This window comes from Paenarthrobacter sp. PPS72 (genome assembly GCF_048537125.1).
Lineage (GTDB): Bacteria > Actinomycetota > Actinomycetes > Actinomycetales > Micrococcaceae > Arthrobacter > Arthrobacter nitroguajacolicus_E.
The window spans coordinates 57,672-110,648 of the sequence record NZ_JBLYIE010000006.1 but is presented as its reverse complement, the minus strand read 5'-3'; the positions used below and the strand labels follow the sequence as shown (position 1 = coordinate 110,648).

The 52,977-nt window shown below is 64.0% G+C and carries 48 protein-coding genes and 1 pseudogene (1 of these 49 cut by a window edge); 27 read left to right on the top strand and 22 right to left on the bottom strand.

What is annotated here, in order from left to right:
- The first annotated feature begins 366 nt into the window (after positions 1–366).
- The 3 genes from ACLRGI_RS04015 to ACLRGI_RS04005 are packed head-to-tail and all read left to right on the top strand — an operon-like array spanning position 367 to position 4,161.
- Positions 367–1,233, top strand: coding sequence for a TnsA-like heteromeric transposase endonuclease subunit (locus tag ACLRGI_RS04015; RefSeq protein WP_419200404.1), 867 nt, complete (start codon positions 367–369; stop codon positions 1,231–1,233).
- On the top strand, positions 1,221–3,308 hold the full coding sequence (locus tag ACLRGI_RS04010) for a TnsB C-terminal domain-containing protein (RefSeq protein WP_419200403.1): 2,088 nt from the start codon (positions 1,221–1,223) through the stop codon (positions 3,306–3,308). The genes ACLRGI_RS04015 and ACLRGI_RS04010 overlap by 13 nt, the downstream gene beginning before the upstream one ends.
- Positions 3,301–4,161 carry an AAA family ATPase gene (locus tag ACLRGI_RS04005; protein ID WP_419200402.1) on the top strand — a complete coding sequence of 287 codons (861 nt, stop codon included), beginning with the start codon at positions 3,301–3,303 and terminating at the stop codon, positions 4,159–4,161. The genes ACLRGI_RS04010 and ACLRGI_RS04005 overlap by 8 nt, the downstream gene beginning before the upstream one ends.
- 154 nt (positions 4,162–4,315) lie before the next feature.
- Here ACLRGI_RS04005 and ACLRGI_RS04000 read toward each other — a convergent pair whose 3' ends face one another.
- The gene (locus tag ACLRGI_RS04000) at positions 4,316–4,687 is read right to left on the bottom strand and encodes a hypothetical protein (protein ID WP_419200401.1); all 372 of its coding nucleotides are present in this window, start codon (positions 4,685–4,687) and stop codon (positions 4,316–4,318) included.
- 489 nt (positions 4,688–5,176) lie between these two features.
- Here ACLRGI_RS04000 and ACLRGI_RS03995 point away from each other — a divergent pair, with 489 nt between their 5' ends.
- The 6 genes from ACLRGI_RS03995 (at position 5,177) to ACLRGI_RS03970 (ending at position 11,754) form a co-directional block, all read left to right on the top strand.
- Positions 5,177–8,161, top strand: coding sequence for a Tn3 family transposase (locus ACLRGI_RS03995; RefSeq protein ID WP_419200400.1), 2,985 nt, complete (start codon positions 5,177–5,179; stop codon positions 8,159–8,161).
- Positions 8,162–8,175: 14 nt separating this feature from the next.
- On the top strand, positions 8,176–8,856 hold the full coding sequence (locus ACLRGI_RS03990; RefSeq protein WP_014923361.1) for a plasmid pRiA4b ORF-3 family protein: 681 nt from the start codon (positions 8,176–8,178) through the stop codon (positions 8,854–8,856).
- A 140-nt stretch (positions 8,857–8,996) separates the two neighbouring features.
- Positions 8,997–9,467: a hypothetical protein gene (locus ACLRGI_RS03985; RefSeq protein ID WP_419200399.1), complete on the top strand. Its 471-nt coding sequence runs from the start codon at positions 8,997–8,999 to the stop codon at positions 9,465–9,467.
- Between the two features lie 155 nt (positions 9,468–9,622).
- Positions 9,623–10,264: a DUF305 domain-containing protein gene (locus ACLRGI_RS03980; RefSeq protein WP_051025147.1), complete on the top strand. Its 642-nt coding sequence runs from the start codon at positions 9,623–9,625 to the stop codon at positions 10,262–10,264.
- An 83-nt stretch (positions 10,265–10,347) separates the two neighbouring features.
- Positions 10,348–11,220 carry a F510_1955 family glycosylhydrolase gene (locus ACLRGI_RS03975; RefSeq protein WP_419200398.1) on the top strand — a complete coding sequence of 291 codons (873 nt, stop codon included), beginning with the start codon at positions 10,348–10,350 and terminating at the stop codon, positions 11,218–11,220.
- 123 nt (positions 11,221–11,343) lie between these two features.
- Complete coding sequence (locus ACLRGI_RS03970; protein ID WP_419200397.1) at positions 11,344–11,754, top strand: four-helix bundle copper-binding protein; 411 nt, start codon at positions 11,344–11,346, stop codon at positions 11,752–11,754.
- Between the two features lie 52 nt (positions 11,755–11,806).
- Here ACLRGI_RS03970 and ACLRGI_RS03965 read toward each other — a convergent pair whose 3' ends face one another.
- Positions 11,807–11,983, bottom strand: a complete 177-nt coding sequence (locus tag ACLRGI_RS03965; protein WP_014923366.1) for a hypothetical protein — start codon at positions 11,981–11,983, stop codon at positions 11,807–11,809.
- A 356-nt stretch (positions 11,984–12,339) separates the two neighbouring features.
- Here ACLRGI_RS03965 and ACLRGI_RS23410 point away from each other — a divergent pair, with 356 nt between their 5' ends.
- Positions 12,340–12,516 carry a hypothetical protein gene (locus ACLRGI_RS23410; RefSeq protein WP_503409117.1) on the top strand — a complete coding sequence of 59 codons (177 nt, stop codon included), beginning with the start codon at positions 12,340–12,342 and terminating at the stop codon, positions 12,514–12,516.
- Positions 12,517–12,661: 145 nt separating this feature from the next.
- Here the strand turns inward: ACLRGI_RS23410 and lgt are convergent, their stop codons facing one another.
- From lgt to ACLRGI_RS03915, 9 genes are all read right to left on the bottom strand, one after another.
- The gene (lgt, locus tag ACLRGI_RS03955) at positions 12,662–13,618 is read right to left on the bottom strand and encodes a prolipoprotein diacylglyceryl transferase (RefSeq protein WP_419200396.1); all 957 of its coding nucleotides are present in this window, start codon (positions 13,616–13,618) and stop codon (positions 12,662–12,664) included.
- A 243-nt stretch (positions 13,619–13,861) separates the two neighbouring features.
- Complete coding sequence (locus tag ACLRGI_RS03950; RefSeq protein WP_014923369.1) at positions 13,862–15,148, bottom strand: MFS transporter; 1,287 nt, start codon at positions 15,146–15,148, stop codon at positions 13,862–13,864.
- 92 nt (positions 15,149–15,240) lie between these two features.
- Positions 15,241–16,644 (bottom strand): rhodanese-like domain-containing protein, encoded by a 1,404-nt coding sequence (locus ACLRGI_RS03945; RefSeq protein WP_419200395.1) that lies wholly within the window; start codon positions 16,642–16,644, stop codon positions 15,241–15,243.
- A gap of 150 nt (positions 16,645–16,794) precedes the next feature.
- Complete coding sequence (locus ACLRGI_RS03940; protein ID WP_419200407.1) at positions 16,795–17,025, bottom strand: rhodanese-like domain-containing protein; 231 nt, start codon at positions 17,023–17,025, stop codon at positions 16,795–16,797.
- Positions 17,026–17,152: 127 nt separating this feature from the next.
- A complete protein-coding gene (locus ACLRGI_RS03935; protein ID WP_014923371.1) occupies positions 17,153–17,515 on the bottom strand; it encodes a thioredoxin family protein in 363 nt (120 codons plus the stop codon).
- 63 nt (positions 17,516–17,578) lie between these two features.
- Positions 17,579–17,875 carry a rhodanese-like domain-containing protein gene (locus ACLRGI_RS03930; protein ID WP_014923372.1) on the bottom strand — a complete coding sequence of 99 codons (297 nt, stop codon included), beginning with the start codon at positions 17,873–17,875 and terminating at the stop codon, positions 17,579–17,581.
- 30 nt (positions 17,876–17,905) lie between these two features.
- On the bottom strand, positions 17,906–18,247 hold the full coding sequence (locus ACLRGI_RS03925; RefSeq protein ID WP_014923373.1) for a rhodanese-like domain-containing protein: 342 nt from the start codon (positions 18,245–18,247) through the stop codon (positions 17,906–17,908).
- A 45-nt stretch (positions 18,248–18,292) separates the two neighbouring features.
- The gene (locus tag ACLRGI_RS03920) at positions 18,293–19,051 is read right to left on the bottom strand and encodes a sulfite exporter TauE/SafE family protein (protein WP_419200394.1); all 759 of its coding nucleotides are present in this window, start codon (positions 19,049–19,051) and stop codon (positions 18,293–18,295) included.
- Positions 19,048–19,668, bottom strand: a complete 621-nt coding sequence (locus ACLRGI_RS03915; RefSeq protein ID WP_419200393.1) for a rhodanese-like domain-containing protein — start codon at positions 19,666–19,668, stop codon at positions 19,048–19,050. The genes ACLRGI_RS03920 and ACLRGI_RS03915 overlap by 4 nt, the downstream gene beginning before the upstream one ends.
- 131 nt (positions 19,669–19,799) lie before the next feature.
- On the opposite strand from ACLRGI_RS03915, the gene ACLRGI_RS03910 reads away from it, so the two are divergent.
- The 8 genes from ACLRGI_RS03910 to ACLRGI_RS03875 all read left to right on the top strand — a co-directional run bounded on the left by ACLRGI_RS03910 (position 19,800) and on the right by ACLRGI_RS03875 (position 25,427).
- Complete coding sequence (locus tag ACLRGI_RS03910; protein WP_014923376.1) at positions 19,800–20,057, top strand: metal-sensitive transcriptional regulator; 258 nt, start codon at positions 19,800–19,802, stop codon at positions 20,055–20,057.
- A 58-nt stretch (positions 20,058–20,115) separates the two neighbouring features.
- Positions 20,116–20,541: a DUF302 domain-containing protein gene (locus ACLRGI_RS03905; RefSeq protein ID WP_014923377.1), complete on the top strand. Its 426-nt coding sequence runs from the start codon at positions 20,116–20,118 to the stop codon at positions 20,539–20,541.
- A 17-nt stretch (positions 20,542–20,558) separates the two neighbouring features.
- Positions 20,559–20,891: a hypothetical protein gene (locus tag ACLRGI_RS03900; RefSeq protein WP_043471833.1), complete on the top strand. Its 333-nt coding sequence runs from the start codon at positions 20,559–20,561 to the stop codon at positions 20,889–20,891.
- On the top strand, positions 20,888–21,151 hold the full coding sequence (locus ACLRGI_RS03895; RefSeq protein ID WP_043471836.1) for an SHOCT domain-containing protein: 264 nt from the start codon (positions 20,888–20,890) through the stop codon (positions 21,149–21,151). Before ACLRGI_RS03900 ends, ACLRGI_RS03895 begins: the two co-directional genes overlap by 4 nt.
- A complete protein-coding gene (locus tag ACLRGI_RS03890) occupies positions 21,151–22,650 on the top strand; it encodes a multicopper oxidase family protein (protein ID WP_014923378.1) in 1,500 nt (499 codons plus the stop codon). The genes ACLRGI_RS03895 and ACLRGI_RS03890 overlap by 1 nt, the downstream gene beginning before the upstream one ends.
- A gap of 319 nt (positions 22,651–22,969) precedes the next feature.
- Positions 22,970–24,232: an MFS transporter gene (locus ACLRGI_RS03885; protein WP_043471838.1), complete on the top strand. Its 1,263-nt coding sequence runs from the start codon at positions 22,970–22,972 to the stop codon at positions 24,230–24,232.
- The gene (locus ACLRGI_RS03880) at positions 24,216–24,593 is read left to right on the top strand and encodes an ArsR/SmtB family transcription factor (protein WP_081589179.1); all 378 of its coding nucleotides are present in this window, start codon (positions 24,216–24,218) and stop codon (positions 24,591–24,593) included. The genes ACLRGI_RS03885 and ACLRGI_RS03880 overlap by 17 nt, the downstream gene beginning before the upstream one ends.
- Before the next feature lie 261 nt (positions 24,594–24,854).
- Positions 24,855–25,427 carry a recombinase family protein gene (locus ACLRGI_RS03875; RefSeq protein WP_014923381.1) on the top strand — a complete coding sequence of 191 codons (573 nt, stop codon included), beginning with the start codon at positions 24,855–24,857 and terminating at the stop codon, positions 25,425–25,427.
- A gap of 181 nt (positions 25,428–25,608) precedes the next feature.
- Here the strand turns inward: ACLRGI_RS03875 and ACLRGI_RS03870 are convergent, their stop codons facing one another.
- The 5 genes from ACLRGI_RS03870 to hisC all read right to left on the bottom strand — a co-directional run bounded on the left by ACLRGI_RS03870 (position 25,609) and on the right by hisC (position 31,809).
- Positions 25,609–25,764 (bottom strand): hypothetical protein, encoded by a 156-nt coding sequence (locus ACLRGI_RS03870; protein ID WP_419200392.1) that lies wholly within the window; start codon positions 25,762–25,764, stop codon positions 25,609–25,611.
- A gap of 306 nt (positions 25,765–26,070) precedes the next feature.
- Positions 26,071–27,483 carry an aldehyde dehydrogenase family protein gene (locus tag ACLRGI_RS03865; RefSeq protein ID WP_419200391.1) on the bottom strand — a complete coding sequence of 471 codons (1,413 nt, stop codon included), beginning with the start codon at positions 27,481–27,483 and terminating at the stop codon, positions 26,071–26,073.
- A gap of 93 nt (positions 27,484–27,576) precedes the next feature.
- Entirely contained in the window at positions 27,577–29,235 is a 1,659-nt protein-coding gene (locus ACLRGI_RS03860; protein ID WP_419200390.1) for a thiamine pyrophosphate-dependent enzyme, read from the bottom strand.
- The gene (locus ACLRGI_RS03855) at positions 29,232–30,665 is read right to left on the bottom strand and encodes an amino acid permease (protein WP_419200389.1); all 1,434 of its coding nucleotides are present in this window, start codon (positions 30,663–30,665) and stop codon (positions 29,232–29,234) included. Before ACLRGI_RS03855 ends, ACLRGI_RS03860 begins: the two co-directional genes overlap by 4 nt.
- 10 nt (positions 30,666–30,675) lie before the next feature.
- The gene (hisC, locus tag ACLRGI_RS03850; protein ID WP_419200388.1) at positions 30,676–31,809 is read right to left on the bottom strand and encodes a histidinol-phosphate transaminase; all 1,134 of its coding nucleotides are present in this window, start codon (positions 31,807–31,809) and stop codon (positions 30,676–30,678) included.
- 169 nt (positions 31,810–31,978) lie between these two features.
- On the opposite strand from hisC, the gene ACLRGI_RS03845 reads away from it, so the two are divergent.
- A complete protein-coding gene (locus ACLRGI_RS03845; protein ID WP_419200387.1) occupies positions 31,979–32,455 on the top strand; it encodes an Lrp/AsnC family transcriptional regulator in 477 nt (158 codons plus the stop codon).
- Positions 32,456–33,309: 854 nt separating this feature from the next.
- Here the strand turns inward: ACLRGI_RS03845 and ACLRGI_RS03840 are convergent.
- From ACLRGI_RS03840 to ACLRGI_RS03830, 3 genes are all read right to left on the bottom strand, one after another.
- Positions 33,310–34,749 (bottom strand): glycoside hydrolase family 32 protein, encoded by a 1,440-nt coding sequence (locus ACLRGI_RS03840; RefSeq protein WP_419200386.1) that lies wholly within the window; start codon positions 34,747–34,749, stop codon positions 33,310–33,312.
- A 191-nt stretch (positions 34,750–34,940) separates the two neighbouring features.
- Entirely contained in the window at positions 34,941–36,008 is a 1,068-nt protein-coding gene (locus ACLRGI_RS03835; RefSeq protein WP_419200385.1) for a LacI family DNA-binding transcriptional regulator, read from the bottom strand.
- 12 nt (positions 36,009–36,020) lie between these two features.
- Positions 36,021–37,253 carry a Gfo/Idh/MocA family protein gene (locus ACLRGI_RS03830; protein ID WP_419200384.1) on the bottom strand — a complete coding sequence of 411 codons (1,233 nt, stop codon included), beginning with the start codon at positions 37,251–37,253 and terminating at the stop codon, positions 36,021–36,023.
- Positions 37,254–37,407: 154 nt separating this feature from the next.
- Between ACLRGI_RS03830 and ACLRGI_RS03825 the strand changes: the two genes are divergently transcribed.
- The 6 genes and pseudogenes from ACLRGI_RS03825 (at position 37,408) to ACLRGI_RS03800 (ending at position 46,538) form a co-directional block, all read left to right on the top strand.
- A complete protein-coding gene (locus ACLRGI_RS03825) occupies positions 37,408–38,364 on the top strand; it encodes a carbohydrate ABC transporter permease (RefSeq protein ID WP_419200383.1) in 957 nt (318 codons plus the stop codon).
- Positions 38,365–38,375: 11 nt separating this feature from the next.
- The gene (locus ACLRGI_RS03820) at positions 38,376–39,299 is read left to right on the top strand and encodes a carbohydrate ABC transporter permease (protein ID WP_419200382.1); all 924 of its coding nucleotides are present in this window, start codon (positions 38,376–38,378) and stop codon (positions 39,297–39,299) included.
- A gap of 82 nt (positions 39,300–39,381) precedes the next feature.
- Entirely contained in the window at positions 39,382–40,728 is a 1,347-nt protein-coding gene (locus ACLRGI_RS03815) for an ABC transporter substrate-binding protein (RefSeq protein WP_419200381.1), read from the top strand.
- A gap of 411 nt (positions 40,729–41,139) precedes the next feature.
- Positions 41,140–42,930, top strand: a complete 1,791-nt coding sequence (locus ACLRGI_RS03810; RefSeq protein ID WP_419200380.1) for an alpha-amylase family protein — start codon at positions 41,140–41,142, stop codon at positions 42,928–42,930.
- Between the two features lie 257 nt (positions 42,931–43,187).
- A complete protein-coding gene (gene mgrA, locus ACLRGI_RS03805) occupies positions 43,188–44,255 on the top strand; it encodes an L-glyceraldehyde 3-phosphate reductase (protein ID WP_419200379.1) in 1,068 nt (355 codons plus the stop codon).
- Between the two features lie 76 nt (positions 44,256–44,331).
- Positions 44,332–46,538, top strand: a pseudogene (locus ACLRGI_RS03800) (alpha-galactosidase).
- Positions 46,539–47,310: 772 nt separating this feature from the next.
- On the opposite strand, the gene ACLRGI_RS03795 reads toward ACLRGI_RS03800, so the two are convergent.
- The 3 genes from ACLRGI_RS03795 to ACLRGI_RS03785 all read right to left on the bottom strand — a co-directional run bounded on the left by ACLRGI_RS03795 (position 47,311) and on the right by ACLRGI_RS03785 (position 51,104).
- Positions 47,311–48,921, bottom strand: coding sequence for a tannase/feruloyl esterase family alpha/beta hydrolase (locus tag ACLRGI_RS03795; RefSeq protein WP_419200378.1), 1,611 nt, complete (start codon positions 48,919–48,921; stop codon positions 47,311–47,313).
- Positions 48,922–49,086: 165 nt separating this feature from the next.
- A complete protein-coding gene (locus ACLRGI_RS03790; protein ID WP_419200377.1) occupies positions 49,087–50,166 on the bottom strand; it encodes a helix-turn-helix domain-containing protein in 1,080 nt (359 codons plus the stop codon).
- Positions 50,167–50,456: 290 nt separating this feature from the next.
- Entirely contained in the window at positions 50,457–51,104 is a 648-nt protein-coding gene (locus ACLRGI_RS03785) for a PadR family transcriptional regulator (protein ID WP_419200376.1), read from the bottom strand.
- Positions 51,105–51,269: 165 nt separating this feature from the next.
- Here ACLRGI_RS03785 and ACLRGI_RS03780 point away from each other — a divergent pair, with 165 nt between their 5' ends.
- Both ACLRGI_RS03780 and ACLRGI_RS03775 read left to right on the top strand, forming a co-directional pair.
- Positions 51,270–52,373: an aromatic ring-hydroxylating oxygenase subunit alpha gene (locus tag ACLRGI_RS03780; protein ID WP_419200375.1), complete on the top strand. Its 1,104-nt coding sequence runs from the start codon at positions 51,270–51,272 to the stop codon at positions 52,371–52,373.
- A gap of 17 nt (positions 52,374–52,390) precedes the next feature.
- Positions 52,391–52,977, top strand: partial view of a PDR/VanB family oxidoreductase gene (locus tag ACLRGI_RS03775; RefSeq protein WP_419200374.1) — the 5' portion only. The gene runs 415 nt beyond the window's last position; the window shows 587 of its 1,002 coding nt (coding positions 1–587); its start codon is at positions 52,391–52,393; its stop codon lies off the right edge, out of view.

Here is a 52,977-nt window from a genome sequence, read left to right as displayed (position 1 = left end):
CACGTCCCGCTGCCAGTCAAAGCACGGGAGTAGAAGTAGATGCGAGAACTCCCGTCTCCTGATGTTGTTTGCCAGGACAGTTGGCCAATTGACAAGCTAGTTGGCCAAACTTGCCAAGGGTCTGGCCAGCGCAGGCCCTGCGGGCCGCAGGATGCGGCGATCTGACGGCGGCGTCTAGAGGCTCGATCAACATCGTCCATCGAAGACGTGTTCGAGCGTTGCATGCCAGGTCGCTTGATAGACCTCGTCGATCTCGCACGCGACTCGAGCGCGGCCGGTTGGATTTGGCGCCTGCGTATCCATTAGCATCGAACGCATGTTCGACTGTTCGGGGTGGGTGCGTGCCTCATTTGAGGCGCCGCCGGAATGGCCCGCGATGGTGTTCTCAATCCGTTCCGTTTCCCTGAACGGGCGGAACGGGCGGGCGCAATGATGAGCACGGCCCCTGGCGCCGGAGTGTTGCTGACACGGTCGGAGACCGGGCTGGATGCCATCCAGTGGCGCGGTCCTGATAAGAGGATCTTCACGGCTCCTGTCACGCGCGGGCTGCTCACACAGCCGGTCATAGAGGCCCTGCCGATCCGGGTCGGAGGGCAGTGGCAGAACCGCCCCAACCGGCATGGATTATATTTCTGGGAGCGCACGGGACGGCATCTTTGGTACGAGAGCGCGCTGGAGCTGGCGTGTCTGCTCGGACTGGACTTCGAGGGCTCGGTCCAGGGAATCGCGTCGCAGCCGTTCCGGATGCTCTTCCGCGCCGGGGCAAAGTCCGTTCGCCACGACCCGGACTTCTTCGCGGTCCACCGCAACGGCGACCAGGTCGTCTACGACGTGAAGCCGCGGGCGCGTATGAGTTCCCGGGTCTCTGACCAGTTCGAGGAATCCTCCCGGGTCTGCACGTTGGTGGGCTGGCGGCATGCGGTCCTGCACGAGCCTGATCCGGCCGTCGCGGCCAATCTCGACTCCCTGCGAGGTGCCCGGCATGCCCGGAACCATCCGGGTGAGGCGGTCTTCGGTCAGATCCTGAACGTCTTCGAGGGCGGACGCGCGATCGGGGAAGGCAGGGAAATGGTCAACCGCCGCTTCCCGGCGCTGGCGATGCCGCCGATCAAGCACCTGATCTGGCACCGGTCCCTCGAGGTCGACCTGACCCGGCGGCTCGACTTCGATTCCATTGCGACGACTGACATCGACGCGATCCGTTCGCCCGAGGAGGCATCGTGCTGCGTCTGAATCTGGGAGATCTGCTCACCTGGCGGGGAGAAGAATACGTTGTGGCAGCCGCGAGGCCCCACACGGCGATGCTGCGCCGGATCGCGGGCAACGACACGGTCTGGATCGACATCGTGGCACTGGCCGACGAACTGATCGTCACCGATCCCGTGGCTCCTTCAGCGACCGATCCGCACGGGGCAGGCAAGCCGGCCAACGAGGACGGTGACTCTCTGGCTGTGCTGGGCACGCTCACGGGCGAGGAGCTTGCGGCGGCCCGTTGGTGGGTGCCCCACCTCAACGAGGTCATCTCCGGCATCCCCGACCCGGACGATGCGAACTTGCTGCCCCGCTCCGGGTATGAAACCGGGAGGAAGACTGACCGTCGTGCGCTGAAGGTGCTCGAACTGAACGCAGCCGGGCACAAGGTGAGCGCACGGAGCCTTCGCCGAAAGGAGCGTCAGTACCTGCTTCACGGCGTCCACGGGCTCGTGGACCGACGCGCCCTGGTCGCGCCCCAGGCGATCCCCTCTGTCGATGACCGCATACGGGAAGCGGTCCTGGCGGTGCTTGCCGCGACCAACGGTACCTCGACGGTGTCGGTGACGACATTGATTGACAAGGCCCGCGCCTATGTCGCCCAGCGCTACCGGGGCCAAGAGGTGGAATTCCCCTCGGCGCGAACGATGCGGCGCGTCTTCGCCGCCTATGACCACCGCGGTCTGGCCACCGGCAAGGCAACGTCCCGGCGAAGCGAGGCCAACCGCCACGACCGGGGGCCACGACCGGTTGCGGCCGTGACCCCCGGGCAGGTGGTCGAGATCGACTCCACGCCGGTGAACGTATGGGCTCTGATGTCCGACGGCAAGCCGGGCCGGGTGCACCTCACGGTGGCCGTGGACGTGGCCACCCGCAGCATCCTGGCCTTCGACATCGTCCCGGTCTCCACCAGTGGGGTCGAGCACGCGGATCTGCTGGCGCGGATCCTGCGCCCGCGGCAGTGCCGCCCCGGAGCCCCGGATTACCTGCGCCTGGACAAGTCGCAGACACTCCCCTCAGCAGCGATGATCGCCGCCGACGAACGGCAGCGCGGCGCCCTCGCGCTGCCCTATATCGTTCCCGAAACGATCACCACAGACCGCGGCAAGGACTACCTCTCGGAGACCTTCGTGTCGGCCTGCCGTCACTTCGGGATCAGCGTCGTCCAGGCACCGCCGCACTCCCCGACGTTCAAAGGACACGTCGAACGCGTCTTGGGAACGATCGACACCATGTGGATGCAGAAACAGCCCGGCTACGTCGGCAACAGTGCGGCCAACCGCGGCGAGATCGACCTGGGCGAACTCCGAACCGTCCGCGAGCTGCAGGAGTCATTCGAGGAGTGGTGGGTCCGTGTCTACCAGAACCGGCCCCACAGTGAGCTGCGCGATCGCGACGTGCCCTCGAGGATGTTCACGCCCAACCAGATGTACGCCGCTTTGTTCGACGCCGGCGCCGGCATCCCGGTCCCTCTCGATCAGGGGACCTACATCGCGCTGATGCCCGTGGAGCGGCGCACCATCCAGAACGACGGAATCCATGTCGATAACCTCACCTACTGGCACGACGACCTCCCCCGGCTCCGGAAGCTGACCCCGCCTACCCGAGACGGGAAATGGGAGGTCCGCAAGGACCCCTACGACAACGACCGCGTCTGGGTTCAGGACCCGAAGACCAATCAATGGCTCGAGTGCATCTCGGAGAGCTACCGGCTCGCCAGCTACCCGTTCGCCTCCGCCCTGCGCCTGCTTCGCAGCACCCCGCCTGTTGACGATGCCGCCGGCGAGGCCTGGGCCGTCGGCGAGCTCGGCCGGCAGACAGCCCTGAAAGACCGGAAGAAGGGCCGCAACGACGAGAAGAGGCGTGCGGTGCTCGCCCGGCAGCGGCGCGACGACGATCCGAGGCCCGGACCTGTCCCGGCCCCCGATCCGGCCCCCGCCGACCCCACAGCCATCACCGTCAGAACCCCTGGCCACGCTGCCACCGAGGACCAGGGCAACGGTTCTCCCGGCGACTTCGCCCTCGTGCGCACCGGCGACAGGTTCTGGAATGACTAACCAGGCTGCCGCGACGGCATCGAAGAACACCTTGACCGGGATGCGCCGCCTCATCGACTTCGATCTGGACGAGCCTCCGACGCTGTCCCGGGCCGCCTACGAGGCGCTCTCCCCCGCCGACCGCGCGGCCCACGATGAAGCGCGCCTACGCTGGTTCGGCTCCGGCTTCCTTTTCGGCACCAAGGCCACCACCCATCTGCTGCGCAGCGTGCGCGGCTACCTCCTCATGCGCGACCCCGACGTCGTCGGAAGCCAACGCATCATAGTGCTCACCGGGCCTGCGAACGTCGGGAAGTCCACGACTCTCCTGCAACTGGCCAAGGAGGTCGAGAGCCACGCCGGTCGCCGCTACCCCTCTTTCCGCGCCGACGGCCGCGCGCCGGTTGTGCTCATCGAGATGTCCCCGGGTGCCACGCCCAAGGGCGTCGCGGCCTCGATCCTGGACTTCTTCGCCGTGCCCTACCGGACCCACGACACCCACCAGAAGATGATCAGGCACGCAGCCGAACTCATGATCCACCACCAGAGCTCGCTTCTGGTGGTCGACGAGTTCCAGATGGTTCAACTCGAAGGCAGACGCGGTGACGACGCCATCAACACCATCAAGTCGATCATCAACGCCACAGGCGTCGTCACCGTCCTGGCCGGCATCGACCTCGACCAACGACTCGGCAGCCGCGCCGCCGAGCAGCTCTCGCGCCGCCCGGCTCGGAACCCTCCACGAACTCACCAAACTCGCGCCCGTCGCCATTATTGCCGAAGCCCTGGGCTACTCCCCCAAAACTATCGAAAGACACGCCACCAACGCAGCTTCCACATACATGCGCTATATGCCGCCCAGCAGGGCGGGTGAGTTACTCAGGCTCGCGAATAACCGTGCATGCCAATTAATACTGCAGCCCTACGGCCGCCTGCCTCCGCCATCTTGACGACCCCACCCGAGGGTTGATTGGCGGATGAGCCTGCGTTGCCGCAGGGCATCAAAAGTGAACTCGCGATTGTGCCGCTTATCTGGCTTTGCCGGCATCCCATCCGTCGTCGCTTTCCAGATTTCTTAATTTTTCTACGAATGTCTCGGACCGCAGCTCAGGATGGTCTGCGGTCACGGCTTCGATCTGGTCCGCGATGGTCCGCCACGCGCCAGCCATCCAAACCGTCGGATCCGCGCCGTTTTCTCGGAGAAACGCATCGAGCGCCGACTGGCGGTATGCCAAACTCGGGTCCCGTTCCTCAGCGACAGGGCCACGACCAAGTGCATTCAGGCTCTCCAGCACCTCAGCGCTGACACCGTAACCGACTAAACCGCTCAGGTAAGCTGCGGCTTCGGTGCTCGTCATCGTTTTGTCGGGTGCCGGGTCATTCATATCGTTCGCGTCCATCAAGCTCAATCCGATGCATGGAATACTCTCCGGCGAGCGTACCACTGGCCTGGAAGCGGTCACGCGTACAGCCGAAATGCTTCGCTGGAGCAGCCCTCTTGGCGCCCACTGCCAGCCCGCCTACGGCATGCGGAAGAAACAATGACGCCGGCGCGAGCCGCCGTCTTCTGACGATTCCACCAGGAGAACAGATCCAGGGGACGGAGGAGGGAACTCCCGTCTCACGAATAACCGTGCATGCCAGTTAACAACGGGAGTTGCAGTAGCTGCGAGAACTCCCGTGCTTTAGCCCCACCCACCGCTTATCGGACAGTCCCGGATTGAGATTGGCGAAGTCCGCGCTCTGGAGGAAAACCTCATCCATGTGCGACGACGACGCGATGAAGCGGTCCGATAGGACGCTGTGGTTTAGGACGTGGGCATGTATGACCAGACTTTGTAGCCCTCATAGGCCCGGTACTCCTGAAGGTGTCTTCAGGGGCAATCTAGATGTGGTTGAGTTCTGGTATGGGCCTTGAGCTGACGAGTGAACTTCTTGATTCGTGGACGCTGGTTGATGACGATGTGGCATTGATGGCGCGGAAGTCAGGAGCGACTCGGGCGGGGTTTGCTGTGTTACTGAAGTTTTTTCAGCAACATGCCAGATTTCCGGTTGGGCCTTCTGACCTTCCGCTGGGAGCTTTGAACTATGTTACGGCACAGATTTCTGTTCCCATCGATGCGCTGGCTCCTTACTGGGATGGGCGCTCAATCAAATACCACCGGGCCGAGATCAGGTCCCATTTTGGATTCCGTGAGTTCACTTCCGCTGATGAGGCCGCGCTGGCTGGGTGGTTGGCGGAGAGGGTTTGCCCGTCGGAGGGTCGTGAGCCTGCGCTTGTGGAGGCTTTGCTGTCACGGTGCCGTCAGGAGCGGATTGAGCCGCCGGGACGTGCGGGCAGGATTGTTGGCGCTGGCCGGGCGTTGTTTGAGCAGCGCCTGTGTGCTGATGTCCTCAAGGTTCTGGGGCCGGACGGTGCGGCTGGGCTGAAGGCTCTGATCGCTGATAGTGCAGCCGGTTCTCTGTTGTCGGTGCTGAAGGCCGATCCGGGCCCTGCTGGTTTGGAATCGTTGCTGGCAGAGGTGGAGAAGCTTTCAGCAGCCCAGGCTCTTGATTTACCGGCTGGTCTGTTTGCCGGGGTGTCAGAGAAGGTCGTGAGTGTCTGGCGGGCGAGGGCGGCCCGGATGTATCCATCGGATTTTCAGGACGCGCCGGCGCCGGTGCGGTTGACGCTGTTGGCGGCGTTGTGTCATCAACGGACGGCGGAGATCGCTGACAGCCTGGTCGATTTGCTGCTCGTGCTGGTGTTGAAGATCAATACCGGCGCGGTGAGGAAGGTCGAGAAGGAACTCACCGAGGATCTGCAAAGGGTGCGCGGCAAGACGGCTTTGCTGTTCACACTGGCCGAGACGGCCGTCGCATGCCCGGATGAGACGGTCCGGGAGGCCGTGTTCCCGGTGGTGAGCGAGAAAACCCTGCGGCAACTGGTCCAGGAGGCAAAGGCCAACGAGAGCGTGTTCCAGGGCAAGGTGCGGACCGTGTTGCGGGGTTCGTACTCGAATCATTACCGGCGGATGTTGCCGGCACTGCTGTCCGTGCTGCGGTTCCGGTGCCATAACACGGCGTTCCGGCCCATCATGGATGCCATCGCGTTGCTGGAACGGTACGCGGATGCTGGAAGTAGGAGCCAGTTCTTCGCGCCCGGAGATGTAGTCCCGGTTGCGGGTGTGGTGCCCAAGTCCTGGGAGGGCGCTGTCCGGGACGAGAAGGGCAGGATTGAGCGGATCCCTTACGAGCTTTGCCTGCTCGTGTCCTTACGGGACGCATTGCGCCGTCGTGAGGTTTTCGTTGACGGGGCCGGGAAATGGCGGGACCCGGAAGAGGACCTTCCCCAGGACTTCGACGCTTCCCGTGAGCTCCACTACGAGGCCTTGCGTAAGCCGCTGGACCCGGCCAGGTTCATTTTTGATCTTCAGTCCAGAATGAGGAGGTCACTGGAGCAGCTGGATAACGGGCTGCTGGCCGATACCACCGGCGGGGTGAAGATCACCAGACGCCGAGGGGCGCCGTGGATAAGGGTACCCAAGCTGGCGAAGCTCGAAGAGCCAACGAATCTGGGCAAACTCAAGGACGAGGTCCTGGCACGGTGGGGCACCCTGGACTTGCTTGAAGTCCTCAAGGAAGCGGACTTCCTGACCGGGTTCACCCAGGAATTCGTTTCCGTGGCCTCCCGTGAGGTCCTGGACCGTGAGACCCTTCGCAGGCGTTTGTTGCTCTGCCTGTTCGGACTCGGTACGAACATGGGCATCAAAGCCGTCACTGATGCCGGCGGCCATGGAGAGAACGAACGGGAGCTACGCCACGTCCGCCGGACATTCATTACGAAGGACAATCTGCGCCAGGCGATCGTGAAGGTCGTCAACGCAACGTTCGAGGCCAGGAACCCTGACTGGTGGGGTGAAGGGAATGCCTGTGCGTCGGATTCGAAGAAGTTCGGCTCCTGGGAATCGAACCTGATGACCGAATGGCACAACCGCTACGGCGGTCCCGGAGTGATGATCTACTGGCACGTGGAGAAGAAATCGACCTGCATCTACTCGCAGTTGAAGAACTGCTCCTCCTCCGAGGTTGCGGCGATGATCGAAGGAGTCCTGCGCCATGACACCGAGGCGGAGATCGAAGCGAACTACGTCGACACCCACGGCGCCTCGATTGTCGGGTTCGCGTTCACCGAACTTCTGGGGTTCAAGCTGTTGCCGAGGTTGAAGAACATCGGGTCGATCCGCCTCTACCGGGCCGGCAATGAAGAAGCCTACGGGGAAATCAACCCTGTGCTGTCCAGACCGATCAATTGGGAGATCATCGCCCAGCAATACGACCAGATGGTCAAATACGCCACGGCCCTCAAGCTCGGCACGGCCGAGTCAGAGACAATTCTGCGCCGCTTCACCAGGGGCGGGCCGAAACACCCCACCTACCAGGCTCTGGAGGAACTGGGCAGGGCCGTGCGGACGATCTTCGCCGCCGACTACCTCGCCAGCGAAGACCTGCGACGCGAAATCAATTCCGGACTGCAGGTGGTGGAGAACTGGAACAGCGGCAACGACGTCGTCTTCTATGGGAAGAACCGGGATCTTACGGGCCCGGACCGTGAAACGACCGAGGTGTCCATGCTCGCCCTGCACCTGCTCCAATCCTCCCTGGTCCTGGTCAACACCCTGCTGTTGCAAACCGTGCTCGAGGTCCCGGAGTTCAACGAACTGCTCGAACCCGAAGACCGCAGGGGTCTCACCCCGTTGTTCTGGACCCATATCAACCCCTACGGACGATTCACCCTCGACATGACGACCCACCTGGACCTGGGCCGGATATCTGCGGAACCGGATGAGAGTACGCGCGGTAACAACCGCTTGGCCCAAGCTGCTGCTTTGTAATGGAAAGGACCCCTATGGCCACGAATGAGAGATCCACACCAAGAGCCAAAGGCAAGCTTTTGCGCGCGCGAGTCCACATCGTCGGTAGTAAGCCGAAGATCTGGCGGCTTTTCGAAGTCGATTCCAGCCTCTACCTGGACGAATTCCACGACGTCCTGCAGGTGATCATGGGCTGGGAAAACTCCCACCTGCATTCCTTTACCGAACGCAATCCGAACACTCCGGGCCGCGGACGCACACAGGCCCGGTCTTGGGCGCCGGTCTATGTCAGGGCAGAAGATGATGAGGGCTGGTACCTGCCCGAAGAAACAGCCCGGCTAGGGAAAGTCCTCAACGAAGGCTCAACCCCGCTGTTCTACGAATACGACTTCGGCGACGGCTGGCTCCACCGCATCGACTGGATCGAAACCATCAGGAAAACCAGCGACGACGTCCATGCCCGGGTGATCCGTGGTAAGCGGCGCTGCCCCCTGGAGGACTCCGGCGGAATCGGCGGCTACGAAGACCTCATCGCCACTCTGGCCGACCCTCATGCCGTCGATGAATCAGACCGCGAACACGTCCAGGGGCTGCACGAATGGGCCCAAGGAACCGCGCAACGATCCGGCGGAGAGGAAACCTTCGACCCCGCACACTTCAACGCGGACAAAGTCAATGAAGAACTCCGCCAACTCTTCACACCCGAAGGAAGCTAATCAAGTGTCTGGTTGGGGTCTACGGGACTATCTCATTTACGCTGTATCCGGCATTGAACAAGAGGCTCTGAACCGGCAGGAGTACCCCTGCCGGTAGACTTAAGGGTCTGAACAATCCGCACGGAAGGGAGGAAAATGTTGTGAGCTCACCATCTCGTGGACTCTTCAGCGCGTTCTTCCTTCGTGCAGGCTTCCTGATGGCGGCCCTGGCCATCATCGCCGGAATGTTCGGAATGCACATCATGGCCGGGGCACAGCACACCAGCGCCACGCACAGCATGCCCACAGCAGCCGCCGGGCCATCGCTGGAATCGCAGAGTATGCCGGCCGGTCACTCCAATGCACCGGGAGAATCCGCGGACGGCGCTGCAGTTGGCGCAGCGGCACCTGGCTCGTCTTCGTCCTGCGGCCCTGACGGGTCCTGCCCCGAGATGTCCGCCGGCGGCAACGCCTGCGTGCTGTCCCCGGGAAGCACATCGCTCACTGCCCCTGCCCCGGGAACAGCACCCTATGCCTTACCGGACTTCGGTGCGGCGGCCGCGGCCGGTACCCGCTATTCCTACTCACCGGCCAGCCCCTCTCCCGGTGACCTCTGTATCAGCCGGACGTAAGCCAGCACGACGCGCCGTGTCCTTACCGGCGCAGCTTCAAGCTACATCGGCACGCATAAAACAGGCCGCCCCCGCTTAGGGGACCGTCATGGCGTGCAATCCCAAGGCGCTACACGCCGCTGATACCTTTGAGGACCCTGATTTCCATGATGAAGATGAAAAAGACCCTGACCGTTTCCGCTGCCGCGATCGCAGCAGCAATCGCCCTCGCCGGCTGCGCCGCCGCCACAGAAACCGGAAGCCCGGCGACCAGCAGCATGCCCGGCATGAACCAAGGCAACTCGGCAATGCCATCGGGTTCAGCGCCGGCAACCTCGGCCGCAGCTTCGGCTGAGTTCAACGACGCGGACACCATGTTCGCCCAGATGATGATCCCGCACCACACGCAGGCCGTGACGATGAGCGAGACCATGCTCAAGAAAGACGGCATTCCCGCACCCGTGACGGACCTGGCCACCAAGATCAAGGACGCGCAGGGACCGGAAATCGAGAAGATGACCGGCTGGCTTGAAAGCTGGGGACAGCCCACCGCGATGCCCACCAACATGCCTTCCAGTCACAGCATGTCCGGGATGATGGGCGAGGAGGACATGGCAAAACTCGAGGCCGCACAGGGCACCGAGGCCGCCAAACTCTTCCTCACCCAGATGATCGCCCACCATGAAGGCGCCGTCATGATGGCAAAGACCGAAAGCACCGACGGCAAGAACGCCGACGCGGTCAAGCTCAGCAAGGACATCGTCGCAGCGCAGGAAGCCGAAATCCAGGAAATGAAGGACCTGCTGGCAGGTTTCTGACTCCCGCTGATCAGCATCCGGGCACCGTGGCCCTCCGGGGCCGCGGTGCCTGCCCCATCTCCTCCCCGACATCTGGAGTTTCCATGCCCTTCCCAATCCCCAACCGTTCATTCACCGCAGCCCTGACGGCCGGTGTCCTCGTCCTGGCCCTGGCCGCCTGCACCCCGCCCAACGCCCCGTCGACCGGAGCATCCCCTGCGGCAACAAGCGGGCTGCCCGGCACCCACATCCACGGACTGACCGTCAGCGGCGACAGCAGCCAGGTGCTGATGGCCACCCACGACGGCCTGTTCGACGTCACCAAGGAACCGGCCATGAAGATCGGTGCCACCAACGACCTGATGGGCTTCACCCCCGGCAAGGACCAGGGCAGCTTCTACGCCTCCGGCCACCCCGGCCCGGGATCAGACCTGCCCGAGCCTCTCGGGCTGATGAAATCCAGCGACGGCGGCAAGACCTGGGAACCGCTCTCCCGGCAGGGCGAATCGGACTTCCACGCCCTCACCACAACCAGATCCGGAATCATCGCCTACGATGCGGAACTGCGAACCAGCCCCGACGGGAAGACCTGGAAAACAGTCGCCGCCGGTTTCGCCCCCGCCGCCCTGGCCGGGCACCCCGACAGCGACACCGTGCTGGCCACCACCCAGGAAGGAGTGCAGCGCTCGACCGACGGCGGCAACACCTGGACCCTGCAGAAGCAGGCCCCGGTCATCCAGTTCGCCACGTTTCCCCGCCCCACCGAAGCCGTGGGCGTTGAACCGGACGGCACCGTGCACTATTCCTCCGACGCCGGCGCGACGTGGACACGGAAAGGACGGATCGACGGACAGGTGCAGGCCATAGCCGCCGCCAAGGGCGCCGACGGAAACCTCTCGGTCTGGGCAGCCACCGCCGAGGGAGTCCTCGTCTCCACTGACGGCGGGGCCACCTTCAGGTCCGCCAACGCATCCTGACTCCTGACATCGGGGACGGGCGGAGGCCACGGAGGGGCAGACACGTGGCCTCCACCGGTCTAGGGTAGGGCCGGAGGGCCGGTAACAGCCGGCTGCCTCGTCACCGATGACAGGAGCAGGATCATGACCCACCACATCAGTGCAATGATCGGCGCGCACCCCAAAGGGGCGGGCAGCCTGGACAAGGAGAAGCTGGCAGAATGCATCGCCGCCTGCTTCGAGTGTGCCCAGACCTGTACGGCCTGCGCCGATGCGTGTCTGGGTGAAGACATGGTCGCCGACCTCGCGGTGTGCATCCGCACCAACCTGGACTGCGCCGACATCTGCGCCGCCACCGGCAACATCCTCACCCGGCTAACCGGCGCCAACACCGAGCTGACCCGGGCCGCGCTTCAGGCCTGCCGGACCGCCTGCGCCGTCTGTGCCGAGGAATGCGAACGCCATGCCGGGATGCACGAGCACTGCAGGATCTGCGCGGAAGCCTGCCGCCGCTGCGAAAACGCCTGCGCAGCCCTGCTCGAGTCGATGGTCTGAAACCCCCTAGCCCGGACGCCTCTGCACATTCAACCACCCAAATGGCTTCGTATTAGGCGGTCGTCGGCTCCGGACTCAGCCCGGCCATGGTGACTGTGACGAGCCGCAGGACCGCGTCCGCGCTGCTCAGCCCGGCCGCTGCGCTCATGGCATGCAGACAGTATCCGGCGAGCTCGTCGGCAGCGACGTCAGTGCGGAAGATCCCTGCGCCGGACCCCTCGGCCAGCATCTCGGCCAGGAATGCCTGGAGGTGCTGCTGGGCCCGGCCACGTGTGAACCGTGGTGCAGCCGGGCGTCCTGGTCGCCGCCATGTTTGGAGTGCCTGATCAGCCCAGAGGCTTTCAGGACGGACTCATTATCCGGTCCGGGCCGCCTGGGGTGCTGTCCCTGACCTGGGCCACGTGATCCAGGTGGGCTTGGACCTGGCGTTCGTGCCAGACATCCAGAACCGCCTCCACGTCCGGGAAATACTTGTACAGCGTGGCCCGCCGGACCTGCAGCGCGACGCGCTCCTGGCCGCCGGGACCGGCGCGGATTCCCTTTACGAGGACAGGGCCTCCGGGAAGAAGGGGTGGCCGCCCCCTATTGGCCGCCTGCCTCAAGGCCCTCCGGCTTGGGGACACCCTGGTCGTCTGGAAGCTCGTTTGCGGGATCTTTGCCGCCCTCTCGGAATTTGAACGCGAACTCATCTCCGAACGCACCATCGTCGGACTGGCATCCGCCCGCGTCCGCGCCGTGACGGCGGACGCCCCTACAACATGACCCCCGCTGCTTGCCCGGTCGTACCGCCCTCGAAGTGCCTGAAGTGCAGGCATCGATATGAGCACGACGGCCGTGAACCCAACAGCGGCAGTGGTGTGCAGACCAAGGTGAAGGCAGGACCGCCATCAGCAGCACCATGTGGTCCTCACGGCACGTGGTGGCGATTCCCTTTGCCGTCCGTTTCGTCGTGCTTCCCAGGATCGTGCCCGTTTGCGAGAGTATCGAAGCCATCAATGGAACCGGCGCTTTGAGCCGTTGATGCGGACCGCGGACGGGATCTGAGGACCAGGAAGACAGCGAGGCCGGCAAGAAAGAGCAGAGCGGAAACCCAGGTGTTCACGCGCAGGCCCAGAATGGTGTTGGCGTAGTCGGAGCGCATCAGTTCGAAGACAAAACGGCCGGCGGTGTACAGGACGACGTAGAGGGCGAATACTGAGCCGGCCCCGAGCTTGTACCTGCGGTCCAGGAACACCAGCAGCGCTGCGGCAGCCAGGCACCACAGTGACTCGTAAAGGAACATCGGCTGGTAGTATCCCAGGATCTCCGGTGTTCCGTCGGCGGTGACCACGGCCTGGCCGGTGGCCGGGTTCATGGTGTGGATCTGGAGTTTCCAGGGCAGGTTTGTCGGCTCGCCGTAGAGTTCGTTGTTGAACCAGTTGCCCCACCGGCCCATCGCCTGGGCCAGGAGCAGGCCGGGTGCGGCGGCGTCGGCGAATGTTGCCAGGCGCACGCCGGTGCGCCGTGCCCCAATAGCGGCGCCGGCCAGACCGAGGGCGACGGCGCCCCAGATTCCGAGACCACCCTCCCAGATCCGGAAAGCGCCCCACGGGTCTTTGCCGGGCCCGAAGTACAGCTGGTTGTCTGTGATGACGTGATAAAGCCTGCCGCCGGCGATGCCGAATGGAACAGCCCACATGATGATGTCCATGGCCTGCGCCGTCGTGCCGCCCCGAGCCCGGAAGCGGCGGGCTGTCAGCCAGGCGCCTATGACGATGCCTGCCAGGATGCAGAGGGCATAGAAACGTATCGTCAGCGGCCCGACTTGGACGGCGCTGAGCGTCGGCGACGGAATAAAGAAGCCGGGCAGTACTGAAGGTTGCATGGGAATCTGTCCCTTATTAAGGAGAAGAGGGCCATCACGCCCTTCTTGATCGTAATCGCAAAGGCAGCGGATGCTTGATCGGTACACGTTGATCCGTGTTGCCGGGGCGGGTGTCCCCGGCTTACTGCAGGCATCATTGGGAGGATTCCGGCGGGAGAATCTGCAACGCGCCCCTCCCTGGCCAGGCTCGATGGATCCCGTGGATGTTGTAACCTCTGCCTGAATTCGCGCGGCGCTGCTTCCTTAGATGGCGGGTTTGTGGTCCCTGCCACGCATCCGGACGGCGACGATGATGCCGGATGCTGCCGTGAGGGCGCCGACGACGGCGATGGCCGCGGGGACGCCGTAGGCGTCGGCGAGGAGTCCGGAGAGCAGGGCGCCGATGGCGAATCCGCCGTCGCGCCAGAGCCTGTAGATGCCGACGGAGCGTGCGCGCCATGCGGGGTGGGCGACGTCGCCGATGGCGGCCAGCAGGGTGGGGTAGACCATGGCGGTGCCGGCCCCGAGAAGGATGGCCGCGGCGAGCCAGGTTCCGAAGCCGTTTCCGATAGCAACTATGGCCAGGGCTGCGGCCTGGACGAGCATGCCTCCGGCGATCAGCGGTTTGCGCCCGTATCTGTCGGACAGGGCACCGGTGACGAGTTGCCCTGCTCCCCAGACTGCCGGGTAGACGGCGGCGAGGATGCCGATGCGTTCGATGCTCAGCCCTGCGGCGGCGAAGAGGACGGGGAACAGTCCCCAGGCCAGGCCGTCGTTGAGGTTGTTCACCATCCCGGCTTGGCTGACCGAGGATAACGATTTGTCGCGGAAGCTGGTCAGGGTGAAGATTTGCCTGTTGCTCAGCCCCGCGTGGGTTCCGGCGTGAGCGGCTCTGTGTGTGGCTGCTTCGGTTTTGGCATGCTGGTGCGTTTCGCGGATGGTCAGGATGGAGAGTCCGAGGCCGACGGCGATGAAGGCTGCGCCGAGGAGGAAGGGGCCGGGGCGCAGCCCGTAGGTTGAGGCGATGTAGCCGGTGGTCAAGGCGGTGCCGGCGACCCCGAGATACCCGGCGGCCTCGTTGAGGCCCATCGCCAGTCCCCGGCGTTCGGGGCCCACTAGGTCCATCTTCATCATGACGGTGGTGGACCAGGTCAGGCCCTGGCTGACGCCAAGGACAACGTTGGCGGCGACAATCCAGCTCCAGGACGGGCCGAAGATCAGCATCAGGGGAACGGGCAGCGCGATCAGCCAGCCGGCCACGAGGACGGGCTTGCGGCCGTAGCGGTCCGAGAGGGTGCCGGCGAAGTAGTTGGTGGCGGCTTTGGCCAGCCCGAACGCGAGGATGTAGGTCAGCGCGGACGTGTACTGATCAAGGTGGAAGACCTGCCCGGCGAGCAGCGGCAGCACGGTGCGTTCCTGGCCGAGGGTTCCGCCGACGAGGGCGTTGACGGCGACGAGGAGCATGAACTGGGCCAGGTTCTGCCGCAGACCCAGTCTGAAGCTGTCTGTTGTCCTGTGCTGGTGGCGGGAGGGGGTGTTGCCTGAGATCATTGCGCTCCGTTGTGGAGGGACGGCTATCGGCGGCGGTTCGGTTTTCCGGGCCGCCGCCGATTATGGGTGGAACTGTTTTCGGCGCTGCCGGGTCAGCCGGCGGAGGCCATAGAGCGCTGGAAGGTGTCCCAGGCGGCGTAGCTGCCGTCGAGTTCCACGACGTCGTAGCCGGCGCGGCGCAGGGCGCTGGCTGCCACGGAGCTCCGGACGCCGCTTTGGCAGTAGGTCACGATGGGGCCTTCGGCCGGGAGCTCGTCGAGGTGCCACATGACGCGGCCGCCGCTGAGCTGGTGTGATCCCGGGATGTGTCCGGCGGTGTGCTCAGAGCGGTTGCGGACATCGAGCACCATTGCAGCGTCAAAGCCGGCCAGTTCCGCCGGCTGGATCACGCGCGGGGTGAACGTGGGCAAGCCCTCGAAGCCGGTGACGTACCCGGCGACGTTGTCGATACCGACCCGGACCAGGTGGTCCCACATTTTTTGGGCCTGTTCCTGACCGGAGGCGAGCAGAACCAGCGGGTTCTTGTCGGATTCGGGGTTCACAACCCAGGCCCCGTAGCTGGCCACGGACTTGCCCACGGGGATGTTCACGGAACCGGTGACCGTGCCCCCGTGGACTTCGGTGTTGGGACGCGTGTCAACGAAGGTCACTTTGTCCTCGGCGAGGTCCTTGGTGACGGCGGTGGGGTCCAGCTCCTGCAGCGGGGCGCGTTCGCCCATGATCGTCGGACCAACCCGGTTTTCGCGCTTCATCCGCCCGAAGTAGGCGTGGGCATCGGGCTGGCCGTCGAGGAGCTCGTCGATGAAACCCTGCTCGTCGTTGGCAGCCAGGTAGGGACCCCACCACGCGTACAGCCGCTCGTAGCCGACAGTGGAGGAGGGGATGGCGCCCAGGGCCTTGCCGCAGGCGCTGCCTGCGCCGTGGGCCGGGTGGACCTGGACGTAGTCGGGCAGGGTGAGGAACTTATCGCGCAGGCTCGCGAAGAGCTGCTTGGCGCCCTCGAAGCGGGTGTCGAGGCCGCCGGCTGCTTCGTCCAGCAGGTCCGGACGTCCCAGGTCGCCGGAGAAGACGAAATCACCGGAGAGCAGGTAACCGGGCCGGTCGCTGAACGCGCCGTCGGTCACCAGGAAGGACAGGTGCTCGGGAGTGTGTCCGGGGGTGTGCAGGGCCCGGATGCTGATATTGCCGATGGTGATCGTGTCGCCGTCGTAGAGACGTTCGCCGTCGAATTCGTACTGCCAGTCGGGCCCGCCTTCGCCGGAGACATAGATCTTCGCTCCGGTCGCGGCAGCGAGCTCGCGGGTGCCGGAGAGGTAGTCAGCGTGGATGTGGGTCTCGGTGACGGCCACGATCTTCATGCCGTTCTTCTCGGCGAGATCCTGGTAGACAGCGATGTCGCGGCGGCCGTCAACCACCACCGCGGTTCCGTTCGCCTGGCAGCCGATCAGGTAGCTGGCCTGGGCGAGGTCTTCGTCGTAAATACGCTCAATAAGCATCTGGTGCTCTCCTTCGTGAACTGGTGTGGAGGGGAACCCGTCCCCGTCGTTCTGAAAATAATACTAATACCCCAGGGGGTATATCGCAAGCGGGTGCGGGCCGTGCTGCCTGGGTTCAGGTGACGCCCCTGCGGTGAGTGAGGAGCCGGGTCAGAAGTGACGCAGGTAAGCGCCGGCGTCCGGGCCGGAGGTGCTCCGTCGGCAGGGGTGCGTAGGTAACAGGGTGGCCGTTGCGGTACCACTCGGTGATTCCGCCGTGGCGACGTTCACTGCGCCGTAACCGCGTCCCGAGAGAATCGTGGTGGCCTGGCTGCTGCGCTTGCCGGAGCTGCAGAGGAGATGCAGGGTTATGGCGGGGAGGTCGTTGAGACGGACAGACAGTTCATCCAGCGGGATGTTCCGGCTCCCGGGGACGTGGGCGGTGGCGTATTCCTCACGGCACGGGGATAGATGGCGGCGAGGTCATCGGCCGTTATGGTGCGCATTGATTCCGCTTTCGAGGTCGGTTTCAGGTCGGCTGCTGTGAGGCTTCGGCGCGGATTTTGTCCATGTCCAGGTTCTTTACACCCTGGATGACCTGCTCCAGGCCGGCGGCATTAAGGGCGCCAGGCTGGGAAAAGACCAGGGTCTTGTTCCGGAAGGCCGTCAGGGTGGGAATTGAGGTGATGCCGGCCGCCGCGGCGAGGGCCTCTTCGGCCTCGGTGTCCATTTTGGCGAAGGTGATGTCCGGGTGGTTTTCGGACGCCGCCTGGTAGGTGGGGGCGAACATGCGGCACGGGCTGCACCAGCCTGCCCAGAAGTCAACGAAGACGACGTCGTTGTTCTCCAAAGTCTCAGCGAGGGTCTGTTGGGTGATGTCGATGGTTGCCATCAGGTTCGTGTCCTTCCGGGTGCGTATAAAGCGGTCAGTGGTGCAGGCCCTCCGGCAGGAAGGTCAGGTGGTGGGGAGTCCTGCGCGGGTCCAGGCGATCATGCCGCCGGCCATGGTGTCCGCGGTGTAGCCGGCGCCGTTGAGGGCATCGGCAACCTGGGCGCTGCGGTTGCCGCTGCGGCACACTGCGATGACGGGCACGGCCGGGTCCAGCTCGGACAGGCGTGTCTGCAGCTGTCCCATCGGGATATGCAGGGCGCCGGGGATCATGCCTTCGGCGACCTCGAAGTCCTCGCGGACATCGAGGATCCGGGCCTGGTTGCGGCGCTGGTCCGTTTCGGTGACGGTGATTTCAGCCACGGGGTTCTCCTTAGAAAGTTCTGGGTGTTGTTAGCGGACGGGTTCGCCGGCCTGGCGCCAGGCGCCCATGCCGCCGCGGAGGGAGTAGGACTCGTAGCCCTGGGCGGCGAGGATCCGGGCCGCAGAGGTCGAGCGGACCCCGGACTGGCACATGGCAATGACGGGACGCGCCTTCTGGATGCCGGCGGTGCTGGTCTGCAGCCGGTCCAGGGGGACGTGTTTGGCCTGCGGTGCGCGCCCGGACCGCCATTCCTGGGCAGAACGTACATCGATCAGGGTGGCTCCGGAGGCCAACAGGTCCTTTGCTTCGGCCACGGTGGTCGTGTTGTAGGGCTTGCTGAAGGCTTTTTTTAGGGAACTGATCAGACCCATGGGTGTTCTCCTTGGTTTGTGCGGGATGTCTGTGCGGATGATCTGTCAGGCGGTGACGGTACTGGCCGTGACCCAGGCCGCGACGGCGAAAATCAGGACCGCGAACGAGATGCGGATGTGCTTGTCCGTGAGGCGCCGGGCAAGGCGGGCGACACCGAGCGAGCCGAGGAGCGCAGGGACCGCGAAGGCCAGGACGGTGGGCCATCCGATGGTGAAGCCGGCGGCGTGGGCTCCGAAGCCTGCGGCGGAGTTGATCACGATAATGGCCAGGGATGATCCGATGGCCTGTTTCATGCGCAGTCCCAGGAAGAGTGTGAGGGCCGGGGTGATCAGGAATCCGCCGCCGACGCCCAGGAGTCCGGTGAGGAAGCCCACCAGGAGTCCGGTTCCCACGGCTTTGGGGGCGCAGGTGCGGAAGGCACGGTTGGGCCCGGTGCTGCAGGAGCCTTCGGTTTCGGTGGTGTGGGCCAGCATCCGGATCCCGGCGATGACCATGATGGCCGCGAAGGCGAGCATCAGGATGTCCGGATCCAGGAGCCGGCCTACCGCAGCACCGCCCCATGCTGCAGGGATGCCGGCCGCCCCGACGAGCAGGACCACGGGCCAGTTAATGCCCTCGCGGAGCCGCGGGATCAGGGCCGCCAGCGACGAGACGCCGACCACCAGCAGGGACGTGGGGATGGCCTCGGCGGGGCTCATGCCGAGGCCGTAGACCAGGGCGGGGACGGCGATGATTGACCCTCCGCCACCCACGACACCGAGCACGATCCCGACGAAGAGGCCCAGCGCCAGGGCCGGAATCATGCTGCCGGGGTCTGCCTGGCTGTGGCCGCCGACAGCTGCAGGATGGCGGTTTCGCGGGTGGGTTCCTTGGCAGTTTTATTCCACGGCATCGCAGAGATCGCCTGGCCCATCGCGCAGGTATTGGTTGCGGCCGAGAAGGTCAGGCCCGTGCCGATCGCGCCGGCGAGCATCCGGATCTTGGGGGAAACGAATTTGCCTCCGGCCAGCCCCAGCACCACGAGGGAGCCTGCGGCGAGGCGGACCTGGCGCTCGAGATCCCACCGGTTCTTGCCCCGGACAACGTCCCCGCCGGCAGCCGCGAAGCCGGGAACCCCGCCAGTGAGAACGTACGCGGTGTCGATGCCGGCTGTGCCGAGGCGCTGGCGTGCCCGCTCGGCCCGTGCGCCGGAGTGGCAGACCAGGACCACGCGGCTGCCCAGCCGGGCGGCCAGCTCCTCGGTGTGCTCCGAGAGGAGCGGCAGGGGAACGTTGTAGGAGCCACGGATGTGCAGGGAATCAAATTCGGCCGCGGAACGCACATCGATCACGAGAAGGTCCTGGTGCTCGTTCACCCAGCTGCGCAGGGTCTCCGGCGCCAGGGACGCGACGGCGGAAACTGATGTGGAAGGGGAATTCATGGATGTCCTCTCAGACGAAACGTTGGTGCAGACGAATACCCCACCGAGTATTTCAGATACCCCCGGGGGTAGTCAACACACCCCTGGGGGTATATGATTGCATGCATAAACCCCATTATTTGGAGCTCAGCATGCAACTGGATTCAACAGAACTGACCCCCGTGGTCAACCGGCTCAAGCGCGCGCAGGGCCAGCTGGCAGCCGTGACCCGCATGCTGGAGGAGGGCCGGGACTGCAAGGACATCGTCACCCAGCTCGCCGCCGTCTCCAAGGCCCTGGACCGGGCCGGCTTCGCTATCATCGCCAGCGGCCTGGAGCAGTGCATCGTCCGGGAAGACATGAGCATGAATAAGAAGGACCTGGAGAAACTCTTCCTCTCCCTCGCCTAGACCAAGTTACGCCCAATCCCGCGGCCGAGCACCCGTAACCGAGTACAAGGAGTCCCGCATGAGCTATACGCATACCGTCACCGTCCCGCTCTCCTATGCCGAAGCAGTACAGCGCACCCGCGACGCCCTCAATGAACAGGGCTTCGGAATTCTCACGGAAATCAACGTCCGCGCCACCTTCGAGGCCAAACTCGGAACCGGCGCCGCCGGCGCCGTGGGCGACTATGTGATCCTCGGCGCCTGCAACCCCGCCCTCGCCAGCCGCGCCCTCGCGGCCGAACCGGAGCTCGGCACTCTGCTGCCATGCAATGTCGTTGTCCGTCGCGGCAAGGACGCCCTTGTCACCACCATCCAGGCCATCGACCCCCAGACCATGGTCCAGCTCAGCGGCACCCCGGCCGTCCAGGAGATCGCCGACGACGCCGGCACCCGCCTGCGTGCCGCCTTGGCCGGGATCGCCGATGGTGACGGCTCCGCATCGTGAGCGGGTCAGGAAACCCGATGCCCGGACTAGTCCTGCACACAGGCCCGTCCTCTGATCTGCCGGCTGTGCCGCACAGCGCTGCCAACGCAGTCGGGGCACTTGGTGCGGGCGTCCGGCTGGAAGTCATCGTCCAGGGTGGCCGCGGTGGCAGGCCCGGCCCGGGGACAGACCTCGCCGGGTCCCTCCCAGGCCTGCTCCGGGACGACGTCAGGATCCTGGCCCGCGAAAACAGCATGCGCTCGGCCGGACTGGAAGCAGCCGACCTGGCGCTGGACCCTGATCGGGCCCCGGTGCGGAGTGCAGCCGGCAGGACAGCGGCCGATGCCGCAGGAAACGGAGCGCGAAAATGATGGACGGATATGGTTCGATGATGGGATGGGCGTGGCTGTTCTGGCTGCTGCTGATTATCGGTATCGTCCTGCTGGGCATCCTTGCCGTACGGGCTTTCTCCGGCGGCAGGACTAACCGGGGCGAGGGTTCCGGCCCGGGCGGGCCCGGACCTGCGGATGTGAGTACTGCCCGGCGGATCCTGGATGAACGCTACGCCAGGGGCGACATAACCACGGAGGAATACCGTGAAAGGCTGGAAGTCCTTGGGGACGGTACATGATGCAACCTCTCAGCCGCCGCAGTGCCCTGCTCCTGGGAGGCGCCGGGGCGGCGGCCGCCGCGGCGGGCGCGGCAGGATTGCTGTGGGGTCCGGGCGCCGGGTTCCAGGCTGCCGGCGGGCAGGACCTGAACGAACCCCAGGCCCTGCACAGCGCCGGTGGCCTGCTTCAGCTGAAGCTTTCAGCGGCCCCGGGACGGGTAAGGATCGCCGGCAGGGATGCCACGGCGCTGTCCTATAACGGGTCCCTTCCCGGACCCACCCTGTTCCTTCAGGCCGGAGACCGGTTGAACGTGACGCTGGAGAACCGGTTGGAGGAGGCGACGAATCTGCACGTCCACGGGCTGCACGTTTCCCCGCTGGGCAACAGCGACAATGCGCTGCTTTCCATTGAACCGGGAACATCCTTTCATTATGAGTACCGGCTGCCGGCGAACCACCCGCCGGGCGTGTTCTGGTACCACCCGCATCGTCACGGTATGGTCGCCGACCAGATTTTCGGCGGGCTGTACGGGGCCATTGTCGTCCAGGATCCCCGGCCCATCCCTGCCAGCCGGGAACGGGTCCTGGTGATTTCCGACATTTCCCTGAACGCGGACGGGAGTATCGCCGCGGTGTCGGCGATGGAGAAAATGATGGGCCGGGAAGGTGAGCTCGTGCTGGTCAACGGGCAGCTGAATCCTCGCCTGGCCGCCCGGCCGGGCGAGCGTGAACGGTGGAGGATCATCAATGCCTGCACCGGGCGGTATCTGAGGCTTCGACTGGACAGCCAGCAGCTGCAGCTGCTGGGCCTGGACTCCGGCCGCCACCGGACCCCACGTGACGTCGAGGAGGTGCTGCTGGCTCCCGGCAACAGGGCGGACCTGCTGGTTACCGCCGAGGTGGGGACGTCCGTGCTGCGCGCCCTGCCCGTGAACAGGGGCAGCATGGGGTCCATGATGGGCGGCAACGGGACCACGCGGTCTCCGGCCAGTCCCGACGGTACCGCCCTCGCGACCTTCACCGTCGCCGGCGCACCCGGCGCCGCCCTCGCGCCGGTCCCCGAGCAGCCGGCGCCCCGGGACCTTCGCGCTGAGCCGGTCACCGCCCGGCGCGAACTGGTCTTCGCCATGGGCATGGGCAATAACAGCAGCGGCAGCGCAGGCATGGGCGACGGCATGGGACAGGGTTCAGGGATGATGAGTTTTACCATCAACGGCAGACCGTTTGACCCGGCACGGGTCGACACCACGGTTCCGGCCGGTGCTGTCGAAGAGTGGACGCTGAGGAACACGAGCCCGATGGACCACCCGGTGCACTTGCACGTGTGGCCCATGCAGATCATGGAGCAGGCAGGCCAGCCCGTGGACACTCCCAGATGGCAGGACGTGGTCGACGTCCCGGCCCGCAGCAATGTCCGGGTCCGGATCGCCTTCGATGATTTCACCGGCAAAACCGTCTATCACTGCCACATTCTGGATCACGAGGACAGCGGCATGATGGGCCTGATCGAGGCCCGGTGACCCGGTGTCCTCCCGGGCCTCGAACCCACTGCGAAAGGCCATACTGCCTGAAGCACGGGCCTGGCCGAGCCCACGGCTATACGCGTAGGCCCGCCGGCGAATGCAGGAGCTCCCATAGTGCCGGGACGAGGCAGCGAAACGAGATGCATGCCTCCGGCCGGCACCGGACGCCGGCATTGAGACGGCCGTTAGGCTTCGGCGGATCAGCTCCAGGCAGACACCTCTTGCGGTCTGGCCCGTCGATGGGCGAACGGGCAGGACGAAAGTCGACTACTATTAGTGCAGATACGCGCACTTATGCACTTATGGGAGTGGACTGATGTTAGCGGTTCTGCGGAATGTGACCTACCGGCGGCTGTTCGCCGCACAGATCGTGGCCCTGATCGGCACGGGCCTGCTCACGGTGGCCCTGGGGCTGCTGGCCTATGACCTGGCCGGCCGGAACGCCGGGGCGGTGTTGGGAACGGCCCTGACGATCAAGATGCTGGCCTACGTGGGTCTGGCCCCGTTGATCAACGCACTGGTGGCGCGGCTGCCGAAAAAGCCGGTGCTGATCGGGGCGGACCTGATCCGGGCGGCGATGGCACTGTGTCTGCCGTTCATCACCGACACCTGGCAGATCTACGTCGTGATCTTCCTGCTGCAGTCCGCCTCCGCGACCTTCACCCCGGCGTTCCAGTCGCTGATCCCCACCGTTTTGAAGGACGAGCGGGACTACACTCGCGCGTTGTCCCTCTCCCGGCTGGCCTACGACATGGAAGCCCTGGTCAGCCCGGCCCTTGCGGCTTTGTTGCTGGCGCTGATCAGCTACAACAACCTGTTTATCGGCACCGTCGCGGGTTTCCTGTTCTCGGCCTTCATGGTCATCATCACGGTTCTGCCGCGGCTTTCCGCCCCGGCCGGGCCGCAGACGTCGCTGTGGCACCGGACCACCCTGGGTGCACGGATCTTCTGGCGCAACCGGCGCCTGCGGTCCCTGCTGGCACTGAACCTCGTGGTCGCAGCACCGACGGCCCTGGTGCTCGTCAACACCGTGGTCTACGTCCGCGACGTCCTGCACCGCCCCGACACCGACCTGGCCCTGGCCCTGGCCTGCTTCGGAGTCGGGTCCATGATCGTCGCCTTGTCAGCGCCCCGGGTCCTGGACCGGTTCGGGGACCGTGCCGTGATGCTCACCGGCGCCGCCGTGATCCCTGCCGTGCTGGCCGGTGCCACAGTCCTGACCATGCTGGGGGCCGGTGGGTCCGGGTGGTGGCTGCTGCTGGGGCTGTGGTTCCTGCTCGGCGCGGGAAACTCCACGATCCTCACGCCCTCGTCCCGGCTGCTGCGTGATGCCTCCACCGAGGAAACCCGGCCCTACGTCTTCACCGCGCAGTTCTCCCTGTCCCACGCCTGCTACATCCTGACTTACCCGCTGGCTGGCTGGATCGGAGCCGCCGCCGGACTGGGCTGGGCCGCGCTTGCCCTGACAATTATTGCGATGATAGGAAGTGCAGGTGCATTCCTGTCCTGGCCCCGGCACACCGCCGCGGCCTCCCAGGAACCCACCAAAGAGGAGCAGAACGTTGAGCAGCCGTCCTAGCAGCGCGTTCAGCACCATCCCCCAGGAGCCTTCCCTGGTCCACCCGGTCACCCCGGGCCCGGAGTTGCTCGAAACAGCTGCCGGGACGCTGCGGATGCTCGCCGAACCCACCCGCCTGCACCTGCTCTGGCAGCTCTCCAACGGCCCGAAAACCGTCACCGAACTCACCGACGCGTCCGGGGCTGCCCGGACCGTGGTCAGCCAGCATCTGGCCAAACTCCGGCTCAGCGGCCTCGTGGACACCCGCAAGGACGGCCGGCACGTCATCTACTCCCTCCACGACGGGCACCTGGTCCGGCTCATCCGCGAAACCATCAACCACGCCGACCACCGGACCACCGGAGAACCCACCCACGACTGACATCCCCTCCCCATGCCAAAAGCCGCGCCCATGGGCACCAACACGGCGACCCAGCTGCCATCTCATGCAGCCGACTTCTGAAATCGACAGCAGGTGACCGTATCAGAGAGGGCAAGTCACTTCCAGACTGACCTGTAACGATCGTTCGCAAGACACTCAAAGTCGGGTTCTAAAAACCGCGGAAGCACGGGATCTCATTTGTAATGCTTCACGTGTACGCTCCTATGTAACGTCCAGCCGGGTTACTGATACATTTTGGGGATGCGTATCGGATACGGACGGGTCTCCACCCATGACCAGCACCCCCAATCCCAGCACGACGCCCTGACAGCGGCCGGCTGTGAGCAGATCTTCCTCGACACTGCCTCCGGAAAACTCGCCCGCAGACCCGAACTCGACAAGGCGCTGCTCTCGGCCAACCGGCCCGGTGATCAGCTTGTCGTCACCAAACTCGACCGGCTCGGGCGGTCGCTGGAAAACCTCATCGATTTATCCAACACGCTGCAGAAACGAGGCGTGGACCTCGTCGTTCTGGACCAGGGCATCGATACCTCCACCGCGCTGGGACGGATGTTCTTCCAAATCCTTGGCTCGATCGCCGAGTTCGAACACGCCCTGATGTCTGAACGGACCCGTGACGGTCTGGCGGCCGCCCGTGCGCGTGGCAGGACGGGCGGGCAGAAACCAAAACTGGGGCCCCGCCAGGTCAGGCTGGCGCGGGAAATGTATGAAGAAAAGGGGCCCGACGGCAAGCGTGCACACACGGTCGAGCACATCGCCCAGGAATTCGGCGTCACCCGGCCCACCATCTACCGGCACCTCGCCAAACCATGAACGACGGCCATCACATGGAACAGCAGAACGACCAGCATATCCGTGAGGTACGGCCGTTCAGCAGATAAGGACTTCTGAAGTTGCTCTGCGCCCTATGCTCACGGCCCCACAAGCGCTCAGTCAATCGTTTACAACCACTGAAACCCAACAGAACCTAAATAGATTGCCCCTGACGACACTCTCAGGAGTGCCGGGCCTCATAGGCCTCGTACAGGGTCCTTGGGCTTTTGTGGTCGGCCGTCAACCAGATGATTGAGGCATCCGGCATGGCTGCATCGACTATTCCGAGCCGCACGAGGATGCCTTGATGCCTTATCTCCACTTCTGTCCCTATCAAGGCTGTCCAATCCTTCTGCAAGCGCATCTTCATCGCGGTGAAGGGGTAAGGACTGTTGTGCCGGTGATGGTTGCGCCTCCTTCGCGTGGGAGCCAGCCTGTCAATGCTGCCGTGGTTCCCTGGCTGTCATGAGGTTCCAGGCTGGAAGGGACGCTTGCTTGTTCTGCGTTGGCCGTCCTGGCATGGGTTGGTCGTTGCCGACGTCGTGCAAGAAGGTCTCTGCTCTTCATGTTCTTTCGCTTTCTCTGGTTCTGGTGACAGCTTCGTCCCATCAATGCGCTGAGCGGTTGATGGCTCTACCGGGAGCTAGCCGTTGATGATCTGCGGAACGCCCAGTGCCTTGAGGCCTTCGGCACCGAATTCCAGGCCGTAGCCGGATTGCTTGGCGCCGCCGAACGGAACACGGGGGTCCACGGCGCCGTGCTTGTTGATCCACACGGTTCCGGCCTGGATACGCGAGGCGACCTCGCGGGCGGCAGCCGGATCGGAAGACCAGACCGAGGCGCCGAGTCCGACGTCGAGCCCGTTCGCCTTGGCGACTGCCTCATCAACGGTCCTGTACTTGATGATCGGCAGGGCCGGTCCGAACTGTTCCTCTGCCACCAGCGGATTGTCGTTGTCGATGTCCGCCACGAGGGTGGTGGGGTAGAAGTTGCCGGGCTGCTCGGCGTCGGGGTTGCCGCCCAGAAGCACTCGCGCCCCGGATTCTTTAGCGGTTTCCACCAGGCGGGCCACGATTTCGTACTGCTGCCGGTTCTGCAGCGGACCCAGCACATTGTTTTCATCAAGGCCGTTTCCCATCGGCATGGCCGCAGCAACAGCAGTGAGCTCGGCACAAACAGCCTCGTACTGCGACTCGTGCACGTATAGGCGCTTCAGGGCCGCGCAGGTCTGTCCGGTGTTGATGAACGCGCCCCAGAACAATCCCTCAGCAATCGCCTTGGGATCGGAGTCGGGCAGGACAATGCCGGCGTCGTTGCCTCCGAGTTCAAGGGTGAGCCGTTTGACGGTATCGGCCGACGAGCGGATGATCGCTTTGCCCGTGGCGGTGGAGCCGGTGAACATGACCTTGCCGATGGCAGGGTGCTCAGCAAGCCGAGCGCCGACGTCGCGGCCGCCCGAGACCACGGAAAGCAGGCCTTCGGGCAGTTCCTGGTTGATGATCGAAACCAGCGCCAGCACGGAAAGCGGCGTGAATTCGGAGGGCTTGACCACTACGGCGTTACCCATGCGCAGGGCGGGTGCGATCTGCCACACGGTGATCATCATGGGCCAGTTCCAAGGTCCAATGGCACCGACGACGCCGATGGGCCGGTAGTGGAGTTCGGCGCGGGTTTCGCCGTCGTCCACAACGGTTTCAGGGTCAAGCGCCGTGGCGGCCGTGGCCCGGAGCCAGGCGGCGCACGCTCCAACTTCGAAGCGCGCGTTCGGGCCGTTCAACGGCTTGCCCTGCTCGCGGGAGAGGAGTTGGGCCAGTTCTTCGGCGGAGCGTTCGACGGCGTCGGCGGCTTTCATGAGCGCAGCGGACCTGGCGTCGTGACCCAAGGCAGCCCATGCCGGCTGTGCTGCGGCAGCGGCGGCGATGGCATCCTCGAGGTCCTCGACGGTATGAATAGGGGCTTCGCCGACAGCCTGGCCCGTTGCCGGGTCGAGGATGGTGCGGCTGCTCTGGCCGGGGGCCGGGGTGATCGAGGCCAGGAGGGCGTCGTAAGTCTCCATGATATCTTCGGCTCTTTCAGTCAGGTAGGAATGGTTATTGCCGGTTTGGGAAACGGTCCGGACCGCTTCCCAAACCGGCAGTTACTTCAGTTGTTACTTGCGGCTGGCCGGCATCAGGAACTTCCACGGGGTGTTCTTCAGTGAAAGGGGCATCGGGACTTCGATTACGGCCGGCCGCTGTGCCTCGATGGCCTGCTCAATCGAGTGCTTCAGTTCTTCCGGGGTGTGTGCTTTGAGACCGAGGGCGCCGAAGGATTCAGCTAGGGCAACGAAGTCGGGGTTGTGCAGCTCAGATGCCGACTCCTGCCCGTAGATTCGGAGCTGGTCGGCTTTGACGTTGCCGAAGGCGGAGTTGTTGAAAACGATGGTGATGAGGTTGAGCCCGTGCTGGACGGCGGTAGCGAGTTCCTGCACCCCGTACATGAATCCTCCGTCACCGGTGACGGAGATGACTACCTTGTCCCGGTTGCCTGCCTGAACGCCCAACGCGGTGGGGAAGCCATAGCCCAGATTGCCTTGGTATCCGCAGGTAATGAAGTGGCGCGGTTCGAACATGTCGATCGCAAAGAACGAGGAGAAACCGATCTGCGAGACTTCCTCGACGAAGAATCCATTACGCGGCAGGGCCTCACGGATGGCGCGGAGGTAATCCGCATGGGGTGTAAGACCTGCAATCTCTTTCGCTTTGGCGGCTTTCACTGCAGTAAATTCCGCAAGTCGTGACTCACGGGCTGGCGCCCCATCAAGTGCTTCCACCAGCGCGGCGGCAGCTTCCTTGGAGTCTGCTGCAATGCCGAGGTTCGGTTGGAGACGTTCGTGCTGGGCAGCGTCGATATCGATGTTGATGTTGATGAGGTTCTCGGGCTTGTCAGGCCAGCGGAACCACGCTAGTTCCTGCCGGGAGCCTATGCCGAGCAGAACGTCGGTTTCACCCCATGGTTCGAAGCCCGCGGCACAGGTGAAGCCGAGCGCGTGGTCGTCAGGGACTATACCGCGGCCACCACGGAAGGACACCACGGGGGCTTGGAGCTGCTCGGCCAGAGCCAGGATTTCCGCTGCTGCATGGCGGGCACCGCTGCCGACCATGATCATGGGGTTTTTGGCCCCGGCAAGGATTTTTGCTGCTTCACGGATGTCGGTCCGATCAAGCTCCGGTGCGGGTGCCTGTGTTGGCTGGTTGGCCTTCATGGCAGCGTGCTGGGTCAGGACATCCCATGGGACGGCAACGACGGCAGGCCCCGGTCGTCCACTGCTGGCCTGGCGAAAGGCTTCGTCAATTGTTGCAGGTACCGTGGCCGGGTCCAGGACGTTTTCTGCCCACTTCGCGAAGGTCCTGATGGTTCCGAGCTGGTCCGGCATTTCGTGCAGGTGCCCCATCCCCCGGCCCATGTAGTCGGTGGGGATCTCACTGGTCAGGCACACCGTGGGGGTGCTGGTTGACAGGGAGGTCAGGATCCCGGCGCCGGCGTTGAGGATACCTGGGCCCGGGACGACGCTGAAGACGCCGGTCTTCCCAGTGGACTGGGCGTATCCGAGGGCCATGTAGGCGCAGGCTTGTTCGTGGCGGGCACCGATCAGCTTGATGGTGTCTTCTTCCCGGAGCGCATTGAACAGTTCGTAGCTTTGCACCCCGGGGATGCCGAACACGGTGTCGACGCCGTGGGCGCGGAGCCCGTCGATGACTGCCTGGCCTGCAGTGCGGGCCCTAACAGAGGTGTCGGCGATGGGATTGTTGAGGATTTCGGAGGTCATGCGTTTTCTTTCTGACGTGCGGAGGTTTTGGTGTCGCGGCGGGTGACGGCGACGCCGGCGAGGGCGATGATCGCAGTGGCCGCAAAGGTCAGCAGCAGTTGGGTACGGGTGCCGGAGTCAATCATCGAGACAATGATGATGAGGACCAGGATCCCGACGGTGGCATAGGAAAGGTACGGGAAGAGCGGCATGCGGTATGTGGTGGGTGCGGTGGACGGCGTTGTCCCAAGGTCTCTGGCACGGCGGAGTTTAATTTGGGATGCAGCGATGGAGGCCCAGATGACGATGATGGTGGAGCCGACAATGGCCAGGAGGTTATCGAGGACCTTGCCGGGGAAGATCGCTTCGAGCATGGCGGCAATGAAGCCGAAGGCTACGGTCCAGAGCACCGCGGCGCGCGGAACACTGTTGGTAGCGGTGTTTTTCAGGTAGGCCGGGGCATGACGACGCGAAGCCAGGGAGTGCAGCATGCGGGAAGCGCCGTAGATATTGGCGTTCAGGGCGCTCAGCAGCGCAAAGACAGCGACGAGGGCCATGACAGTGCCTGCCGCGGGCATTCGGGCGACGTTCAGCAGTGCCGCGAAGGGACCTTCCGGTGTGTTGGCCGCTTCCGGGGTGAGGACAGCAACAATGATGAAGACCGAGCCGACATAGAAGACGCAGATCCGCCAGGCCACGGTGCGAATGGCAGTGGCCACGCTCTTTTCGGGGTTCTTGGTCTCACCGGCGGCGATGGCAACGATTTCAGTGCCGCCGAAGGCGAAGATCACGATCAGGAGGCCTGCGCCGATACCAGCGATACCTTTGGGTGCGAAGTCCGTGAAGTTGGTCAGTCCGGGGCTGTTGCCGTTGAGGATGCCTAGGAGCAGGAGGGCACCGACAAGGAGGAAGGCAAGTATGACAGCTACCTTGATGAAGGCGAACCAGAACTCAAACTCGCCGTACTTGGCCACGGCGAACATGTTCACGGCGGTCAGTACCGCCATGAAGATGGCCGCGAGCAGCCAGGTGGGCGGGATGGTTGTGCCGGCAGGGGCCGCTTTGAGGACGCCGGTGAGGATGGCGGCGGCGCCACCGGCCTCGGCAGCTACGACGACTGCGAGCTGGATCCAGTAAAGCCAGCCGACGGTGTAACCGGCCACCGGTCCGAAGGCTGTTTCGGCGTGGGTGGAGAAGGCGCCGCTGGCTGGGTTGACGGCAGAGAGTTCGCCAATCATCCACATGATGAGGATGACCAGGGCGCCCGCAACGATGTATGAGATGAGGATGGCAGGGCCGGCTGCAGCGACGCCTTTGCCGCTGCCAAGGAACAGTCCGGCGCCGATGGCACCGCCAAGTCCCATCATGGTCAGCTGCCTGGGCTTGAGGCCACGCACCGTCGTCGTTGACGTGCCTTTGGCCTGTGTAGAGGTGGTTGATGTTGGGGTCATGGCGTTTTCTCTACCTTTCTCCGGCGGATCGGGTGATGCTGGTGAAGTGGGTGAAGGCGTCCTTCGCAGTTTGGAGCGCCTTTTTGTTTGCCTCGGCGGTGCCGATGCTGATGCGAATGCCGTCACTTGGGTAGGCGCGGACGATGACGCCTGCCTTGGTGAAGATCTCTTCCAGTTCCTGTGTGGCTTCTCCCGTGCGCAGCCAGACGAAGTTCGCCTCGGAGGCCACGACGCTCCAGCCAATCCTGGCCAGTCGGCGGTGCAATTTCTCGCGTTCGGCAACCAGTGCACTGATGCGGGCTTCGATCTCGTCTTCGGCTTCGAGGCTTGCCAGCGCCGCCTTCTGCGCCAGGGCTGAAACACCGAACGGAATCGCGACGGCCCGCAGGGCGGCAGAGACGTAGTCAGGCGCGATGGCGTAGCCGATGCGCAGACCGGCCAGACCGTAGGCCTTCGAGAAGGTATGCAGGATCAGGACGTTCGGGTAGGCGCGGAAGAAGTCGATACCCTGCGCCGCGGCGGGATCGACGTTGAAGTGCACGTACGCCTCATCGATGACCACCAGCACATCCTGCGGCACAGCTTCCATGAAAGTGTGCAGTTCCCCGGTCGTCACGGAGGTTCCGGTGGGGTTGTTCGGGGTACAAACGAAGATCACGCGGGTCCGGTCCGTGACCGCCGCCGCCATTGCTGGCAGGTCATGCCGCTCATCCTCGGTCAGCGGGACGTGCACAGCTGTCGCCCCAGCCAGGCCCGTCAGGATCGGGTACGCCTCGAACGACCTCCAGGCGAAGATAACCTCATCGCCTTCACCGGCAACGGCACGGACGATCTGGGACGCTACTTCCACGGAACCTGCACCGAAACTGACAGATGCAGCCGGAACGTCCCAACGGTCGGCCACTGCTTCGGTCACCGCGCCGCAGGTCATGTCCGGGTAAAGGTTGATGCCTGCAGCTGCTTCGGCCACGACTTCCTGGACGGAAGGAAGCGGCGGGTAGGGATTTTCGTTCGAGGACAGCTTGTGGACCAGGCTGCCCGCAACGGCGGCGGATTTACCGGGCTTGTAGGCAGGAAGGTCGCGAAGTGCCGAGCGTAACTGCACTCGTTCCACCGTCGAGCATTGGGGCAAGTCGTTTGACATAGGGGTGATTTCCTTCACGAAGAGCAGTGGGATGACTCACGTTTGCAGGACAAGGGCAGTGCTGACAACTGGTTAGGTTGAAACTATCGGATATGTATGAACTCTCGGCCAATAGTCAACAGAAGGCTTACACTTTGTAAATCAGGCGGCGTGGATAGGTAGGACTGGGATGAAGATCGATGAACTGGACGCGAAGATCGTAGAGCTCTTCACAGCCGACTCTGACATTGGAGTGCTGGCCGCCTCGAGGAAGCTCGGCGTCGCCCGGCCCACCGTTCAGGCGCGGCTGGACAAACTGAAAAAGACAGGCGTCATCCAACAGATCGCTCCCATCCTCAACCCCTCTAAATTCGGGTTCCCCGTCATGGCCTTCGTATCCGTGGAGATCTCCCAAAACGTGGGCCATGTGTCAGTTGGAACCGCTCTCGAAGTCATCCCCGAAATCGTTGAGATGTATACCGTGTCAGGTGATCAGGACGTCCTCATACGCATCGTCGCCGAATCCAACGACGACCTGCAACGAGTGCTGGATTCCATCTCCCGCACGGGCGCAGTGACGAGGACCCGAAGCGCCATCGTGCTGCAGACCCACTTCCAAAACAGGGTTCTGCCACTGTTCAACGAAGTCGGCCGGAACAGGGCTTAGCTCACCGCATAAAAATGCACACTCAGTGTCAGCGCGGCCAACGTTGCCGAACAGGCCACCCTGATAACCGGTATCCCATGCTGCTCAAGCGGACGCCCCGGAACGGGCCGGAAGATGAAGGCGCTAATGGGCTGCTTGGCTCTGAGTCGATCAACAATGTGCACCATTAGGATGTTGCGGCGAACTCGTCACCAAGTATTTCGATGCAAGAGTTGATCGGAGATTGACATTGTGCAGGGAATGATACGATGCCGCTTTCCCTTTTCAGATGTCATCTCGTCTACACCCCAGCCTTACGTAAAGGCGGTCTCATAAGGGAGGATTCACCTGCCGGTGAGGCTTCGGTCTTGTTCTCAGACACCTGTCGAGCCACAAGAGGGGACTTCGTCAGCTCCTGCCGCAAGCGACTCTCATCGAGTCCCTATTCTTTGGCCTATTTCGATGATTCTCGGGCTGCCGCACCTCGGTTTCCTGCCATTCGACTGTCAGGGTGGGATTTGAGAACGTCATGAGCGACTGTCAGCAAAACGGAAATTTCGCCCTATTCTGACGCCACGCCGATCGTTGCTTCGAGTTTCGGGCAGGTGAGGCCGGCCGATCGACGGCCGCAAGTGGCCCCCCGCTGTCTGCCAGACCGTCCAATGTGGCTCTCCGGCCAGGGGTCTCCGAGAACCTGGACGGGTGCGGCGGGTAGGGGGCGCTCCTAGGGTTTCTGCTCCCCTTGGGCCTAACCCGGTAGCTAGTTGACCCGAATCTCCGTTAACGGCGTTCCGAAAGCAATGAAAGTAGGGGCGCCAAGACCATCGCCCCGGCGTCGGTCGCTGAGTTGCCGTTCTTTGCTGTTGTTTGAGGTCCTACCGACTCATGACCAATGGCTCTGCAATTCGCACTGGTGGCTCCGCGAGTCGCTTGACTTCCAGACAGGGGGCGGTGGCGGTCCCTCCTATGGCGTATAGCGATAAAAGGTTGCTGTCCGACCCCGGAAATATGAGTCCTGTCATGGTGACTTGGCCGTCGTGGGCGAAGGCTTCCACTGAGCAGTGGTCGATGAAAAGGGTGAGGGTGTATGACCCGTCGGAGGTCGGCTTCAGGGGTGCAGTATAGGCGGAGGCAAAGGCGTCATGGAATTCAATGTTGCCTGAGCTTGTCCGGTCCATGATGAGCCGGTCCTCGGAGGGACGGATGCCGATGCGTGTGCCGTTGGTGCCGTTGCCTCGAATGATGAGTCCGAATTCCTCTGCGGATTCCGGGATGAAGGTCACTTCGATGATCTCTACCGGTCGGGGCTGGCCCTGGTTTGTGACCAGGGAGATTTCGCGTACGAGTGACATGGAACTGCGCCATGGCCAGGTCGGGATGGCGGCGCCGTATTGCCAGTTGTTCATCCAGCCAACCATGAGACGGCGCCCGTCGGGTGCGTTGTTGAAAGACACGGCCGCGTAGTAGTCGCGACCCCAATCGAGCCAGTGGTAGGCGTCGAGGTCGGCCGTTCGGCTGCTGCCGTCGGTGACGGTTGTTTCGGATGTGAAGGCCACGCCGTCGAAGTGGCCGACAAAGTATTGGCCCCCTGACCCGCCATTGGGCCCCCCGGGGTTCAGGTTCACGGTGAGAATCCACTTGGTCTGCTCTTCGTCCCCGTCCAGTGGCAAAGGGAAAAGGTCGGGGCACTCCCAGACGCCGCCGGTGGCGTTGGCGGGTCCGAAGCTGCTGAGGTAGTGCCAGTCCCGAAGGTTATCGGAGCTATAGATGACCACCTTGTGCTCCTCGGCTTCGACGGCCACCATGACCCAGTAGCTGCCCGGGGGCCCGTTGTAGCGGAACACCTTGGGATCGCGGAAGTCTGCGGAGTTCCTGTCCAGGACGGGATTGCCCTGGTACTTCGTCCAGGTGCAGCCGCCGTCGGAGCTCCAGGCCAGGGACTGTGCCTGTGTGCCCCGGCGGGCTGAGCTGTCCTTGTACGCGCTTGTGTAAATTGCCACCAGCGGGGCGGTCTGCCCGTTGCCGAGGCCGCTGGTGTTGTACTGGTCGAAGACGATGCTGCCGGAGTAGATGTCCTCTTCGGCGTCGCAGAGGATGGCCACGGGCTGCTCGTCCCAGCTGATCAGATCCACCGAGGTGGCGTGGCCCCAGGACATGTTGCCCCAGACGTTCCCGAACGGGTTGTTCTGGTAATAGAGGTGATAGATGCCGTCGTGGTAGATGAGTCCGTTCGGGTCGTTCAGCCAAGTGTTCTTGGCCGTGTAGTGGAGGGCGGGCCTGAAGATGTCATCCTCGCGGCCGGAAATGGCGGTCATGACGTTAGGTGCCTTAACAGGTAGTCGGTGGGGTACGCCGGCCGGCAAGGTGGCAGCCGCGGCGGCTGCCGGGTCATTTCCGGGCAGCAAGGAAACGCATCCGCCGGTGGGCGGTTGCGGACGGTCCTGGGGCCTGTCAGGAGTGGATGGTCCCAGCGTTGCCTTTAGGGCAGCCGGAGGGTGTGTTGGTGTCAGTGGCAGCCGCAGGAAGCGCGCAGTACCAGCTCTGTGGGGAAGATTTTCGTCTGCGTTTCCCCTCCAGGCGGGGCCAGGAGGGCCTCCAAGGCGGTTTGGGCCAGCTCCTTGACGGGTTGGGCGACGGTGCTGAGCCTGGGCCAGGTGTATTCGGATTCGGGTGAGCCGTCGAAGGCGAACACCGCGAGGTCTTCCGGTACCCGCAGGCCACCCTCGTGGAGAGCGCAGAGCAGACCCACTGCCTGCTGGTCGGAGCTGACGAAGACGGCAGTGGGCCGCTCGCCGCGCCCGAGCAGTTCCTGTCCGGCACGGTGCCCGCCCTCGCGGGTGAACGGTGCCCTGACGATGGGACCCGCCGTGAGGCCAGCATCCTGAATGCCTTGATGCCATCCGACCTCGCGGGCGTCGAGTTCGCCGCCGGCGTTGCCGCCCATCACCAGCCCGATGTGTTCGTGGCCGTGGCTAATGAGGTGCTCCACCGCCATGCGTGCCCCGTCCTGGAAGGCCACTCCAACGGAATTGGAACTGTGGGCTCCTGCCCCGTGTTTCATGACGGCGGGAGTGCCTGCAGTGGCGAGGTCGGTGCTGTGGTTCAGGAGCACGGCGGGAATGTCTGCCTGTTCAAGATCCATCAGGTCCGGCTCGAACAGCATGCTGCAGAGGAACAGTCCGTCCACCCTTCTGGCGGCGAAGTTCTTGATGAGCCGACGCTCGGTGCGCAGCGAGGCCTGGGAATCCGCCAGCAGAAGGGTGTAGCCCCGCTCGGCCGCGGCGTTTTCAACGGCGCGGGCGAGCGAGGCGAAGAACGGGTTCATGGCGTCGGAGACGATCATGCCGAGCATTTCGCTGGAGCCCAGGGCAAGTGCCCTGGCTGCGGCGTTGGGCCGGTAGCCCAGCGCCCTGATTGCCTGCCGCACCTTGGCCTCGTTCGCCGGTGATACTGGCCGGGGTCCGCCGTTGACCACGTAGCTGACGACGGCGGGACTGACCCCTGCCAGTCGGGCGACGTCATCGCGTGTGACTGCGGCCTTGGCATGTGAGGTGGTGTGCGGCATGGCAACCATGCTAACGGGGATTCACTGGGCGGATTCGCGAAGTGCCGGGCGGGGCAGCTCTACGGGGGCGTCGCCGAAGTCGGGCACCGGCAGGCGTTCGCCGCCGCGCAGTGCGGACTGGTGGGCAACGATGCCGGGAAGCGTGTAGCGGGCCGCTTCCCAAGCGTTGACCGGAGGCAGCGTGCCCGTGTTGATGGCAGTGACGAAGTCATCGACGAGGAAGTGGTGGCTTCCCTCGTGGCCATTGGGCAGGCCGCGGAACTCCGCCGGCAGGCGCCCGGCGTCGTGCACGGACGCCATGCCGGAGATAAAGGCATCGCGCAGTGCGGGGGCGACGTCTGCCAGCATGGGGTCATCCGCGTCCATGGTGGCCTGGGTCTCAAGCTGGTCACTGATGTCGGTCACGGTTTGCTTGTCCTGCCAGACGCTGACCAGTGCGAGCTGTTCCATGCTTGCCTCGGTGCCGAAGTAGCGGAAGCGGCTCTCCCGCAGGTGGCAGGGGTAGCCCACCCTGCGGAACTCGTTGATACGCATGGACCCGCCGCCGGCGAGTTCGAACAGGGCGCTGGCGTTGGAAAAGTCATTGTCGAACATGCTCACCTCGCGGTCGAAGACGCCGTCGCCGCGCTCGTCCCGGACCCCGACGCAGCTGACGCTGACGGCGTGACCGCCGATAGCTCCGAGCACTCCGCCCACGGAGTGGGTGGGGTAAAGCATCGGCGGGTAGCTGGCGGTGGTCTTCCAGTTTTCTCCGCCGCTGAACTGGTAAGCGTTGTAGAAGCCGAGGTCCATGTCGTGGACGTAGTCGCCCTCTGCGTAGAAGATCCGGCCAAAGGCGCCCTCTGCATTCTTCTTGCGGGCCAGCACGGTAGCGGGGTTGTAGTAGCTGGTCTCGCCCATCATGTACGTCAGCCCGGTTTCCCGGACCGTGTCGATGATTTCCGCGATCTCTGCTTCGGAGATGGCCATCGGCACGGCTGAGTAGACGTGCTTGCCGGCCCGCAGCGCCTGCACCACGAGGGGTCCGTGGGTCCAGCGCTGGGTGAAGATCGCAACCGCGTCGACGTCGCTTTCGAGCATTGCCTCGAAGCTGTCAAAAGTCCCTGCAGCCCCAACGCTGCTGGCTTGCGACTGTGCACGCTCACTGATGAGGTCGGTGAAGTAGATATCTGAGATTCCGGGGTGGGCAGCGAAGAGCTTGGCGAAAACGCCTGCGAACTGTCCTGCACCAACGATTCCAATTGAAGAAGTCATGGAAAAAAGCATGGACCACGATTCTACGCGCGTCAAGTAGTTGCGCGTTTTCTTCTAGGATCTGTGAAAGATAAGGAAGTCTCTTGCAACAAGCGACGCAACGCGCGTAGAGTATCCGGCAAGTGTTACCTACCTCACAGGAGAGGGATCGACGATGACCACCACTGCCGCCAGCCGGGCCGCCAGAGACGGCACAGCACTCCATGACCGACCGGGACGGGCCGGGAAACCCTTCTGGCGCCGGAACCACGGGGACCTGCGGACCGCCTTGTTCTTCATTGCCCCGGCCCTGATCGGCTTCATCATGTTCTACGTAGTCCCCGCGGTACGGGGGACCTACCTGAGCTTCACCGAGTACAGCCTCTTGGGCGAACCGGAGTGGGTGGGCGGGGCGAACTACGCCGCGATCGCCAAAGACCCGCTGTTCTGGAATGCACTGGCGGTGACAGGCCAGTACGTGCTGATCAACATGGTCCTTCAGACGGTTCTGGCCCTAGGCCTGGCACTACTGATGCACCGGGTCGCCAAGTCCACCGTCATCAGGGGGGCGCTGCTGCTGCCATACCTGATGGCCAACGTGATCGCCGCACTGCTCTGGTTCTGGCTCCTCGATTACCAGATCGGCATCATCAACCACTTCATCGAAGCCGTCGGGTTACCGCGGGTAGCGTTCTTCGGCAGCGAGGCATGGGCCATCCCCACCCAGGCCCTGATCAACACGTGGCGCCACGTCGGCTACACTGCACTGCTGATCTTCGCCGGGCTCCAGGCCATTCCCCGCCAGGTTTACGAGGTGGCTGACCTCGACGGCGCCTCCCCGTTCCAAACCCTGTGGCGGATCACCCTGCCACTGCTGCGCCCGGTCATCGCGCTGGTCGTCATCGTCACCGCGATCGGATCGATCCAGATCTTTGACACCGTTGCCGTGACCACCCAGGGCGGCCCGGTCAACGCCAGCCGGGTCCTGCAGTTCTACATCTACCAAAAGGCCTTCACCGAGTCGGACTTCGGCTACGGATCCGCCCTCGCCGTCATCCTCTTCGTCATCCTCGCCGTGGTGGCCTTCGTGCAGATGAAGTTCCTCCGCGGCAACGAATCGGACCTGGACTAAGGACACCCACCATGACCGCCACCAACCACCCCAGTCCTGCCCGCCCGCAGCGGAACCGCAAACCCGTGACAGTACGCCGCGCGGCGTCCTGGGCCTTGATCATCCTCGCCGTTGCCTTCTCCGTGCTGCCCTTCTACTGGGTTCTCAGGACCTCCGTGTCCACCAACGGTTCCCTGGCCAGCAACGCAACGAACCTGCTGCCGGCCGACTTCAATCTTGGCGCATTCAAGCGGGTGTTTGGCCTCCAGTCAGCCGAAGAAGCAATGGCAGAGGGCGGCTCCGGAGCGCACATCGACTTCTGGTTGTACCTGCGCAACTCCGTCCTGTTCGCCACCATCACCACCGTTGGTGCGCTGTTCTTCAGTGCGATGGCCGCCTACGCCTTCGCCAGGCTGCGCTGGAAAGGCCGGAACGCGGTCTTCAGCCTGTTCCTGGCCACCATGATGGTCCCGGGCATCTTCACCGCGCTGCCCAACTTCCTGCTCATTAAAAACCTTGGGCTGCTCAATACCCTGATTGGTCTGGTCCTGCCCTACCTGTTCATGAGCCCGTTCGCGATCTTTTTCCTGCGGCAGTTCTTCCTGAACATGTCCCGGGAAGTCGAAGAGGCAGCGATGCTCGACGGCGCCAAACACCTGCGAATCTTTTTCCAGATCGTCCTTCCCAACGCTGCAGCGCCCCTGGCCACTCTCGCGTTGCTGACCTTCATCGGCCAGTGGAACGAATACTTCTGGCCGCTCCTGGTCGCCAACCAGGACGATTTGAGGGTCCTCACCGTCGGACTCGGAGTTTTCAAGGCCCAGGCCCCCCAAGGCGCTCCTGACTGGTCCGGCCTGATGGCCGCGACCCTCGTCTCAGCCCTGCCGATCCTCCTGCTGTTCATCGCCTTCGGCAAAAAGATCGTCAACTCCATTGGCTTCTCCGGCATCAAATAACCCCGCGGGAGCAGCTCCAAACCACAAAAAACCCAGCGCAACCCCGTCCGGTGCGCCCCACCCTGTCCTGAAAGGACCCACCATGAAAAAGAAATCAGCCAGCGCCATCGCTGTTGCGGCTGCCGCCGTCCTGGCCCTGTCCGCCTGCGGAAGCGGGGGAGGCACTTCGTCAGAGGAGGCAAAAGGTGAGCTCAGCTATTGGCTCTGGGATCCGAACCAGCGCCCGGCCTACCAGCAGTGCGCCGATGACTTCCACAAAGCCAACCCGGACATCACCGTCAAAGTCACCCAGCGCGGCTGGGACGACTACTGGGGTACCCTCACCAACAACTTCGTCGCCGGGAATGCCCCGGACATTTTCGTCAACCACCTCACCAAGTACCCGGAACTGGTCAAGACCAAGCAACTGCTGCCGCTTGATGAGGCCCTTGACAAGGGCTCATTTGACCCGTCGATCTACAACGAAGGGCTGGCCGACCTCTGGGTGGGCGAAGACGGCAAGCGTTACGGGGTGCCCAAAGACTGGGACACCGTCGCCATCTTTTATAACAAGAAGATGGCCGCCGACGCAGGCATCAGCGAAGACCAGATCAAAAACCTCAGCTGGAACCCCCAGGACGGCGGCACCTATGAGAAGACCATCGCCCACCTGACCGTGGACAAAAACGGCAAACGCGGCGACGAACCCGGTTTCGACAAGAACAACGTCGCCGTTTACGGTCTGGGCCTCAACGGTGCAGGCGGCGGCCTGGGCCAAACCGAGTGGAGCTACCTCACCGGCACCACCGGCTGGACCCATACTGACAAGAACCCCTGGGGCACCGACTTCAATTACGACGACCCCAAGTTCCAGCAGACCATCGCTTGGTACGCCGGCCTGATCGAAAAAGGCTACATGCCCAAGCTGGAAACGACGGTCGGAGCCAGCACCGCCGACATCTTCGCCGCCGGCAAGGCAGCAATCAACGTCAACGGCTCCTGGACGATCGGCCAGTACACCAGCTACAAAGACATCGACCTTGGCATCGCACCCACCCCCACCGGCGTCAACGGCAAGCGGGCATCCATGCTGAACGGTCTCGGAGACACGGTCTGGGCCGGCACGAAGAAGCCTGCCGCGGCCGCGAAGTTCGTGGCATACCTTGGATCCGCAGCCTGCCAGGACGTTGTCGCGTCCAAGGCAGTCGTCTTCCCCGCCGTAAAAACCTCCTCCGAAAAGGCCGCCGAAGCGTTCCAGGCCAAGGGTGTCGACGTCACGCCTTTCACCCAGCCCGTGCAGGATGGCGCCACGTTCCTCTTCCCCATCGCCGATAAGGCACCAAAAGTCGAAGGCATCATGAAACCTGCAGTGGACGCTGTCGTGGCAGGCAAAAACCCCGCCAGCTCGCTCACCCAGGCCAACGACCAAGTCAACGCCCTCTTCAAGTAACCATCCGAGGCCTATGGAAGGGGCGGACCGGTCCGGTTCCGCCCCTTCCATAGGCGCAACAGCCGATCCACCCCACAGGACCACCATGTACACCGACCCATCAACTAAAGACCTCCTCCACATTCGCATCCAGAAACGCAGCCAACTAGAGGAACAACTGGACAAAGCGGTGGACATCCTCGCGGCCCGGTCCCCAAGCCGCGGCCGCAAAGGAATCCTCGTTGCCCGGCATTCCGCCCGTGATTTCACTGTCCAACTCCACGGGGATGTCCCCTTCGGCACCATCCAGGAAAGACAGGAATGTTAACCCGCAACGGGAACAGGCCTCCCCTGAAAAGCATGACCAGGAAAGGCTCATCCCACAGGACGAAAAGCAGCCGAAAACCACACCTCAACCAACGGAGAAACCCCTTGACCCTGGACCTGCACGCGAGCAGCACACGTCCACTCCTGGCCGCCGGGATGGAGATCTCGATCGACCCCGCGCGTCAGGTCCTCACCCTGGCCACCCCCGACGGCGCATCCCTGGCGCGCCTTCGCCTGATTGCCAGCATCAACACCACCGCCGGCACTGACGAAATCCGTGTCACAGACGTCGACATCAACACCCACGACGGGAACCTCACCCGGGTGGGAATCACGGCCGCCAGCTCACTATGGGACCGTCACCATACGCAGCTAAGCGCCCAAGACGACGCTCTCGAACTGACCACCACCGTCCAGGGCACCGGCCGCATCACGTCCATCCGCCAGCTCGGCGCCCACGTGGCGGGCTCTGGTCTGCTTCCCAGCGACCTGCTGCACAGCACCGTCTTCTCCCCCAACCCGGACCGGCCATGGCAAGTCCACCGCCCGGCGGCGGAATCCGCAGCCCTGGGCGTCGTCGGAGACGGCGGCCAGCCCGGCGTCGGACGATGGCTCTTCACCCCACCCCCACTATGCCTGGCCCTCTCCCCCAACGACCCCGATGCGAGTCAGGCATCCGGCGGGCCCTGCCTGATGATCGGTGTCGCATCCAAACGGCGACCCTTCACCCAGCTCACCTACGACGCCCTCACCCCGGGCTTCTCCCTGCGCTACGACTACGACGGACACACCTCAGCCGAGGGCCACTTCAGCACACCCACACTCCTGCTGTTCCTGGCCGATAACCCTTATGACGGGCTCAAACGCTACCGCGAGCTACTCGACGCACGAGGTCTGCTGCCCGCCCGCACCCAAGCCCCGCCCTCACCAGCGTGGATCGAACCGATGTTCTGCGGCTGGGGGGCCCAAAACGCCGAGGCCATGGCCGCCATCGGCGGCCATCGCTCAGCGGTCGACCGCGCACGGCAGACGGACTACGACGGGTATCTCAACACGCTTGCCATGCACGGCATCGTGCCCGGAACCATCGTCATCGACGACAAATGGCAGCAGGACTACGCCACCTGCCGGCCTGACACCGAGAAGTGGCCGGACATGGCCGGCTGGATCCGGGAACGGCATGATGCAGGCCAGCGGGTCCTGCTCTGGTACAAGGCCTGGGACACCGAGGGCGCACCACCGGAAGCCTGCGTCCGTGACCACACCGGTCAGCCCGTCGCCCTCGACCCCGAATCACCGGCTGGGCGGCACCTGATCCAGCAAGCAGCACGGTCCATGATCGGCGAGCTCGGTGCCGACGGGATCAAAGTAGACTTCACCGCCTCCACCCCCGCCGGATCCGCACTCACCCACGCCGGGCCGTCATGGGGAATCGACCTGCTCCACGAACTGCTTGCAGTCTTGTACCAGGCCGTCAAAGACATCAACCCCGACGCCCTCGTGGTCACCCACACACCAGACCCCGGCTTCCGCGACGTGACCGACATGCTCCGGCTCAACGACGTCCTCATGCTCGACCAGCGAGGCGGCCACGCCGAACCAACAGACTCCACCCCCGGCACCGGCGTCGTCGACACCATGAGCTACCGGGCCCGCGTTGCCACCGCTGCATGCCCGGAACTGCTGATCGACACCGACGGGTGGGCCCTGCCCAGCCAAGCCGCCTACCGGAGCTGGACCTCGGCACAAGCCGGGCTCGGGGTTCCCAGTCTCTACTACACCGACCGCCTCGACGTACCCGACCCCAGCGAACAACCAATCCCACCCGCGTCCCTGCACACAACAGCACAGCACTGGGCGGCCTACCGGGCCACGCTCACCGTCGAGGCTGAATAACGGACTGCAAACGGGTGTGCAGCGTCGGATAACAAGAGGCTGCACACCCGCCGCGAACAGCAGCCTGGGCTTCGCTCAAAGCATCTCAGTACAACTGTCTGCACCAAGCAGCCAGTTCCACCCTGGCTCTATTGTGGCCCTCACGTACCTGCTGACCTCCCGGGTTGACCCTTTTCCCACCCCGGTTCATTCCTGCCGTCAGACTTCCCTCCCCGTGCGCCGGACCGCTTCTTCCAGCGGCAGGCAGAAAGGCACCGATGACTTATTCGGCTGCAACCAACCGCTATGAATCCATGCATTACCGCCGCGTCGGCCGCAGCGGGCTGAAACTTCCCGCCATCTCCCTGGGCCTGTGGCACAATTTCGGCGATGACAAGCGCTTCGACGAACAGCGCGCCATTCTCCGCCGCGCCTTCGACCTAGGCGTCAACCACTTCGACCTCGCCAACAACTACGGCCCGCCGGACGGATCGGCGGAGAAGAACTTCGGCCGGCACCTGCAGGACGACTTCAAGCCCTACCGCGACGAACTGGTCATCTCCACCAAAGCCGGCCATTACATGTGGCCCGGCCCCAACGGGGAATGGGGCTCCCGCAAGTACCTGATCTCCAGTCTTGACCAGTCCCTGCAGCGCATGGGCCTGGACTACGTGGACATTTTCTACAGCCACCGCCCGGATCCGGAAACGCCCATGGAGGAAACCATGGGCGCCCTGGACTACGCCGTGCGCTCCGGCAAGGCGCTCTACGCCGGCATCTCTTCCTACACCCCGGAGCAGACCCTGGAAGCAGCCCGGATCCTGAAGGACCTCGGGACGCCGCTGCTGATCCACCAGCCCAGCTACTCCATGCTCAACCGGTGGACAGAGAACGGCTCGCCAAACCTGTATGAGGCACTGGACCAGGTGGGCGCCGGTTCCATTGCGTTCTCCCCGCTGGCACAGGGCCTGCTGACGGACCGCTACCTGGTCGGCATCCCGGCCGATTCGCGGGCGGCCAAACAACGGTTCCTGTCCAAATCTGCCCTGACCGAGGACAAACTTGACCGTGTCCGCGGGCTCAACAGGATCGCCGCCGGCCGCGGCCAGAGCCTGGCGCAGATGGCGATCGCCTGGATCCTGCGCGATCAGCCCGAAGGATCACCCGTCACCTCGGCCCTCGTGGGTGCATCCAGCGTCAAACAACTGGAAGACACGCTATCCGCCATCAACAACCTCGCATTTACCGGCGAGGAACTCACGGCCATCGACGAATTCGCAGCCGAACCAGACATCACCCAAGCTAATAAACCAGTCAACGTCCTCTCAATAGCGACCCATTCATAGTTCACGCCACGGGCGTCGTTTCCGCCCCAGACGCCCAGCCTTACCCAATCACTCCCACTCCGAAGGACCGCATTTTATGGAACCCCTCCACCTCCGTTCCGCCGGCGCCAGCCTGGTCATCAGCTTCGACAGCGGCGAAGCCGAGGTCATCCACTGGGGCACGGAGCTTGGCAGCACCCTTCCGGACCTCGCTATCCTCACGCCGGCCATCCCGCCGTCGTCCGCCGATGCGACCGTGCCCGCAGGACTCCTGCCCCAAGCATCCTCCAGCTGGCGAGGCCGTCCCGCCCTCCGTGGCCACCGCTTCGCCGATGGCGTATCCGGTCTGGACTTCTCGGCCAGCCTCCGTGTTGTAACGGCCGGACAGGAGGGCAACTCCGCGCACATCGTCCAGTCCGATTCCGACGCCGGCATAACGGTTTCGTCCACACTGACACTGCACGATGGCGGGCTGCTGGAGCTGCGCCATACCCTCACAAATGACGGCGCCACACCCTACCAGCTCGACGAGCTGGCAACTGTCCTGCCGCTGGCGCCGGACGCCGTCGAACTCCTTGACCTGACCGGCCGCTGGTGCCGCGAACGCCACCCGCAGCGCCGCCCCATCCAGCAGGGCACCTGGGTCCGCACCGGCCGGCACGGCCGCACCGGACACGACTCCTCCCTGCTCTTCGCCGCCGGCACCGCAGGCTTCGGCAACCGCCACGGAAAGGTCTGGGCCACCCACCTGGCCTGGAGCGGCAACCACGAACAGTTCGCCGACAGCATCGGCGATGGCCGCACCATGATCGGCGGCTCCGAACTCCTCGGCCCGGCCGAGATCATCCTTGCACCCGGCGCAAGCTACACCGCGCCGGCACTGTTCGCGGCGTACTCGGACCGCGGTCTGGACGGCATCAGCGAAGCGTTCTACAGCTGGTTCCGGTCCCGCCCGCACCACGTGCTCCCCGCCGCGTCCACCGGCCTGCCCGCCGGCAAGCCCCGCCCCGTGGTGCTCAACACCTGGGAAGCGGTCTACTTCGACCACGACCTTGCCACCCTGATCGAGCTGGCCGACTCCGCCGCGGAGCTCGGCGTCGAGCGATTCGTGCTCGACGACGGGTGGTTCCGCGGGCGCCGCGGCGACCATGCCGGTCTTGGCGACTGGTACGTCGACGAAATCCTCTGGCCCGATGGCCTCACACCCCTAATCGACGCAGTGACGTCGCGCGTGATGGAATTCGGGCTCTGGGTGGAACCGGAAATGGTCAACCTGGACTCTGACATTGTCCGCGCGCACCCCGATTGGATCGTCGGTCCCGCCGCAGCATCGCACAAGGACGGCGGGCGCCTGCCCATCGAATGGCGAAACCAGCACGTGATCGACCTCGTTAACCCTGAGGCGTGGCAGTACATTTTCGACCGCCTCGAGGCCCTGCTGCGGGAGAACACCATCAGCTACCTGAAGTGGGACCAGAACAGAGACCACCTGGAGCACGGCCATGCCGGCCACTCCTCGGTCCATGAACAGACCTTGGCCGCCTATCGGCTCTTTGACGAGCTCAAGAAGGCCCATCCCGGCGTCGAAATTGAGAGCTGCTCCTCCGGCGGGGCCCGTGTGGACCTGGGCATCCTGGAACGCAGCGACCGTATCTGGGCCTCGGACTGCAACGATGCCCTGGAACGGCAGGCCATCCAGCGTTGGACCGGGCTGGTGGTCCCGCCCGAACTCGTAGGCGCACACGTCGGCCCCACCACCTCGCACACCACGCCCGCACCCACGACCTGTCGTTCCGCGCCATCACGGCGCTGTTTGGCCACTTCGGCATGGAATGGGACGTCCGCGGGGTCCAAGGCCCCGAGCGTGAGGAACTCAAACGCTTCATCGCCCTCTACAAGGAACACCGCGGCCTCATTCACTCGGGCCGCATGGTCCGCTCAGACGTGCCCGGCGAATCCCTGATGCTGCATGGCGTCGTGGCCCCCAGCGATGCCTCCGGGGCCACCGTTCCTCCGGGCTCCACGGCGGCACTGTTCGCCCTGGTCCGCACACGCACCGGCCCCGCGGAACAACCGGGACGGGTCTTCATCCCCGGTCTGGAGCCGGATCGGGAGTACCGTGTGGAGCCTGTCTTCCCGGCCCCGGGTGACGCCGACTATTCGCACACGTTCGCGCAGGTCAAACCCCCGGCCTGGCTTGCGGACAGCGCCATTGCGGGCGGTCATTTCCTGGCCGAGGTCGGACTGCCCATGCCCGTCCTCAACCCCGAGCACGCACTGCTGCTTAGAATCACCGCCCTGTAGCAATCGGAAGGCCTGCCCCGGCGTTCCCCGCTGTCCGGAACCGGCGGAACGGCGGTAGTTGCCCCCAGACTGCCCTGCAAATCACGTATAGCTACCCCCGTCGTCCGAGGCGATGGTGGCAAAGCGTGGCGGCGTCATGACCGGTGCTCTTTCAGCCTTCATTTAGCCAGGACCTCCCGTACGGAACGATCATGGAGCGGGATATGTCCCATCTTTTGCCTCCGGCTCCAGTGCCTGACAGAAGATGCGGAGCCTTTTACATGCTCAGCGTTTCATCTAGCGACTCCGCCCGAGGCCGAGAGCCCTGAGGCGCTCCGCTATGCAGCATTCGGCCGTCCCGCACTGCCCAAAGAAGACTAGTCAGGCCTGAGAGCAATTGAGCAGTTGCACGCTCAAGGCGATCGTGCGGCCCACCGATGAGCCCTCACCGAGTTGCAACGGTCATCCCGCTCGACATCGCCAGCGGGTGACCCGGCCGGAGCCGGATATTGCCTACCAGGCGGCGCCCCGGGGGGGGGGGGGGGAGGGGGGGGCCCGCAACCCCCCCCCCTCCCCCCCCCCTCCTCCCCCCCCCCCCCCCTCCTTCCTCCCCCCCCCCCTCCCTTCTCCCCCCCCCCCTCCCTTCCTTCCCCCCCCCCCCCCCCCCCCCCCCCCCCCTCTTCCCCCCCCCCCCCCCCCCCCCCCCCCCCGCCNNCCCGGCGGCCCCCCGGCGGGCCCCCGGACCGGGGCGCCCCGCCGGAGCGCATACGACTAACCCATGGCGCACTTCAGATCAGGAGAAACGATAGCTTTCCGATGCCGCCGGGTCGCCTCCGATGTACTTCCCGTTCAAGGGATACGGGGCGATTGGACGCACCATTGTCGTCTCTTCAGTGCGAGGGTCCGTACGGATCGCGGTGAGGATATCAGGTGCTTCCCCACTCTCGACCCAGGCAACGAGCGCTTCCATACCAGCGGCGAGGCTCAGGCCAGGGCCATTGCCGTACAGGGTTGCGTGCACGTCGCCGGGAGTGAGGTAGAAGCGGAAGTGCTCATCGGCGACGTCGCCTCCGAGCGTGTCCCGGATGGCTGTGTAGAGCCTGGCCGTTCCTTGAGCAGGAATACCCTCGTCGGCAGTCCCGTGAGAAAGCAGCAGCTTTCCACCGCTTCCCACAAAATCGCTGTAGTCCGGATTGCTGGCATCGTAAGCCTCAAAATCCCGGACACTTCGCTCGAAGATCTCTTCGTACTGTTCGAAGGTCAGAGTGGTCCAGTCCCAGTCGGCGTCGCGAAGGACCCAGCTCCCAATCCAATCCGTTGCCAGGGAGAAGGGGACGGGGGTGAGAACCCCTTCAACCATTGCCGTAACTGCCAAACCAATCCCCAGGGGCCCTCCCCCGGCGAACTCGGAGTCGATGGGAGGGCCGTACCAGAGCCACTCGCTTTGCGATGTTCGTGGGCCTTGCCAGATGAGGTTCATGACCTCCGCGTCGCGCTCTGTGATCGGGCCTGCTGCAGTCGACGCACCGACCAGCAAGCGGGCATCCCACGATGGAAAATCGCTCCTTGCGATGATTCCGTCTACAAGACCGTCTTGAGCGTCGTGCGCACTGATCGCCGCGCGCCGGAATGCCTCCATCTTGGCCAGCGGGACTGGATTCGAAAGTTCCTTCATCACCAGCGGAGGCCACATCTGCGCCACGTGCAGTTTGGTCCAGTTGATCGCTGGGCAATCGGCCCAATACCCATCGAAGTCTTCAGGGTGTTCCCGCGCCTGCATAAGTGTCTGTCGTCCGCCGCCTGACGCGCCCATCATGTAGGAATAGTCCGGCTGCTTCCCGTAGATCCGCTCGATAAGGCGTTTGCTGACGACCGCCATCTCATGGTTGCTTCGAACGTGCCAATTGTCGGCGCGATCGAAATCGATCTCGCCGGTCTCAAGGTCCAAGCCCCAGGCTCCGAAACGTTCATCCCGATTCGCTCCATCAGTGGTGGCAACGGCATACCCGTTGCGGACACCGTCACGGAGAGTCGGGCTTCTCATTCCTTCTGGTGTCAACCACTGCGCCAGCGTGCGGCTGCCTCCGCCTCCTATGCCGAGAAAACGCTCGTTCCAGTCAAGAGGGGCCCAGAGATAGACATGGGCGTCGCGCCCCTGCGGGCTGGTGATTGACACGCGAATATCAACGAAATCGGGGAGATCCATCATGGGGCCAAGCGGAGATTCGAAAGAGCCGCTGGTGTTCACACTCACTGATGTGACCGTCGCATTGCCCACGTCAGCTATCGCCGCATTGAGAGTCTCGGGGTTTAGATCCCCCGGGTTCTCAAGGGGCCGGCGGTTATGGGCCGGATCGATCCAGCGTCGGAGGTCTTGACGCACGTTTCCGGTAGATGAAGGCATGAACTCTCCTTTGAGTCATAACGCAGCCGCTTTGAGCTAAAACGCAGTTGCGAAGCGCGACCTGCGTCGGATCAGAGGACGTGAAGGTCGCGTTGAACGATGGAAACTTCATCTCATCAAACGACGCAATCGAATGACAGCCCCCGGAGCACGCCAAGTGGCGGTTTACGGTCGCCACTTGGCGGACGGCACGGGCGCGAATGCCGAGCGCGGCGGGCCTACTTCGAGGCCGTGCAGAAGAAATCTGCGCGCAGCAAGCGCGAGCTGGAGCCGGAGTTTGCCGTCGGCCGTGGTGACTTCCCACCCAAGTCGGTCCTCCAAAATGGCGAGACGCGCCTGGACCGTCGAGTGGTGCGTGAACAGCATCGAGGCCACCAGGCGAAGGCTTGTCTGTCGAGCAATACCATCAAGGGTTCGTGCAGCCCACGGGACCTCTATACAGAGCCGGGTGATTCCAGCGACATCTGGGCTGTCGATCAGACCGTTGGCCTCCGTGAGGCGGGCAAGGAGAGCAACATCTTCGTATCGCACCACAGTAGCTCCGGGATCGAAATCACTCCCCTCAGACGCTAGCGAAAGTGCCGTCAACGCGGTCTTCCACGACTCAGAGAAGCGAATGGCCTGAACAGGAATCCCGATTCCAGTGCGTACGACACCGAACCGGTCGCTACGGCCCAAGGAATCGGACCGGTTCGCGGCCACAGCGTCACCGACAGTAATCTGCAGGCCCACGGTAGGCCCCGGCTGAGCGATTGCGACACACTCCGCCGCGGGGTCAATACCTAGTCGCTGCAACAGTCGCTCAGTAAGCGCGAGATCAGCGGTGGCGACTATGGCTGCGAGAGGATCATCGAACTCCGTTGAATGCCCGGCTGCGGCTCGCTCCCGAAGCTTACGAAGAAGTTCTGCTGACGAGTGGAGGATCACGGCTTCGATAAGAGTGACCGGACCGACACGCTCCAACCAGACGCTGTCGGCGTCATCCCCGCTTGTCCGCTCAGCCGGCCACCGCTCATGGGGCGGTGTCGCATCGTGCGAGAGTCTTCCATCGACTTCAGCCCGAAGATACACTCCTCCACCGAGTGCGATACGCGCCGGGTAACCGGAGTACTGAGACATCGCGGTCAGAACGTCTGATTCGTCCCATACAGCCCGTTCAGCGATGTGCTGGAAAGCAGCAATGATCGGCAGGGCGCTCTCTCCCGAGGTATCAAAACGCGCCAGTTCCCGAAGAACTCTTTCCATCCACTAATGATAAGGGGGAAGCCTCGAAGACAAACCTATCTGACCCGGCTGAGCTTGGCAGCCTGCTTTATCCGGAATACGCAAACCCGATTGGCCTCGATATCGGCTCAGCAACCGACCGACGAAAAACGGTTAATCGCAACTCATTTCGTCCGCGGTCCCTAGCCGAGGCACGAGCAAGGTCTGCGCCACCGCCCGGAAACCCCGCTCCTGGGACGATCCGCCTATGTGGGCTCGGGCGCAGCTGCGCGCTGTTTGCCCCGTTATGGGGACTGAGGAGGCGGGCAGGATCAGGAGCGGGTGCGGGGAGGGCTCCGCACGGTAGACCTCTCCCTAACCGGACCGGTTTTTCCGGGTTTCTCCATCTCCTCAAGTATTTCCAAGCCGCGCTTGGCCCAGGCGATTTCCTGCTCGGCACGCGCGAGTTGGCCTTCATAAGCGAAGATCTTGAAGCGGACGATCTGCTCTTGTTCCTCTTCGGCATACCGGGTGAGGCGACGGGCAAGAGTGGGATGCGTACGCTGCTCGAGAGCCTGGATCATGTGAAGCGTTTGGAGGCGTTGTTCCTCGTAATGAGCGATGTGGGCTCGCAGCTGTGCTGCCGCCACTCCCGTCGGTGCCCACTCAAAATAGGCGGCCTTGAGACGGGCGGGGTCCCGGTCGCGGACGTAGGTCAATGGCTGATTCTGCCACTCCAACAGAGCCGCCTCGCCCGCGGGCGTCAGGGCATACTCCGTCTTGGTGGCTCCGCGCGTGCCCCACGGCACAGGCCTGCTGGAGAGTAAGCCCTCGGCGTGCATCTTCCGCAGCTCCGGGTAGATCTGCGAGTCGGGAGCATGCCAGACGTGGCCAACCGAGGAGCTGAACTGCTTGACCAAGTCGTAGCCCGTCAGCGGACCTGAGGACAGCAGCGCCAGCAGAGCCGAGCGAAGGGTCACGAGCAGTCCTTCCAGATCGGCAATGCGTTCCCTCCCAGTTTAGCTTCAAAAACAGCTTTGCAAATCACTATCGACATAGATAGTATGTGGTCCACGCCACTAAATAACTATCTACATAGCTAGTGGCTTCCCTGTCCGGCCCGCTCAACGACGAAGGACCGCTTCATGACCGTCTCCGCTACGAAGACCACGACCACCGCCAAGCTCCTGCCCTCACCGCTCAACGCGTGGTTCGTGGCTGGGTGGGACCACGAGATCACCGCCAAGGGGATCCTGGCCCGCACTGTTGCGGGCAGGCCTCTGGCCCTCTACCGCACCGAGGATGGCCGCGCTGTCGCGCTGGCCGACGCCTGCTGGCACCGTCTTGCCCCGCTGTCCCAGGGTAAACTCGTGGGCCGCGACGAGATCCAGTGCCCGTACCACGGCCTGCGCTACAACGCCGCCGGCCGGTGCACCTCAATGCCCGCGCAAGAGACCCTCAACCCCTCGGCCACCGTGCCCTCCTTCCCCGTGGTGGAACGCTACCGCTACATCTGGGTGTGGCTCGGTGACCCTACGAAGGCCGACCCGGGCCTGTTGCCGGACATGCACCAGTTGGAGAGCTCCGAGTGGGCGGGGGACGGCGAGACCATCCACGCCCCGTGCAACTACCAGCTGGTCCTGGATAACCTTATGGACCTCACCCACGAGGAGTTCGTGCACAGCTCCTCGATCGGGCAAGAGGAACTGTCCGAGTCCGAGTTCGAGGTGACCCACGACGAGGCATCCGTCACTGTCACCCGCTGGATGCGCAACATTGATGCGCCGCCGTTTTGGCTAAAGAACATGCGCGACAAGTTCCCGGACTTCGAGGGAAAGGTGGACCGCTGGCAGATCATCCATTACTACTTCCCGTCCACCATCTGCATCGACGTCGGAGTCGCCGCGGCCGGGACCGGAGCTCCCGAGGGCGATCGCTCCCGCGGGGTGAACGGCTACGTGATGAACACCATCACGCCGGAGACTGAACGTTCCTGCCACTACTTCTGGGCGTTCATGCGCAACTACCGGTTGGAGAGCCAGCTCATCACCACGCAGCTGCGCAACGGCGTGCACGGGGTCTTCGGAGAGGACGAGGCCATGCTTCTTGCGCAGCAGGCGGCCATCGACGCCAACCCGGACTACGAGTTCTACAACCTCAACATCGACATGGGCGGAATGTGGGTACGCCGGCTCCTGGAGCGCGCCCTCGAGGCCGAGGGCCGCCTCGCCGCCCTGCCGACCGCCTGAGCAGGGAGAGATCCATCGTGGCCGATTCCCACAAAATCATCTGGCAGCAGGCCGTCGTCGACTCGGTAGCCGACGTAGCCGAGAACATCCGCCGCATCATTCTGCGCCCGGACCGCCCGTGCAATGTGCGCCCGGGCGAGCACGTGGACGTCCGCACGACCATTGAAGGCGAGCAGCACGTCCGCTCATACTCCCTGGTCAACGCCGCCGACGATGGCACGCACCTCGCCCTCAGCGTCTTCCGCACCCCCACCTCCCGGGGAGGCTCCGTGTTCATGCACTCACTCCAACCCGGGCAGCGCCTGGAGATCACCCAGCCGCTGCAGAACTTCCCGCTGCGGATCGGAGCCCCCTCCTACGTCCTGCTTGCCGGCGGCATCGGCATAACCGCAATCGCCGGGATGGCCGCCATGCTGCGGCGCCTCGGCGCCGACTACCGCTTGGTCTATGTGGCCCGCTCCCGGGACGCGATGGCCTACCTCGACGATCTCGCCGCCCTTCACGGGGACCACCTGGAGGCACACGTCGACGCGGAGGGCACCTCCCTCGACGTCCACGCCCTCGTAGGCTCAGCCCCCGATGACGCCGAGCTCTACATGTGCGG

Bases quoted from the DNA above. Each gene is read 5' to 3' on its own strand.
- ACLRGI_RS04015 (WP_419200404.1), top strand. From the start codon at position 367: ATGGCCCGCGATGGTGTTCTCAATCCGTTCCGTTTCCCTGAACGGGCG.
- ACLRGI_RS04005 (WP_419200402.1), top strand. From the start codon at position 3,301: ATGACTAACCAGGCTGCCGCGACGGCATCGAAGAACACCTTGACCGGG.
- ACLRGI_RS04000 (WP_419200401.1), bottom strand. From the start codon at position 4,687: ATGGACGCGAACGATATGAATGACCCGGCACCCGACAAAACGATGACG.
- ACLRGI_RS03995 (WP_419200400.1), top strand. From the start codon at position 5,177: ATGTGGTTGAGTTCTGGTATGGGCCTTGAGCTGACGAGTGAACTTCTT.
- ACLRGI_RS03990 (WP_014923361.1), top strand. From the start codon at position 8,176: ATGGCCACGAATGAGAGATCCACACCAAGAGCCAAAGGCAAGCTTTTG.
- ACLRGI_RS03980 (WP_051025147.1), top strand. From the start codon at position 9,623: ATGAAAAAGACCCTGACCGTTTCCGCTGCCGCGATCGCAGCAGCAATC.
- ACLRGI_RS03975 (WP_419200398.1), top strand. From the start codon at position 10,348: ATGCCCTTCCCAATCCCCAACCGTTCATTCACCGCAGCCCTGACGGCC.
- ACLRGI_RS03970 (WP_419200397.1), top strand. From the start codon at position 11,344: ATGACCCACCACATCAGTGCAATGATCGGCGCGCACCCCAAAGGGGCG.
- ACLRGI_RS03965 (WP_014923366.1), bottom strand. From the start codon at position 11,983: ATGCTGGCCGAGGGGTCCGGCGCAGGGATCTTCCGCACTGACGTCGCT.
- lgt (WP_419200396.1), bottom strand. From the start codon at position 13,618: ATGCAACCTTCAGTACTGCCCGGCTTCTTTATTCCGTCGCCGACGCTC.
- ACLRGI_RS03950 (WP_014923369.1), bottom strand. From the start codon at position 15,148: ATGATCTCAGGCAACACCCCCTCCCGCCACCAGCACAGGACAACAGAC.
- ACLRGI_RS03945 (WP_419200395.1), bottom strand. From the start codon at position 16,644: ATGCTTATTGAGCGTATTTACGACGAAGACCTCGCCCAGGCCAGCTAC.
- ACLRGI_RS03935 (WP_014923371.1), bottom strand. From the start codon at position 17,515: ATGGCAACCATCGACATCACCCAACAGACCCTCGCTGAGACTTTGGAG.
- ACLRGI_RS03925 (WP_014923373.1), bottom strand. From the start codon at position 18,247: ATGGGTCTGATCAGTTCCCTAAAAAAAGCCTTCAGCAAGCCCTACAAC.
- ACLRGI_RS03920 (WP_419200394.1), bottom strand. From the start codon at position 19,051: ATGATTCCGGCCCTGGCGCTGGGCCTCTTCGTCGGGATCGTGCTCGGT.
- ACLRGI_RS03915 (WP_419200393.1), bottom strand. From the start codon at position 19,668: ATGAATTCCCCTTCCACATCAGTTTCCGCCGTCGCGTCCCTGGCGCCG.
- ACLRGI_RS03910 (WP_014923376.1), top strand. From the start codon at position 19,800: ATGCAACTGGATTCAACAGAACTGACCCCCGTGGTCAACCGGCTCAAG.
- ACLRGI_RS03905 (WP_014923377.1), top strand. From the start codon at position 20,116: ATGAGCTATACGCATACCGTCACCGTCCCGCTCTCCTATGCCGAAGCA.
- ACLRGI_RS03900 (WP_043471833.1), top strand. From the start codon at position 20,559: ATGCCCGGACTAGTCCTGCACACAGGCCCGTCCTCTGATCTGCCGGCT.
- ACLRGI_RS03895 (WP_043471836.1), top strand. From the start codon at position 20,888: ATGATGGACGGATATGGTTCGATGATGGGATGGGCGTGGCTGTTCTGG.
- ACLRGI_RS03890 (WP_014923378.1), top strand. From the start codon at position 21,151: ATGCAACCTCTCAGCCGCCGCAGTGCCCTGCTCCTGGGAGGCGCCGGG.
- ACLRGI_RS03885 (WP_043471838.1), top strand. From the start codon at position 22,970: ATGTTAGCGGTTCTGCGGAATGTGACCTACCGGCGGCTGTTCGCCGCA.
- ACLRGI_RS03875 (WP_014923381.1), top strand. From the start codon at position 24,855: ATGCGTATCGGATACGGACGGGTCTCCACCCATGACCAGCACCCCCAA.
- ACLRGI_RS03865 (WP_419200391.1), bottom strand. From the start codon at position 27,483: ATGGAGACTTACGACGCCCTCCTGGCCTCGATCACCCCGGCCCCCGGC.
- ACLRGI_RS03860 (WP_419200390.1), bottom strand. From the start codon at position 29,235: ATGACCTCCGAAATCCTCAACAATCCCATCGCCGACACCTCTGTTAGG.
- ACLRGI_RS03855 (WP_419200389.1), bottom strand. From the start codon at position 30,665: ATGACCCCAACATCAACCACCTCTACACAGGCCAAAGGCACGTCAACG.
- hisC (WP_419200388.1), bottom strand. From the start codon at position 31,809: ATGTCAAACGACTTGCCCCAATGCTCGACGGTGGAACGAGTGCAGTTA.
- ACLRGI_RS03845 (WP_419200387.1), top strand. From the start codon at position 31,979: ATGAAGATCGATGAACTGGACGCGAAGATCGTAGAGCTCTTCACAGCC.
- ACLRGI_RS03840 (WP_419200386.1), bottom strand. From the start codon at position 34,749: ATGACCGCCATTTCCGGCCGCGAGGATGACATCTTCAGGCCCGCCCTC.
- ACLRGI_RS03835 (WP_419200385.1), bottom strand. From the start codon at position 36,008: ATGGTTGCCATGCCGCACACCACCTCACATGCCAAGGCCGCAGTCACA.
- ACLRGI_RS03830 (WP_419200384.1), bottom strand. From the start codon at position 37,253: ATGACTTCTTCAATTGGAATCGTTGGTGCAGGACAGTTCGCAGGCGTT.
- ACLRGI_RS03825 (WP_419200383.1), top strand. From the start codon at position 37,408: ATGACCACCACTGCCGCCAGCCGGGCCGCCAGAGACGGCACAGCACTC.
- ACLRGI_RS03820 (WP_419200382.1), top strand. From the start codon at position 38,376: ATGACCGCCACCAACCACCCCAGTCCTGCCCGCCCGCAGCGGAACCGC.
- ACLRGI_RS03815 (WP_419200381.1), top strand. From the start codon at position 39,382: ATGAAAAAGAAATCAGCCAGCGCCATCGCTGTTGCGGCTGCCGCCGTC.
- mgrA (WP_419200379.1), top strand. From the start codon at position 43,188: ATGACTTATTCGGCTGCAACCAACCGCTATGAATCCATGCATTACCGC.
- ACLRGI_RS03795 (WP_419200378.1), bottom strand. From the start codon at position 48,921: ATGCCTTCATCTACCGGAAACGTGCGTCAAGACCTCCGACGCTGGATC.
- ACLRGI_RS03790 (WP_419200377.1), bottom strand. From the start codon at position 50,166: ATGGAAAGAGTTCTTCGGGAACTGGCGCGTTTTGATACCTCGGGAGAG.
- ACLRGI_RS03780 (WP_419200375.1), top strand. From the start codon at position 51,270: ATGACCGTCTCCGCTACGAAGACCACGACCACCGCCAAGCTCCTGCCC.